This is a genomic window from Micromonospora sp. NPDC005203 (assembly GCF_042872705.1).
Taxonomy (GTDB): Bacteria; Actinomycetota; Actinomycetes; order Mycobacteriales; family Micromonosporaceae; genus Micromonospora.
The window spans coordinates 16,114-62,409 of record NZ_JBIAKV010000023.1 but is presented as its reverse complement, the minus strand read 5'-3'; the positions used below and the strand labels follow the sequence as shown (position 1 = coordinate 62,409).

Genomic DNA, 46,296 nt, shown 5'->3' with positions numbered 1-46,296 from the left:
GACCCCAACCAAGCCGCCTACCAGATCAGCATCGAACACCTCGCCGACTGGATCGCCACCCGCGGCTACGCCACCAGCTGACCCACACCACCGCAAGGCCGCCCAGCACCACGGCAAGACCACACCACCGCGGCAACACCGTAAGGCCGCAGCGCACGGCCCGCACCACGGCACCACGGCACCACCGCACCACCGCACCACCACACCACCGCAAGGGCCGGACCCCACCACGGGGTCCGGCCCTTGGGCATTGTCGGTGTCAGTCGCCGGCGAGGACGCCGAGGATCTGTTCGCCGTACTTGGCGAGCTTGTTCTCGCCGACGCCGCTGATCCGGGACAGGTCGGCCAGCGTGCCTGGCGCGTCACTGGCAATCTGTCGAAGCGTGGCGTCGTGGAAGATCACGTACGCCGGGACGCCCTGCTCCTTGGCGCTGGCCGCCCGCCAGCTCCGCAGCCGCTCGAAGAGCGACGCGGCGGCCGGGGTCAGCTCGGCCACCACGGTGGCCGCGCCGCGCGGTTTGGACGAGCGGCTGGAGGCCGGCTTCTCCGGCTCGCGGCGCATCGTGACCGTGCGGCGGCGACCCAGGACGTCGGCGCTCGCCTCGGTCAGGGCGAGCGTGCCGTAGTCGCCCTCCACAGCGAGCAGCCCTTCGGCGAGCAGTTGTCGGACCACGCCCCGCCACTCCGCCTCGCTCAGCTCGGAGCCGATGCCGAAGACGGTGAGCGAGTCGTGACCGTACTGGCTGATCTTGTCGGTCTGTTTGCCGAGCAGGATGTCGATGCAGTGCCCGGCGCCGAAGCGCTGGTTGCGCTCACGGTCGAGACGGAAGATCGCGGAGAGCAACTTCTGGGCGGCGACCGTGCCGTCCCAGGTCTCCGGTGGGGTGAGGCAGGTGTCGCAGTTGCCGCAGGCGGGCGTGGACGTCTCGCCGAAGTATTCGAGCAGTTGGACCCGCCGGCAGCGCACCGTCTCGCAGAGGGCGAGCATCGCGTCCAGGTGTGCGGCGAGGTTGCGGCGGTGGGCGAGGTCGCCGTCGGAGGTTTCGATCATCTTGCGTTGCTGGACCACGTCCTGCAGCCCGTACGCCAGCCAGGCAGTGGAGGGCAGGCCGTCCCGCCCGGCGCGGCCGGTCTCCTGGTAGTAGCCCTCGACGGACTTGGGCAGGTCGAGGTGGGCGACGAACCGGACGTCGGGCTTGTCGATGCCCATGCCGAAGGCGATGGTGGCCACCATGACGAGGCCGTCCTCGCGCAGGAAGCGTTGCTGGTTGGCGGCGCGGGTGGCCGCGTCCAACCCGGCGTGGTACGGCAGGGCGGCGATGCCGTTGGTGACGAGGAACTCGGCGGTCTTGTCGACCGAGGCGCGGGACAGGCAGTAGACGATGCCGGCGTCGCCGGGGTGCTCGTCGCGCAGCAGCGTCAGCAGTTGCTTGCGTGGCTCCCGCTTGGGCACGATCCGGTACTGGATGTTGGGCCGGTCGAAGCTCGCCACGAAGTGCCGCGCGTCGTCGAGCTTGAGCCGGGTGGCGATCTCGGTGCGGGTGGCGCTTGTCGCGGTGGCGGTCAGCGCGATCCGCGGCACCTCTGGCCAGCGCTCGTGCAGCATCGACAGCGCGAGGTAGTCGGGGCGGAAGTCGTGGCCCCACTGGGACACGCAGTGCGCCTCGTCGATCGCGAACAGGGAGATGCGACCCCGGTCCAGCAGGGCGAGGGTGGACCGGACGCCGAGTGCCTCCGGGGCGAGGTAGAGCAGGTCCAGTTCGCCGGCGACGAAGGCGGCCTCGACCCGGCGTCGGGCGTCCAGGGTCTGGGTCGAGTTGAGGAAGCCGGCGCGGACGCCGACCGCGGTGAGGGCGTCCACCTGGTCCTGCATGAGCGCGATCAGTGGGGACACGACGACCGCGACGCCGTCGCGGACCAGGGCCGGGATCTGGTAGCACAGCGACTTGCCACCACCGGTGGGCATCAACACCAGGGCGTCGCCGCCGGCGACCACATGGTCGATCACCTGCTGTTGGAAACCGCGGAAGGCGTCGTAGCCGAACACCCGGCGCAGCACCGGCAGCGCGCCTTCGGTACGCAGGTCGGTGGGGGAAGCCATCCGCGGAGTCTACGAGCCGACCCCGACAGCACCCGCCCGGCGCTCCCGAGTGGGTGGGCGCGTCGGGCGGGCGGTGCGGTCAGCTGGGTTGGCTGGACCGGTTCGCCAGACCGCGCGGCGGGGCCTTCATCCCGACCACGATGTCGACGATCTCGATGTAGCGGGCCTTGCCGCCCATCCGGAAGGCGGTGGCCGCCGCGTTGATCTCCTCGAGGGTGTCGCCCTCGACGATCGTGACCTGGTCGTACTTGCCGTTCACCCCGGTCGTCACGACATGCGTGAGCTGCTTGGCGAAACGGCCCAGGTCCCGCGCGTGCTCGGCGGAGACCTCGTGGATGCCCTCCCGGCCGAGCGCGAAGTACTCCGGGCTGATCCGCATGAACAGGAAGCCGATGTATTTGTTCTTGTCCGCAAGGTCGTGCATCGCACCCTCCCAGATGTCGGTCTGACCTGCGACGATCACGAAGAGCCTATTGATGGTTACTGATCGTCATCAAGGCTGACGACTGTCGGGAGCACGACCTCCGGCCGTCGATCACCGGACGACCCGGGACAGGTGCCGGCCCCTGCCCGGATGGCGGGATAGAGTCGCTGATTGACCAATCGCGGCCGAGGGGGCCGCGGCGCCACAGCTTGGGGGTACGGGTGAGCGAGGCGCGCGCAGCCGGTGACCGGATCGACGATCCGGTTGCCGTGGAAGGGCAGCTGGCGGCCGAGTCGGAGACCACGCTCGTGGTGGTGACCGGCGTCTCCGGGGGTGGCCGCAGCACTGTCGCCCGGGCGTTGGAGAACGTCGGCTACTACGTGGTCGACAACCTGCCGCAGGCGCTGATGCTGGACATGGCCGAGTTGGCGTTCAAGGCGGGCGGGGCGGCTCGGCGTACCGCGATGGTGTTGGACGTCCGGTCGCGGGCCTTCTCCACGGACCTGGCCGGGGCGATCCGGGAGCTGAAGGAACGTGGCTTCTCGCCCCGGGTGGTCTTCGTCGACGCCGACGACGAGGTGTTGATCCGGCGGTTCGAGAGCGTCCGGCGTTCGCACCCGTTGCAGGGCGACGGGCGGCTGGCCGACGGCATCGCCGTGGAGCGTGGCCTGCTGGAGGAGGCGCGTGACCAGGCCGACGTGATCATCGACACCAGCCACCTCAACGTCAACCAGCTCCGGCGGCGCATCGAGGAGCTGTTCGGCGGCGAGGACGCCCGCCGGCTGCGGGTCACCGTGCTGTCGTTCGGCTTCAAGTACGGCCTGCCGCCGGATGCCGATTTCGTGCTCGACGCCCGTTTCCTGCCGAACCCGTACTGGGTGCCGGAGTTGCGCGAGCACACCGGTCGGGAGGAGGCGGTCAGCGCGTACGTGCTGGGTCAGGAGGGCGCGGAAGCCTTCGTCGCCTCGTACGCCGACCTGGTCAACGCCACCACCGTCGGCTTCGAGCGGGAGGGCAAGCGGTACCTGACGGTCGCCGTGGGCTGCACCGGCGGCAAGCACCGCAGCGTGGCGATCGCCGAGGAGTTGGCCAGCCGCCTGCGCCACTCCGGGCTGGCGGCCAACGCCCAGCACCGCGACCTGGGGCGCGAATGACAGCCCGCCGGGTGGTGGCGTTCGGCGGTGGGCACGGGCTCTCCGCGTCCTTGCGGGCGCTGCGCCACTGCGCACCCGAACTCGACCTCGACATCACCGCCGTGGTCACCGTCGGGGACGACGGCGGCTCCAGTGGCCGCCTGCGCGCCGAGCGGGGTGGACTGCCCCCGGGTGACCTGCGTCAGGCGCTGGTGGCGCTGGCCGGCGACCACCCGGCGACCCGACGCAGCGCCGGGTTGTTCCAGCACCGCTTCGCCGCCGTGCCGGCCGGCGTACCCGAAACTGGGGCGACCGACCCGGACCGGGACGGCGGGGCCCGGCGGGGCACCGACGGGGCGTCGGCCGGCACCGACGGGCTGGCCGGGCACGCGGTGGGCAACCTGGTGCTCTGCGGTCTCATGGAGCTGCTCGGAGACCCGGTGGCCGCGTTGGAGCACGCCGGCGCGATGCTCGGCGCGGTCGGCCGGGTGTTGCCGATGTCCCGACAGCCGGTCGGCATCGAGGCACGGGTACGCGGTGTCGACCCGGCCGCCCCCGACGAGGTGCGGACCGTGCGCGGCCAGCACCAGGTGGCGGTCACCACCGGGCGGGTCGAGTCGCTGCGCCTCACGCCCGCCGCCCCGGCAGCCTGTGCCGAGGCCATCGAGGCGATCATGGCGGCGGACTGGTTGATCTTCGGGCCGGGCAGTTGGTACACGAGCGTGCTCCCGCACCTGTTGGTGCCGCAGTTGGCCGACGCGATCGTGTCCACCTCGGCCCGGCGGCTGGTCACGTTGAACCTCGCCGCGGAGAAGGAGACCCTCGGGCTCTCGGTCGCCGACCACCTCGCGGCCCTGCACTGGTACCTGGCCGAGCTCAAGGTGGATCTCGTGCTCGCCGATGCCCTGGCGGTGGGTGACCCCGAACCGGTCGAACGTGCGGCAGAATCGCTGGGTGCCCGCCTGGTCCTCGCCCCCGTCGCCGTCACCGACGGCACTCCCCGCCATGATCCGGCTGCCCTGGGCGCCGCGCTGGTGCCTGTCCTGGGCGCCGATCGTTAGACACGTACGTAATCTCCGGCGACACGCCGGAACCGGTCCGTGAGGGGACGCACAATGGCGATGACGGCCGCGGTCAAGGACGAGCTGAGTCGGGTCGACGTGCCCAAGCCCTGCTGTCGGCGGGCGGAGATGGCCGCACTGCTGCGCTTCGCCGGCGGGCTGCACATCGTCTCCGGCCGCGTGGTGGTGGAGGCGGAACTGGACACGGGGGCGGTGGCCCGGCGGTTACGCCGGGAGGTCGCCGAGGTCTACGGATATCCCAGCGAGATCCATGTGCTGGCGTCCGGTGGCCTGCGCAAGGGCAGCCACTTCATCGTGCGGGTGGTCAAGGACGGCGAGGCCCTCGCCCGGCAGACCGGCCTGCTCGACGTGCGGGGCCGCCCGGTGCGCGGGCTGCCCCCGCACGTAGTGGCGGCGAACGTCTGCTGCGCGGTCTCCGCGTGGCGGGGGGCGTTCATGGCCCACGGTTCGCTCACCGAGCCGGGCCGTTCCAGCGCGCTGGAGATCACCTGCCCGGGGCCGGAGTCGGCGTTGGCGCTTGTCGGCGCGGCCCGCCGCATCGGCATCACCGCCAAGAACCGCGAGGTGCGCGGCGTGGACCGGGTGGTGGTCAAGGACGGCGACGCGATCGCCGCGCTGCTCACCCGCATCGGCGCGCACTCCAGCGTGCTGGCCTGGGAGGAGCGTCGGGTGCGCCGGGAGGTGCGGGCCACCGCCAACCGGCTCGCCAACTTCGACGACGCCAACCTGCGCCGCTCGGCGCGCGCCGCGGTCGCCGCCGCCGCCCGGGTGACCCGCGCGCTGGAGATCCTCGCCGAGGAGGCGCCCAACCACCTGACCGACGCCGGGCGGCTGCGCCTGGAGCACCGGCAGGCGTCCCTGGAGGAGTTGGGCGCGCTGGCTGAGCCGCCGCTGACCAAGGACGCCATCGCCGGGCGGATCCGCCGGCTGCTCGCCCTGGCCGACAAGCGCGCCCGGGACCTCGGCATCCCGGATACCGAAGCGGCAGTCACGCCCGACATGCTCGTGGTCTGATAGGACGGTGGGGTCGCACGGTGTGCCCGGGAGCACGACCCGGCGCAGCGTGGTCTCGCACGCTCGGATAGGGTCGCTGCGTACGGCAAGGGGGCCGACACCGGCACTCCTCGCCGTGCCCACCGCCTCGGGCGGTCAGGTCCGCAGACCGCGCGGCAGGGTGGCCGAGATGAACCGTCACCGACCGGCTCCAACGGTCGGCGCACACCATTCCCGCCGGCCCGTTGTCTGAAGCCGGTGGACCAGAACGCGAGGAGATGGAACCTGTGACCATCCGGGTTGGCATCAACGGCTTTGGCCGAATCGGCCGTAACTTCTTCCGGGCAGTGTTGGCGTCCGACGCCGACATCGAGGTCGTGGCGGTGAACGACCTGACCGACAACGGCACGCTCGCCCACCTGCTCAAGTACGACAGCATCCTCGGCCGCCTGCCCTACGAGGTCAAGGCCACCGCCGACGAGATCACCGTCGGTGGCAAGACCATCAAGGCGTACGCCGAGAAGGACCCGTCGAAGCTGCCGTGGGGCGACCTGAACGTCGACGTCGTCATCGAGTCGACCGGTTTCTTCACCGACGCCACCAAGGCCAGGGCGCACGTCGACGGCGGGGCCAAGAAGGTCATCATCTCCGCCCCGGCGAAGAACGAGGACGTCACCGTCGTCATGGGTGTCAACCACGACACCTACGACCCGGCGAAGCACACCATCATCTCCAACGCTTCGTGCACCACCAACTGCCTCGCCCCGATGGCGAAGGTCCTGCACGACACGTTCGGCATCCAGCACGGTCTGATGACGACGATCCACGCGTACACCCAGGACCAGAACCTCCAGGACGCGCCGCACTCGGACCTGCGTCGGGCCCGGGCCGCCGCGCTGAACATCGTCCCGACCTCGACCGGCGCCGCCAAGGCCATCGGCCTGGTGCTGCCGGACCTCAAGGGCAAGCTCGACGGGTACGCGCTGCGGGTGCCGATCCCGACCGGCTCGGTCACCGACCTCACCGTCAACGTGGGTCGGGAGACCACCGTGGACGAGGTCAACGCCGCGCTGAAGGCCGCCGCGGACGGCCCGCTCAAGGGCATCCTGGTCTACAACGAGGACCCGATCGTCTCCTCCGACATCGTCACCGACCCGGCGTCGTGCATCTTCGACGCGCCGCTGACCAAGGTCGTTGGCAACCAGGTCAAGGTCGTCGGCTGGTACGACAACGAGTGGGGCTACTCCAACCGCCTCGTCGATCTCGTCAAGCTGGTCGGTTCGTCGCTGTGAGCGCGAGGAGTGAGCTTGCGAGCCCCGCAGTCGCGAACGGAAGGCTAGCTCTGTGAGTGCCCTCCGGACCCTCGACGACCTGCTCGCCGAGGGGGTGGCAGGTCGGCGCGTGCTGGTGCGCGCCGACCTGAACGTCCCGCTCGACAAGCAGTCCGGAGCCATCAGTGATGATGGCCGCATCCGCGCGGTGCTGCCGACCCTCGGCGCGCTGGTCGAGGCCGGCGCGAAGGTGGTCGTCTGCTCGCACCTGGGCCGCCCGAAGGGCGCCCCGGACCCGCAGTTCAGCCTCCGCCCGGTCGCCGGGCGCCTCGGTGAGCTGCTCGGCGCGCCGGTGCACTTCGCGACCGACACCGTCGGTGAGTCCGCCCGTTCCACGGTCGCGGACCTGACCGACGGCCAGGTCGCCCTTCTGGAGAACCTGCGCTTCAACGCGGGCGAGACCAGCAAGGACGAGGCCGAGCGGGGTGCCTTCGCCGACCAGCTCGCCGCGTTCGGCGACGCGTACGTGGACGACGCGTTCGGCGCCGTGCACCGCAAGCACGCGAGTGTCTTCGACGTGGCGGCCCGGTTGCCGCACGTCGCGGGCCGGCTGGTGCTGCGTGAGGTCGAGGTGCTTTCCAGGCTCACCGCCGATCCGGAGCGGCCGTACGTGGTGGTGCTCGGTGGGTCGAAGGTGTCCGACAAGCTTGCCGTGATCGAGGCGCTGCTGCCCACGGTCGACCGGTTGCTCATCGGTGGCGGGATGTGCTTCACCTTCCTCAAGGCCCAGGGCCTGGAGGTGGGCACCTCGCTGCTGGAGAAGGACATGGTCGAGACCTGCCGCAACCTGCTGGAGCGGTCCAACGGCAAGATCATGCTGCCGGTCGACGTGGTGGTGGCGGACGCGTTCGCCCCGGATGCCGCGCACGACACGGTCCGGGTCGACGGCATCCCGAGCCACCGGCTCGGTCTGGATATCGGCCCGGAGACGGTGGCCGGCTTCAGCGCCGCGCTCTCCCCGGCGAAGACGATCTTCTGGAACGGTCCGATGGGCGTGTTCGAGATGCCTGCCTTCGCGGCGGGCACCCGGGGCATCGCCGAGGCGATCACCAAGGCCGACGCGTTCAGCGTCGTCGGTGGCGGTGACTCGGCGGCGGCGGTCCGTGCCCTGGGGCTGGACGAGTCGTCCTTCGGGCACATCTCCACGGGCGGCGGCGCCTCCCTGGAATACCTCGAGGGCAAGACCCTCCCCGGCATCGCGGCCCTGGAGAACTGAATGTCGAGCACCACCCGCCGGCCGTTGATGGCCGGCAACTGGAAGATGAACCTCAACCACCTCGAGGCCAACCTGCTCGTGCAGAAGTTGGCGGCGAGCCTCACCGAGAAGCACCTCACCGAGGTCGAGACGGTCGTGCTGCCGCCCTTCACCGACCTGCGGACGGTGCAGACCGCGGTGGACGGCGACAAACTGCTGATCGGCTACGGCGGGCAGGACCTCTCCGCACACGCGTCCGGCGCGTACACCGGGGAGATCTCCGGTCCGATGCTGGCCAAGCTCGGCTGCACCTACGTGGTGGTCGGGCACTCGGAGCGGCGGGCCTACCACAACGAGGACGACGCACTCGTCAACGCCAAGGTGAAGGCGGCGCTGACGCACGGCCTGACGCCGATCCTCTGCGTGGGGGAGGGGCTGGACGTCCGCGAGCAGGGCACCCACGTGGCGCACTGCGCCGACCAGCTCGACGGGGGCCTCGCCGGGCTCACCGCCGAGCAGGTGCGGCAGGTCGTGATCGCGTACGAGCCGGTCTGGGCGATCGGCACGGGCAAGACCGCGACGCCGGAGGACGCCCAGGAGGTCTGCGGGGCGGTCCGTCAGCGACTGGCGGAGCGCTTCGACTCCGAGACCGCCGACCAGGTCCGGGTCCTCTACGGCGGCTCGGTCAAGGCGTCGAACGTCGCCTCGATCATGGCCCAGCCGGACGTGGACGGGGGCCTGGTGGGGGGCGCCAGCCTGGACGCGGAGGAATTCGCTCAGATCTGCCGCTTCCCGGAGCACATCGCTCGCTGATCGCTCGGTATCCTGGACACCGCCCGTCCGCCGGTCGGTGCCGCCGTGCCCGATCAGACCGGGCGAGGATCGCTACGAGAGGACTGACCCCAGCCATGCCGATCTGGTTCGCATACACGTTGATCGTGTTGCTGATCATCACGAGCATTCTGCTCACCATGCTTATCCTGCTGCACCGCGGCAAGGGCGGCGGTCTGTCGAGCATGTTCGGCGGTGGCGTCAGCTCTAGCCTCGCTGGCTCCTCCGTGGCAGAGAAAAACCTGGACCGCTACACCGTTCTCGTGAGCGTCGTCTGGTTCGCCGCCATCGTCGGGCTCGGGCTCTGGCTCCGCCTCCAGATGAACAGCGGCACCTGAGCACGCTCGTTCAGTCGTACAATCTGCGCGCGGTCCGTCACTCGACGGGCCGCGCGCAGGCTTTTCTCCGCTGCACCGCGTCGCCCGCCGTCCACCCCTGTTTGATGGCGGGTCCCCTCCGACGACAGGAGCGAGCAGCCGTGCCCAGTGGCAACGTCATCCGCGGCGCCCGAGTCGGTTCCGCGCCCATGCGCCCCGACGAGCGACACCAACCCGCCCCCCGACAGGACGTCACCTACTGGTGCCGCAACGACCACCGGATCGACATCCGGATCGCCGCGGACGCCGAGGCGCCTCCCCGGTGGGACTGCCCCCGGTGCGGCCTGCCCGCCGGCCGGGACGCCCAGAACCCGCCCGGCCGGACCCGCGCCGAACCGTACAAGAGCCACCTGGCCTACGTGAAGGAGCGGCGCACCGCCGAGGAGGGGGAGGCCCTGCTGAACGAGGCACTGGCGGCGTTACGCCGCCGCCGGGGCGAGTAGGCGGCTCTGACTAGCGCAGGCTGCGCAGTCGTGCCGGTACGTCGGCTGCCGCTGCCCGGTCCAACAACCAGCGGGTGCGGCCCACCCCGTGCACCCCGGCGGCCGGCAACTGCACCGGCCCGGCACCGGCCAACGCCATGCCCACCGCGCGAGCCTTGTCGGCGCCGGCGGCCACCAGCCAGACCTCCTCGGCGGTGTTGATCGCCGACAGGGTGAGCGTGGTCCGCGTCGGCGGCGGCTTGGGGCTGCCCCGCACCGCGCTGACCGGCCGGGTCTCGTATCCCACCGGGTGCTCGGGGAAGACCGAGGCGACATGCCCGTCCTCGCCGACGCCCAGCATCAGCACGTCGAAGTGCGGCAGCGTGGCGTGACCGGGCCGGGCGGCGCGCGCCAACTCCTGCGCGTACCCGGCAGCCGCCGCCTCGGGGTCGTTGCCGGCCGGGCCGTCCGAGGCCGGCATCGGGTGCACCCGGGCCGGGTTCAGCGGCACCACGTCCAGCAGGGCGGCTCGGGCCTGGGTCTCGTTGCGGTCGGGATCACCGGAGGGCAGGAACCGCTCGTCGCCCCACCACACGTCGACCCGGGACCAGTCCACCGCGTCGCGGGCGGGCAGCGTCGCCACCGCCCGGTAGACGGCCGCGGCGACCCGGCCGCCGGTGAGCACCACCGAGGCCTCGCCCCGGTCGGCCTGGGCGTCGAGCAGCTTCACCAGCAACCGGGCCGCCACGGCCTGCGCCAGCAGGTCGGCGTCGGCGTGGACGGCGACACTCGCCTCACTCATGGAATGCGCCTTCGTTTCCCGACCGCGCGGCGGTCGCTGTCGCGTCGTGCCCGGACCGGTTCGCCCGAGATGGTGTGCTCCGGGGCAGGGGCCGGTCTACACCGGCCCCTGCCCCGACGTCGTGCCCCGGCGGGGCCTCAGCTCTCGCCGCTGGTGCCGGAGTGCGCGGTGACCCCGGCCTCGGCGCGCCGCGCGGTGGCCGGATCCTTCCACACGTGTACCCGTTGCGCGGGGCGCTGCTCCAGCCCTCGCAGCCCGGCCGTCGCGCCCAGCGCCTCCGCGTACACCTGGTCGGCGTCCAGACGCCGCAGTTCCTCCGCCAACTCGTCACCGAGCGGACGGCGGACCAGCGGCAGGGCCCGGTCGTCCTGGCCGGTACGCCGGAACACCGCCATGCTGTCCTCGCGGGTCAACGACAGCTGATCGCCGTTGGCGCAGCTCAACCGCACCTCCCGCAGCCGGGGAAACTCGCCTGCGTCCACCCGGTGCGGGGTGATGCCGAGCCGGCTGGACAGCCAACCGACCATCAGCGCGGCCGTCGGGTCGGTGGGCGGCGCGACCACCGTCGCCTCGACGACCCGCTCGCTCGCGGTGTCGAACGCCCCGGCGACCAGGGTCCGCCACGGGGTGATCCGCGTCCACGCCAGGTCCGTGTCGCCCGGGGCGTAGTCCCGGGCACGCTGCCGCAGCGCCTCCACCGGGTCGGCGGCCTGCGCCGAGTCGGTGATCCTGCGGTCGGCGACCACCCCGAGGAAGTCGGTGGCGATCTCCGCCGGCGGCTCGCCGTGCCACCAGGTGACCACCGGCACGTCCGGAACCAGCAGCGGCATGACCACCGACTCGGCGTGCAGGGCCAGTCGGCCGTACATCCGGGTGACCACGGCTTCGCACGGGCCGAGCCGGCCGCCGACCACGATCTCCGCGTCCAACCGGTTGCGGTCCCGCTCGATCTCGGAGCGAACCACCACCACGAGCCGGCACGGGTGGGCGGCGGCGGCGATCGTCGCCGCCGCCTCCGCCTCGCGGACCCGCTTCTCGTCCACCACCACGATGAGAGTGAGCGCCATGCCGCTGGCCACGCCACCGGCGCTACGCCGCTCGGCGGCGAGCGCCTTGACCACCTCGTTGCCGGTGGTGTCCCACAGCCCGATCATGCTCTTCTCCAAGCGCGGCCCTCGCGGGCCAGCATCTCGTCGGAGGCGCGCGGCCCCCACTCGCCGGCCCGGTACGGCTCCGGCTTGGTGCCCACCCAGGCGTGCTCCAGTGGGTCGATCACCTGCCAGCTCTGCTCGACCTCGGACGCGTCCGGGAACAGGGTCCGGTCGCCGATCAGCACGTCCAGCACCAGCCGCTCGTACGCCTCGGGGCTGGACTCGGTGAACGCCTCGCCGTACTGGAAGTCCATCGCGATGTCGCGGACCTCCATCGTGGTGCCCGGCACCTTAGAGCCGAACTTGAGCACCACACCCTCGTCCGGTTGCACCCGGATGACCAACTGGTTGTTGCCCAGCGACTCCATGTCGGCGTCGTTGAACGGCAGGTGCGGCGCCTTCTTGAACATGATGGCGACCTCGGTGACCCGCCGGGGCAGCCGCTTGCCGGCCCGGATGTAGAACGGCACCTCCGCCCACCGGCGGTTCTGGATGCCCAGCCGCACCGCCACGTACGTCTCCGTGGTGGAGTCGGTGGGGACGTCCCGCTCCTCCAGGTAGCCGACCGCGCGCTCGCCGCCCACCCACCCGGGCAGGTACTGGCCGCGCACGGTGTCCCGAGCCACGTCCTTGGGCAGGGTGATCGCCTTGAGCACCTTCAGCTTCTCGGCCCGGATCTCGTCGGCGTCGAAGCTGGTCGGCTCCTCCATCGCCACCAGGGCGAGAAGTTGCAGGAGGTGGTTCTGGAGCACGTCCCGGGCGGTGCCCACGGTGTCGTAGAAACCGGCGCGGGTGCCGATGCCCACATCCTCGGCCATGGTGATCTGCACCGAGTCGACGTACTTGGAGTTCCACAGCGGCTCGAACAGGTTGTTGGCGAACCGCAGGGCGAGGATGTTCTGGACGGTCTCCTTGCCCAGGTAGTGGTCGATCCGGAAGACGTCCTCCCGGGTGAACACGTCGTCGACGAGGTCGTTGAGCGACTTCGCCGAGGGCAGGTCGTTGCCGAACGGCTTCTCCACGACGACCCGACGCCAACCGCCGGACTTCTCGTTGTCGGCCATCCCGGTGCGGGCCAACTGCTTGAGCACGACCGGGAACGCGGCCGGTGGGATGGAGAAGTAGAACGCCGCGTTGCCGGTGATGCCGTGGGTCTGGCGCAGGTCGTCGAGCGTCGAGGCGAGCTGGTCGAAGGCCGCGTCGTCGTCGAACGACCCACCGACGAACTTGATGTTGCCGGCCAGCCGTGCCCACACCTCGTCCCGCCAGGGGGTACGAGCGTGCTTGCGGGCGGCCTCGCAGGCAAGCGTCTCGAAGTCGCCGTCACCCCAGTCGCGGCGCGCGAAGCCGAGCACCACGAAACCGGGCGGCAACAACCCCCGGTTGGCCAGGTCGTAGACGGCAGGGAGCAGCTTCTTGCGGGCCAGGTCGCCGGTCACCCCGAAGATCACCAGAGCGCACGGCTCCGGGATCCGGGGCAACCGGCGGTCCTGCGGGTCGCGCAGCGGGTTCACCGAGCCACCTTCAGCTCGCGACTGCGGGGCTCGCAACCCCGGCTCACTCCTCGCGCTCACCGAGCCACCTCCTCGCTCCGCCTCAGTCACGTCGTCCATCCTCACGCCGGCAGGTCACCGGCGGCGTCGAGCAGTTGGGCGACACCGGCGGCACGGTCGGTCAGATGCAAACGCAGCACCGGGCGTTCCCGACCGGCGAGCGCCTGCCGGTCCCCGGCGGCCTGCGCCGCCTGCAACTCACCGAAGGTGTACGGCTTGCCCGGCACCGCCAGGTCCTCGGCGACCGCGCCGGTCACCTGGAGGTAGCTGCCCACCTGCGGGCCGCCCTTGTGGTACTGGCCGGTGGAGTGCAGGAACCGCGGACCCCAGCCAAACGTGACCGGCCGCCCGCCCGCCTGGGCCAGCAGCGCCCGCAGCCGGGCCGTGTCGGCGTCGGCGAACCGGTCGAGGTACGCCATCACCGCGAGGTAGCCGTCGTCGCCCAGCCCGTCGAGCAGCCAGCGCAGTACCCCGGCCAGGTCCCCGGGAGCACCCTGCGGGGCGTACACCTCGATCGCGCCCTCGGTGAACGACGGCGTCTCCGCCGGCAGGCCCGAGGCCAGGATCTTGTTGGTGTTCTCCTTGGACTCGGTGACGTTCGGCTGGTTGAACGGGTCGATGCCGAGCACCACACCGGCCACCGCGGTCGCGTACTCCCAGGCCAGGAACTGCGCGCCCAGCGGGCCGTTGACGGCCACGTCCGGGGTGGCGCCGCCACCCGGCACGTCACCGGGGGCGAGCGAGCCGCCGTAGCTGACCGTCAGCACGTCCGCACCGGTAGCGCCGGGGCTCTGCGGCGACTCCACGACCACCGGGAGGATGCCCACCCCGGCCTTGCCCGTCGACTCGGCGATCAGCTGCTCGGCCCAGTCACCGAGACCGTCGATGCCGGTGCCGTCGGAGACCAGGGCGACCTTGTCCCGGGCCAGCGTGGCCGCGGCGCCCAGGGCGGCGCCCAGCGCCAACGCCGGATTGTCCCGGTCCGCGCCGAGCGACGCGGCCAGCGCGTCGGCCTGGTCGAGGAGTTCCGCGACCTCGACCCCGGCCAGCGCCGAGGGCACCAGGCCGAACGCGGTGAGCGCCGAGTACCGGCCGCCCACGTTCGGGTCGGCGAGCACAGTGAACGCGCCCATCTCGGTCGCGGTGGTCTCCAGCGGCGAACCCGGGTCGGTGACGATGACGAAGTGCCGGCCGGCCTCCGCCTCGGTCATCCCCGCGTCGAGGAACGCCTGCCAGTAGACGCGACGGTGGCTGTCGGTCTCCACCGTCGACCCGGACTTGCTGGCCACCACCACGACGGTGCGTTCCAGCCGGTCACCGAGCGCCGCCCGGACCTGGCCCGGGTCGGTGGTGTCCAGCACGGTCAGCGGCCGGCCCAGCGTCCGGGTGATCACCTCGGGGGCCAACGACGAACCACCCATGCCGGCCAGCACCACGTGGTCCAGGTCGGCCAGCTCCGCGGTCAGCTCGGCGAGCTGCACCAGCAACTCCCGGCTGCGCTGGTGGGTGTCGACCCAGCCGAGCCGGACCTTCGCCTCGGCCTCGGCGTCCGGACCCCACAGGCTCGCGTCCTTGCCGGCCAGCTTGCCCGGGACGCCGGCCTTGACCAGCGCGTCCCGGGTCGAGGCGGGCGCGGACCTGTCGACCGCGTCCGCGCCGTACACGGCGAGGCCGGCAGCGGCCTCCACCGGCCCTGCGAGAAGGTCACTCATGCCGTCACTCCGCTTCGCTGCGTGCCGTCCTGAGGCACCGTGGCGCTGAGCTCGCTGATCCGCTCGCTCATGCGCCACCGGCCTTCTCGGCGCTCTTGGCGTTGCCCTTGGCGGCCTTGTTCGGCGCATCCTTGCCCTTGGCCGCAGCCTCCAGCGACTTACGAACGCCGTCGAGCAGCTCCTGCCAGCTGGCCTCGAACTTCTCCACGCCCTCGCGCTCCAGGGTGACGATCACGTCGTCCATGTCCACCCCGACCGACTCCAGGTCCGCGAAGACCTTCCGGGCCGCGTCGTAGGCGCCGGTGATGGTGTCGCCGCGGGTCTCGCCATGGTCGGCGTACGCGTGGATGACCGATTCCGGCATGGTGTTGACCGTACCGGGGGCGATCAGCTCCTCGACGTAGATGACGTCGCGGTAGTCCGGGTTCTTCGTCGAGGTGGACGCCCACAGCGGCCGCTGCGGGTGCGCGCCGGCGGCGGCGAGCGCCTTCCAGCGGTCGGAGGAGAACACCTCGGTGTAGCGCTCGTACGCCAGTTGCGCGTTGGCGACGGCGGCGCGTCCCTTCAGTCCCAGCGCGCGCTCTTTGCCTGCGCTGTCGGCGGCCTTGTCGGCCATCCGGTCCAATCTCTTGTCGACCTCGGAGTCGACGCGGGAGACGAAGAAGGACGCGACCGAGCCGATCTTCGAGAGGTCGTGGCCGTTGGCCTTGGCCTGCTCCAGGCCGGTGAGGAACGCCTCCATGACCGCCGAGTAGCGGTCCAGGCCGAAGATCAACGTCACGTTGACGCTGATGCCCCCGGCGAGGGTGTCGGTGATCGCCGACAGGCCCTCCTCGGTGGCCGGGATCTTGATGTAGAGGTTGGGGCGGTCGACCAACCACCACAGGGCCTTGGCCTCGGCGACCGTCTTGTCCGCGTCGTGGGCGCTGCGCGGGTCCACCTCGATCGAGACCCGGCCGTCGACGCCCTCGCTGCCGTCGTACGACGGGCGCATCACGTCGCAGGCCCACCGCACGTCGTACGTGGTGAGCATGCGCACGGCCTCTTCCACGTCCACGTCACGGGTGGCGAGGTCGCGAAGCTGCCAGTTGTACTCGTCGGCGTCGCTCAGGGCCTTCGCGAAGATCGTCGGGTTGGTGGTGACACCGGCCACGTGCTTCTCGCGGCGGAGCTTGTCCAGCCCGCCGGAACTCAGACGCACCCGGGAAAGATCGTCGAGCCAGACCGCCACACCCGCGGCGGTGAGCTCATTCAGCTTGTCGGCCATGCTGTTCACGCTCCCTCAGTTTCCGGTCGTGAAACCGGTGATGTCGCCCACCCGGGCCAGCGAGGCGTGTGCTGCCGCCACGATCCGGTCACCGGTGAAGCCGAACTGCTCGAAGAGCACGGTGTGCGGGGCGCTCGCTCCGTAGTGCTCCAGGCTCACGCTCTCGCCCAGGTCACCGACGATTCCGCGCCAGGACATCGCGATGCCCGCCTCCACGCTCACCCGTGCCTTTACCCCGCGGGGGAGCACCGACTCCCGGTACGCCTCATCCTGCTCGTAGAACCACTCCTGGCAGGGCATCGAGACGACCCGGGTCGGGGTGCCGTCGGCCTCCAGCCGCTCCCGGGCGGTCAGGCAGAGCTGCACCTCGGAACCGGTGCCGACGATGATCACCTGCGGCTTGCCGTTGGACGCCTCGGCCAGCACGTAACCGCCCTTGGCCACACCCGCGACGTCGCCCAGGACGTCGCGGTCCAGGGTCGGCAGCGGCTGGCGGCTCAGCGCCATGGCAGTCGGCCGGTCGGTGTGCTCCAGCGCCTGCCGCCAGGCCCACGCCGTCTCGTTGGCGTCCGCCGGACGGACCACGTCCAGGCCCGGGATGGCGCGCAGCGCGGTCAGGTGCTCCACCGGCTGGTGGGTCGGGCCGTCCTCGCCGAGGCCGATCGAGTCGTGCGTCCACACGTAGGTGACCGGCAGTCCCATCAACGCGGCCAGCCGCACCGACGGGCGCATGTAGTCGCTGAACACCAGGAACGTGCCGCCGTACGGGCGGGTGCCGCCGTGCAGGGCGATGCCGTTGAGGATCGCGCCCATGGCGTGCTCACGGATGCCGAAGTGCAGCGTGCGCCCGTACTCGTGACCGGGGAAGTCCTTGGTGGCGTGGGTGGCCGGGATGAACGACGGCTCGCCCTTCATCGTGGTGTTGTTGCTCTCGGCCAGGTCGGCCGAACCACCCCACAGCTCCGGCAGCACCGGCGCGAGCGCCTCCAGCACCTTGCCGGACGCGGCACGGGTGGCCACGCCCTTGGCGTCGGCGGGGAAGACCGGCAGCGCGTCGGTCCAGCCATCGGGGAGGACGCGACCAGCCAGCCGCTCGTAGAGCGCGGTGCGCTCCGGGTTGGCCTTCTTCCAGGCGTCGAACGAGGTGGTCCAGTCCTGCTGGGCGTCGGAGCCGCGGCCCATCACCGAGCGGGCGTGGGTGAGCACGTCCTCGTCGACCTGGAAGGTCTGCTCCGGGTCGAAGCCGAGGATCTGCTTGGTGGCCTTCACCTCGTCGGCGCCGAGCGCCGAGCCGTGGATCTTGCCGGTGTTCTGCTTGTTGGGGGCGGGCCAGCCGATGATGGTGCGCAGCGCGATGAAGGAGGGCCGGGCGGTCTCCGCCCTGGCGGCCACCAGCGCGGCGTACAGCGCCTCGGCGTCCTCGTGGTAGTCGCCCTGGTCGGCGTCACCACTGCGCCAGTCGACGGTCTGCACGTGCCAGCCGTACGCCTCGTAGCGGGCGGCGACGTCCTCGCTCTTGGCGATCCGGGTGTCGTCCTCGATGGAGATCTCGTTGTCGTCGTACAGCACCGTGAGGTTGCCGAGCTGCTGGTGCCCGGCGAGGGCGCTGGCCTCGTGGCTGATGCCCTCCTCGATGTCGCCGTCGGAGACGATGCACCAGATGTCGTGGTCGAAGACCGACGCGCCCGGCTCGGCCTCGGGGTTAAACAGGCCGCGCTCGCGGCGGGCCGCCATGGCCATGCCGACCGCGTTGCCCAGGCCCTGCCCCAGCGGGCCGGTGGTGGTCTCCACGCCCGGGGTGTGCCCGTGCTCGGGGTGACCCGGCGTCTGCGAGCCCCACTGCCGCAGCGACTTGAGGTCGTCCAGGCTCAACGGGTAACCGGACAGGAAGAGCTGGATGTAGAGCGTCAGGCTGGAGTGCCCGGCGGAGAGGACGAACCGGTCCCGGCCGGGCCAGTTGGGGTCGGCGGGGTTGTGTCGCATGACGCGGTTGAAGAGGAGGTACGCCGCGGGCGCGAGGCTCATCGCGGTGCCCGGGTGACCGTTGCCGGACTTCTCAACGGCGTCCATGGCCAGCACGCGGACGGTATCGACGGCCCGGCGATCGAGGTCGGACCAGTTCAGTGCGGAGTGCTCGGGTCGTTTGGCAGCCACGATGGTTGTGCTCCTCGGCAGATGGGCGGAACCCTCACCGATGACCTTATCGAGCGTCCCTAAACGCGCGCCCGGGGATCTCCGCATGGTGTGCGTGAGGTGACGTTCCGGATGCTCGGTTCAACCCGGTGGTGTGACGGCCCGCACCGTTGTCGGGTCGGCCGGGCAGCCAAAACGACAACGCGTAGTGTGTGGGTCGGTGTGCGGGCCCGTGCGGTCCCGACCGATCCGATCTCCCCGTGCCCGATGCCGGAAGGTGGCAATCCGTGAGCATGATCACCGAGCGCCCCGCGAGCAGTCCGGCCGGGCAGCACCCGGCACGGGCTGCCGAAGGTCCGGTGGCCCGGCGGGACGTACGCGCGATGGTGGCGGCGTACGTGGCGCTCACCAAGCCGCGGATCGTCGAACTCCTACTGGTCACCACCGTCCCGGTGATGATGCTCGCCGACGGCGGGCTCCCGTCGCTGTGGCTGATGGCCGTCGTGCTGATCGGTGGCTCGCTCGCCGCGGGCGCGGCAAGCGTGCTCAACTGCTACATCGACCGGGACATCGACCAGTTGATGCGGCGTACCAAGCGTCGGCCGCTGCCGGCGCACACCGTCTCACCGCGTAACGCGCTGGTCTTCGGTCTGGTCCTGGCGGCGGTGTCGATCGCCCTGATGGCGGCGTTCACCAATCTGCTCGCCGCTGGGCTGACGCTTGCCGCGATCGTCTACTACGACGTCGTCTACACGTTGTGGCTCAAGCGCTCCACCCCGACGAACACCTTCTGGGGCGGCGCCTGTGGGGCGGCCCCGGTGCTGATCGGGTGGGCGGCGGTGACCGGCTCGCTGGCGCCGGCCGCGTGGGGGCTCTTCGCGGTGGTCTTCTTCTGGCAGATGCCGCACTTCTACCCGCTCGCCATGAAGTACAAGGACGACTACGCCCGCGCCGGGATCCCGATGCTGCCGGTGGTGGCCTCGGTCCGCCGGGTGAACGCCGAGATCCTGATCTTCGCGTGGCTCACCGTGCTCACCTCCCTGGCCGTCTGGCCGCTGGGGCTCAGCGCGATCTACGGCGTGCCGACCCTGGTGGTGGGTGCCATCTTCGTGCTCGAGGCGCACCGACTCTGCCGGCGCGCGACTCGTGGCGAGGCGGTCAAGCCGATGCGGCTGTTCCACTGGTCCACGACGTACCTGACGATCGTGTTCGTCGCCGTCGCGCTCGACGCGCTGATCTGACCCGTCCTCGCCGGCAGTGCCTGGCGACGCGCTCCTGACTAATCATGGCCATGGATAGGTTGTCCGGGTTTAACGTCACATCAGAGTAACTTTCAGCATGAGTCGGATCGACTCAACTGTGTCGGCCGGGCGGCGATTTGCCCGCCAGCTTTCTAGGCAAAAGTCCGGATATAGCCGGTCAGGTGCTGTGTGGTTGTCGTTAAACCTGTAGGTAATTGGCATCACAAAAGGTTCATGGTTCTCGCCCGGGCGGGTGCGAGTCTGCTTAGGCTTCGCGTCATGGCAGATGGTTCCGATACGACGCTGACGGCCGAGCAGACCGCCGAGCAGGCGCCCCAAGGCCTGGTCGCGAGCCTTCAGGCATTCGCCGCCGGCCACGGCGGCGCGAAGGCGGTCATCGAGTACGTCGGCAAGCGTGGCGCGCGAATCGTCCTGGTGGGTTCCGACGGCGAGTGGGGCGACCAGTTCGCCGACGACACCGTCACCGCACGGGAGGCGTGCGCCAAGGCGGGAGTCACCGTCGAGAACGCCTGGGAGCGTGAACTGATGGACCAGATGCGCCCGAGCAACGACCTGTGGCGGTCGATGGCCCGCCGCACCATGGCCCGCTGAACAGCCAGCTCAATTGACCACCCATCACCAGTCGACCCGGGGGGAACCCCGGGTCGCTCTCGTCACCTGCGCCGACCTCGTCGACCTCGACCCGGACGACCGGCTGGTCCTCGCCCCACTCCAGGCCCGTCGCATCTCCGTCGCGACCGAGGTCTGGGACGACCCCGATGTCGACTGGTCCTCCTTCGACCTGGTCGTGCTCCGATCCCCCTGGGACTACGCGCTGCGCCGCGACGAGTTCGTCGCCTGGGCGGCAACCATCCCGGCGCTTGTCAACCCGGCCGACGTGGTTCGCTGGAACACCGACAAGCGCTACCTCGCCGAGCTGAGCGCCACCGGGGTGCCGACCGTACCGACGTCGTGGGTCGAGCCGGGGGAGCGCTGGCAGCCACCCGCCGAGGCCGGCGAGTACGTGCTCAAGCCCGCGGTCAGCGCCGGCAGTCAGGACACCGGCCGCTACGACCTGTCCGACCCGGAACACCGGGACCTGGCCACCGCGCACGTCCGCCGGCTCTCCGACGCCGGCCGGGTGACCATGGTCCAGCCGTACCTGCGGGCGATCGACACCGAGGGGGAGACGGCGCTGCTCTTCCTGGCCGGCCCGGACGGGCTCGCCTTCAGCCACGCGATCCGCAAGGGCCCGATGCTCACCGGTCCGGACCTCGGCCCGGACGGGCTCTACAAAGCCGAGGAGATCACCGCCCGTACCGCCCGACCCGCCCAACTGGCGGTGGCCGAGCGGACGCTCGCCGCGGTGCCCGGCGGCACAGGGCAACTGCTCTACGCCCGGGTCGACCTGATCCCCGGCCCGGACGGCGAGCCGGTCCTGGTCGAGCTGGAGCTGACCGAGCCGTCGCTGTTCATCGGGTACGCCGACGGGGCGCCGGACCGCCTCGCCACCGCGATCGCCACCCACCTGGCCCGTAAGGCCTGACCCCCGCCGCCGAGCGCCCAGCGGCGATGGCACAGCGCCCGCCGGCCCCTGTTTGTCGACTCGGCTTCGCCGTGATCGACTCGGCTCTTGCGTGATCGACTCGGCTCTTGCGTTACCGAGTCGGCTTTCGTGTGATCGACTCGGCTCTTGCGTTACCGAGTCGGCTTTCGTGTGATCGACTCGGCTTTCCGGAAGTCGGCCCGTCGAACCGGCCCGGACAGCGCGGATTCAAGGAAACCGAGTCGATCAGAGCAGGCAGGCAGGCAGGCAGGCAGGCAGGCAGGCAGGCAGGCAGGCGCCTGCCCCAAAGTTGTGCGGATCGTGAGACCCACGTGCCCGGATCGCGGACGGCGGGTTGCTGCGTTCAGGACGGCGCGCAGCGTCTGCGCCGTCAAAGGTCACGCAACACCTTGACGCCGCGCCATCAAGCATCGCGATCTTGCACTTTCTGCCCCGACATTAGTGTGCACTCCCGCTTAAATCGGCGACAGGAAGTGCAAGATCGGCGCGATTCTCCTGCTCGACGCGTCTTGATCTACAAGCCCCGACAGTCAGCAGCGGGTTGACCCGTCGGCCACAGCCCTAGCGCAACGGCGTTGAGAACCAGGGTCGAGCACGATCTTGGCGGCATGGGCGCCCCGAACTCTTTGCCGGCCTCTCGGGGCGCTGTGCGTCGTCAAGATTCGCGCAATATCGGGGATGTTGCTGGCTCCGGCGCGTCGGAGGCAGCAACATCGGGGAAGTTGCGCAGATCTTGGCGCGGGGCGCGGGGCGCGGGGCGCGGGGCGCGGGGCGCGGGGCGGGCACGCCGACGGCCGCCAGGCGGTCGGGCGGTGGCCGGCGGGGCCGGGGCGCGTCAGGCGGTCAGGCGGTGGCTGTGACCGGAGGTGCGGTGTCCGCCGGAGCGGTCGCGGCGGCCGGGGTGACCGGGCGGCGATCGCGGGTCGCCCACTGCACCGACAGCGCGGCCAGCAGCACCAGGCAGGAGCCCAGCATGTGTGCGCCGACCAGGATCGCCGGCACGTGGGTGAAGTACTGCACGAAGCCGATCAGGCCCTGACCCAGCTCGACGGCGACCAGGACGATCGCGGCGCGGGTGGCCCGTCGCGCGCCGACTGCGCGGAACGCGAAGATCAGCGCCACCGAGAGACCGATCAGCAGGAAGACGGCGTCCGCGTGCACCTGCGAGATCGACTCCGGGTCGAGCCCGTTGCGGGCGGCGCCGTGGTCGCCGGCGTGCGGGCCGCTGCCGGTGACCCAGGTGCCGATGACCAGCACCGCGACCGCCACGCCGGTGGTGACCCGGGCCAGCGCGCGCAGCGGCGTGGGCACCACGGCCACGGTCGGGCCGTCCGGGTCGCCGATGCGCCGCCAGAGGGCGTACGCGGCGGCGATCACCGCCATCGAGGCGAGGAAGTGCAGGCCGACCACCCACGGGTTGAGGTTGGTGAGCACGGTGATGCCACCGATCACCGCCTGGGCGGGGATGCCCAGGAAGACCGCCACGGCCAGGGCGAGGAGCCCGGGTCGGCGGGGCCGGTGCAGCAGTACGGCCAGCACGGTGGCCAGCGCGATCAGGCCCACCGCGAAGGTGAGCATCCGGTTGCTGAACTCGATCACCCCGTACACACCCATCTCGGGGGTGGTGACGTACGAATCGTCGGTGCACCGCGGCCAGGTGGGGCAGCCGAGGCCCGAGGCGGTCAACCGGACGGCCCCGCCGGTGAGGACGATGCCCACGTTCGCGATGATCGAGGCGAGCGCGAGGCGGCGCAGCAGGATGCCGGGGACCGGACGGGCGATTCGGTTCACGGCGCAAATCCTACGCACCGTAGTGATCGAGGTTGGTCCGACTCCGTCGGCTCGGTGGTTCGGATCACCGGGGCGCAGGTTTGCGACCCTCCGGGTAATTACGTAACGTTGGCGTTGTGAAAAACGCGGCGGCGCTCCCCGAGCACCAGCCGACGGCTGTCCCGGCCGTCGGCGCGTCCGCGTCCGCGCCGGTCGCGACCACGTCGGCGGTGCCCGGTGGGGTTACCGCGGCGGAGATCTCCACCCGCGACCGGGTCACCCAACTGCTGCTGGAGCAGGGTGCCACCACCGCCGCGCAGCTCGGCGTCGCCCTCGGGCTCAGCCCGGCGGCGATCCGTCGGCACCTCGACGCGATGCTCGCCGACGGCGATGTGTACGCCCGCGAGCAGGCCGTGCGGGGCAGCCGCGGTCGGGGACGTCCGGCCAAGGTGTTCATGCTGACCGAGGCCGGCCGGGTCCGGTGTGGCACCCATCACTACGACAACATGGCCACCGCGGCGCTGCGGTGGATCGTCCGCAACGGCGGGTCGGACGCGGTCGAGGCGTTCGCCACCGAGCAGGTGTCCGCCCTGGAGTCGCGCTGCCGGACGGCCATGGAGGACGCTGGCGACGATCCCCTCGCGCGAGCCGAGGCACTCGCCGCGGCGCTCACCGCCGAGGGTTACGCTGCCAACGCGACCACGATCGCCTCCGGCGGTCAGCTCTGCCAGCACCATTGCCCGGTGGCGCACGTGGCCGCCGAGTTCCCTCAGCTGTGCGAGGCCGAGACCGCGGTGATCTCCCGTCTGGTCGGCACCCACGTGCAGCGTCTTGCCACCATCGCGCACGGCGACGGGGTGTGCACCACGCACATTCCGACCCAGCCGGGGCGTGCTCAATCCGGTAATCCCGTCACCACTGTGAGGACAGATAGATGACCGAGCAGATTGTCCAGCCACTGACCCAGGAAGAGCAGCTTGCCGCCCTGGGCCGGTACGAGTACGGCTGGTCCGACCCGGACGCCGCCGGGGCGGTCGCCCAGCGTGGCATCAACGAGGCGGTGGTGCGGGACATCTCGGCCAAGAAGAGCGAGCCGGCGTGGATGCTCGACCTGCGGCTGAAGGGTCTGCGGCTGTTCGGCCGCAAGCCGATGCCGGCCTGGGGCGCGGACCTCACCGGCATCGACTTCGACAACATCAAGTACTTCGTGCGGTCCACCGAGAAGCAGGCCACCAGCTGGGAGGACCTGCCCGAGGACATCAAGAACACCTACGACCGGCTGGGCATCCCGGAGGCGGAGAAGCAGCGGCTGGTCGCCGGTGTCGCGGCGCAGTACGAGTCCGAGGTCGTCTACCACAAGATCCGTGAGGACCTTGAGGAGCAGGGCGTCCTCTTCCTGGACACCGACACCGCGCTACGCGAGCACGAGGACGTCTTCAAGGAGTACTTCGGCACGGTGATCCCGGTCGGCGACAACAAGTTCGCCGCGCTGAACACCTCCGTGTGGTCCGGTGGCTCGTTCATCTACGTGCCGAAGGGTGTGCAGGTCGAGATCCCGCTGCAGGCCTACTTCCGGATCAACACGGAGAACATGGGCCAGTTCGAGCGGACGCTGATCATCGTCGACGAGGGCGCGTACGTGCACTACGTCGAGGGCTGCACCGCGCCGCTCTACTCCTCCGACTCGCTGCACAGCGCGGTCGTGGAGATCATCGTGAAGAAGAACGCACGCTGCCGCTACACGACCATCCAGAACTGGTCGAACAACGTCTACAACCTGGTCACCAAGCGCGCCGTCTGCCACGAGGGCGCGACCATGGAGTGGGTCGACGGCAACATCGGCTCCAAGGTGACCATGAAGTACCCGGCGGTCTACATGACCGGCGAGCACGCCAAGGGTGAGGTGCTCTCGGTGGCGATGGCCGGCGAGGGTCAGCACCAGGACGCCGGCGCCAAGATGGTGCACGCCGCCCCGCACACCTCCTCGACCATCATCTCCAAGTCGATCGCCCGTGGCGGCGGCCGCACCTCGTACCGGGGTCTGGTGCAGGTCCTGGAGGGTTCGCACCACAGCCGGAGCACGGTCAAGTGCGACGCCCTGCTGGTCGACACCATCTCCCGCTCGGACACCTACCCGTACGTCGACATCCGCGAGGACGACGTGTCGATGGGGCACGAGGCGACCGTCTCCAAGATCAGTGATGACCAGCTCTTCTACCTGATGAGCCGGGGTCTGAGCGAGGACGAGGCGATGGCCATGATCGTGCGCGGCTTCATCGAGCCGATCGCCAAGGAGCTTCCGATGGAGTACGCCCTGGAGCTCAACCGCCTGATCGAGCTTCAGATGGAGGGCGCGGTCGGCTGACGCCGCCTCCGCCCGGCCACGGACGGGCCCGGGCCGCTACGCCGGGTCCGGTCCAGCCCGCTTTGACCCTCCGATTCATGACAGACCAAGGAAGACATGACTACCCAGGCTTCCGCGCCGCCCAGCACCAAGTCGCAGGCGCTGCGCTCGTACGACGTCGCTGACTTCCCGGCCCTCACCGGCCTGGAGGAGGAGTGGCGTTTCACCCCGCTCAAGCGCCTGCGCGGCCTGGCCACGGCGGACACCTCGGCCGCCACCGGCCGGGGCGTCACCGTCGAGCACCCGGACCTGCCGGCCGGGGTGTCGGTGCGGCTCGTCGAGCCGACCGATCCCAGCGTCGTGTCCGCGTCGGTGCCGACCGACCGGGTCAGCGCGCTGGCCCACGGCGGGGCGGCGCGCGTCGCGCTTGTCGAGGTGACGGCCGAGGCCGTCGTGTCCGACGCGGTGATCGTCCGGCTGCTGGGCGCGTACCCCGAGGAGTTGGCCTTCGCCCGGACCCAGGTCCAGGTGGGTCGGTTCGCGGAGGCCACCGTCGTCTTCTCCCAGGAGGGCTCGGCCACGCTCGCGGACAACGTCGAGGTGTTCGTCGCCGACGGTGCGAAGCTGACCCTGGTCACGGTCGCCGACTGGGCCGAGGACGCGGTCCAGGCGCAGCACGTCACCATCAAGTTGGGCCGCGACGCCCGGGTCGTCCACATCCAGGTCTCCCTCGGTGGTGACCTGGTCCGGCAGTTCACGAGCGTGGAATACACCGATCGGGGTGGCGAGGCCGAGCTGTACGGCGTCTACTTCGCCGACTCCGGGCAGCACCTGGAGCACCGGCAGCTGGTCGACCACTCCGTGTCGGACTGCCGCAGCTACGTCGGTTACCGGGGCGCGCTTCAGGGCGAGGACGCGCACACCGTCTGGGTGGGCGACGTGCTGATCCGGGCCGAGGCGACCGGCACCGACACGTACGAGATCAACCGGAACCTGCTGCTCACCGACGGCGCGCGGGCGGACTCCGTACCCAATCTGGAGATCGAGACCGGCGAGATCGCCGGCGCCGGCCACGCCAGCGCGACCGGCCGCTTCGATGACGAGCAGCTCTTCTACCTGATGGCCCGGGGTATCCCGGAGAGCGAGGCCCGCCGCCTGGTGGTCCGCGGCTTCTTCGCCGAGCTGATCAACAAGATCCCGGTGGAGTCGCTGCGCGAGCGCCTGGGCGACGCGATCGAGGCCCGGCTCACCAAGGCGGGCGCCTGATGATCCGCATCTGCTCCGCCGAGGACGTGCCGAAGGGCACCGCGATCAGCGCGGACGTCGACGGCACCCCGATCGCGCTGGTGCACGGCGAGGACGGCGAGTTCTACGCCGCCTACGACGAGTGCTCGCACGCCGCCGTCGCGCTCTCCGAGGGCGAGGTCGACGGCTGCACGTTGGAGTGCTGGCTGCACGGCTCGCGTTTCGACCTGCGCACCGGCGCGCCGAGCGGCCTGCCGGCCACCGAACCCGTCCCCGTCTACCCCGTCGAAGTCCGCGACGGCGACATCTACCTCAGCCTGACGCCGAGTAATGGAGTGACCCGATCATGAGCACCCTGGAGATCCGCGACCTGAAGGTGTCGGTCAAGCTGCCCGAGGGTGAGCTCAAGCCGATCCTGGCCGGCGTCGACCTGACCGTGAAGTCCGGTGAGACCCACGCGATCATGGGCCCGAACGGTTCCGGCAAGTCCACCCTGGCGTACTCGATCGCCGGTCACCCCAAGTACGAGATCACCGCCGGCACGGTGACCCTCGACGGCGAGGACGTGCTCGCCATGACCGTCGACGAGCGGGCCCGCGCCGGTCTCTTCCTGGCCATGCAGTACCCGGTCGAGGTGCCCGGCGTCTCGGTGGCCAACTTCCTGCGCACCGCGAAGACCGCCATCGACGGCGAGGCGCCGAAGCTGCGCACCTGGGGTGGCGAGCTGCGCGGCGCGATGGAGCGCCTGCAGATGGACCCGGCGTTCGCCCAACGCAACGTCAACGAGGGCTTCTCCGGCGGTGAGAAGAAGCGGCACGAGATCGTCCAGCTGGAGCTGCTCAAGCCGAAGATCGCCATCCTCGACGAGACCGACTCGGGCCTCGACGTGGACGCGCTGCGCGTGGTCAGCGAGGGCGTCAACCGGGTCCGCGACAACGGCGACACCGGCATGCTGCTGATCACCCACTACACGCGGATCCTGCGCTACATCAAGCCGGACTTCGTGCACGTCTTCGTGGCCGGCAGGATCGTCGAGCAGGGCGGCCCGGAGTTGGCCGACAAGCTTGAGGCCGAGGGCTACGAGCGGTACGCCGCCGGGGCCGGCACGGCCAAGGCTTGAGCGGGAGAGGCGTGCCGAGATGACCAGCATCGCGATCCCCGCGGGGATGCCGCAGTACGACGACGTGCCACGTTTCGACGTGGCCCGGGTGCGCGCCGACTTCCCGATCCTGTCCCGGGAGATCAACGGGCACCCGCTGGTCTACCTCGACAGCGCCAACACCTCGCACAAACCCCGGCAGGTGCTCGACGTGCTCGACGAGCACTACGCGCGGCACAACGCCAACGTGTCGCGGTCGGTGCACACCCTGGGCACCGAGGCGACCGAGGCGTACGAGGGGGCGCGGGCCAAGATCGCCGCGTTCATCTCCGCGCCGAGCGTCGACGAGGTGGTGTTCACCAAGAACTCCACCGAGGCGATCAACATCGTGGCGTACGCCTTCTCGAACGCCTCGCTGCGCCCGGACGCCGACCCGCGTTTCCGGCTGGGGCCGGGCGACGAGGTGGTGATCTCCGAGATGGAGCACCACTCGAACATCGTCCCGTGGCAGCTGCTCTGCGAACGGACCGGCGCGACCCTGCGCTGGTTCGGAGTCACCGAGCAGGGGCGGCTGGACGAGTCGGGCCTGGAGGACCTGATCACCGAACGGACGAAGATCGTCTCGTTGGTGCACATGTCCAACATCCTCGGCACGGTCAACGCCACCTCCCGCATCACCGCGCGGGTCCGTGAGGTGGGCGCGCTGCTGCTGCTGGACTGCTCGCAGTCGGTGCCGCACCTGCCGATCGACGTGGTCGACCTGGACGCCGACTACATCGTCTTCACCGGCCACAAGATGCTCGGCCCGACCGGCATCGGTGTGCTCTGGGGTCGGGGCGAGCTGCTGGCGGCCATGCCGCCGGTGTTCGGCGGTGGGTCGATGATCGAGACGGTCACCATGGCCCGTTCGACGTTCGCCGCGCCGCCGGCCCGGTTCGAGGCGGGCACGCCGCCGATCGCCGAGGCGGTCGCGCTCGGCGCGGCGGTGGACTACCTCACCGGGATCGGGATGCCGGCGATCCAGTGGCACGAGAAGGAGCTGACGGCGTACGCGCTGGACGCCCTCGGCGCGGTGCCCGACCTGCGGATCTTCGGCCCGACCGTGCCGGTCGGCCGGGGCGGCACCATCTCGTTCGCGCTCGGTGACGTGCACCCGCACGACGTGGGTCAGGTGCTCGACTCGCTCGGCGTGCAGGTGCGGGTGGGCCACCACTGTGCCAAGCCGGTGTGCAGCCGGTTCGGTGTCCCGGCGATGACCCGGGCCTCGTTCTACCTCTACACCACCACCGAGGAGATCGACGCTCTGGTGGCCGGTCTGGAGCAGGTGCGGAAGGTGTTCGACTGATGGTGCAGCTCGACCAGCTCTACCAGGAGATCATCCTGGACCACTACAAGCGCCCGCACGGTCGCGGCCTGCGCGATGCCGACGACCCGGCCGACCAGGTCGCGGAGGCGCACCACGTCAACCCGACCTGCGGCGACGAGGTCACCGTCCGGGTGGCCACCGACGGCACGGTCCTGCACGACATCTCGTACGACGGGATGGGCTGCTCGATCAGCCAGGCGTCGGCGAGCGTGCTGCACGAGTTGCTGCGCGGTCGGGGCGCCGGGGAAGCTTTCGAGGTGCACGAGGCGTTCGTGGAGTTGATGTCCGGGCGTGGTCAGGTCACGCCGGACGAGGACGTGCTCGGTGACGGGGTTGCTTTCGCGGGTGTGGCCCGCTACCCCGCCCGGGTCAAGTGCGCGCTGCTGCCGTGGATGGCGTTCAAGGACGCCGCGGCACGCGCCGGTGTGGGCGCGAGCCCGGAGGTGAAGGCGTGAGCGAGCGTCAGCGAGCGAATGACACCGTGGTGCCTGGTGGCATCACGAAGCGATGCGGAGGGACGGCATGAGCAGCGAGAACACCGCTACCGCGGCGACGCCGGAGGCCGGTGACGCCGTCGCGGCGTCGCAGACCGACGCCGCCCTGACGGCCGACGCCGTGACGACCGACGGTGCCGTGGCCCCGGCGGGCGGCGACGCGGTCGCCCCGGCGGGCGGCGACGCGGTCGCCCCGGCGGGCGGCGTCAGCAAGGCCATGATCGCCGACATCGAGGAGGCGATGAAGGACGTCGTCGACCCGGAGTTGGGCATCAACGTGGTCGACCTGGGCCTCGTGTACGGCGTGCACGTCGACGACGAGAACGTCGCCACCCTCGACATGACGCTCACCTCCGCGGCCTGCCCGCTGACCGACGTGATCGAGGACCAGACCCGGCAGGCGCTGACCACCGGCCCCGGCGGCGGCCTGGTCAACGACATCCGGATCAACTGGGTGTGGCTCCCGCCGTGGGGCCCGGACAAGATCACTGACGAGGGTCGGGACCAGCTCCGATCCCTCGGCTTCAACGTCTGAGCCGACTCCGGTCGGCTCTGCCCGTCGAGCGTGACACCCCGACCGGGGGTGTCGCGCTCGATGCGTTGCGCCCCGCGCAGGAAGTGCGCCAGGGCCGCTGCGCCCTGCGCCCTGCCGTTCCACCGGCAAGATCGCGCAACATCGTGGTTGTCAACGCCGTTGCGTTAGGCGGAAAGACTGTTCGTCAACCGAGCCTGCATCGCGATCTTGCACTTTCTGCCCCGATATTAGGTGCATTACCGCTTAAATAGGCGACAGAAAGTGCAAGATCGGCGCGATTCTCCTGCTCGACGCCTCTTGATCTACAAGCCCCGACAGTCAGCTGCGGGTTGGCCCGTCGGTCACAGCCCTAACGCACCGGCGTTGTCGTGGTTGTAGTGGTGTCGGCGCGCCGGTGAAGCCACTACAACCAGGTTCAAGCACGATCTCTCGCCCAGGCCCCAGGCCCCAGGCCCCAGGCCCCAGGCCCCAGGCCCCAGGCCCCAGGCCCCAGGCCCCAGGCCCCAGGCCCCAGGCCAAGTCGAAGATCCGCGCAACATCAGCGATAGTGCTGCCTCTGGCGTCTTTGAGACAGCAACATCCCGGAAGTCGCACGGATCTTGGCCACCGCCTCCGCGGGAGGGGTCAGGGATGGCGCCGGCACGGCCCGGGGTGCATGGCGCGGGGCACGGGGCGTGAGGGCGGGCATGGCGCGGGGCACGGGGCGTGAGGGCAGGGGCCACGGGGGAGTGAGGGCACGGGGGAGTGAGGGCACGGGGGCGTGCGGGCGCTCGGCGCGGGTGCACGGCGCGGGGCCGGAAATGCGGTGGCGCGGGCGTGGCTTCGGCGCGCAGGATGCGCGTGTGATGGAGACGTACCCGACGCAGGTCCCTGTCCGTGCGGCCACTGCCGTGCGTCGACAGCGGCCGGTCCGGGGACGAGCCTCGATCCGGCACCGACGATCGTGAGCGGGGCGTTCCTGGCCGGTCTGGTGGCCGGCTACGGCGTCGCCATCCCCGTCGGCGCGATCGCGATCCTGATCCTGGGGCTGAGTGCGCGTACCTCGTTTCGGGTCGGTGCGGCGGCGGCGCTCGCGGTGGCGACGGCCGACGGGCTCTATGCGGCGGTCGCCGCGATCGGTGGCGCCGGCCTGGCCGGGTTCATCGGGCCGGTCGCCGGGCCGCTGCGGGTGGTTGCCGCCGTCGTCCTGCTGGGTCTCGCCGGGCACGGTCTGTGGCGGACCTGGTCCGCCCACCGCTCGCGGCAGACGCCGACGGCACCGGTCGGGCGTGGTTTGAGCACGCCCGGGCGGGCCTACGCGGCGTTGCTCGGGCTGACCCTGCTGAACCCGGCGACGGTGCTGTACTTCACCGCGCTGGTGCTCGGTCGTCGGGACACCACCGACGCGGACCCGGGCGCGGTGGTGCTCTTCGTGGCGGGTGTGTTCCTGGCGTCGGCGAGTTGGCAGCTGGTCATCGCCGGCGGCGGCACCGTGGTCGGCCGGGCGCTGAGCAGCCCGCGCGGACGACTGGTCACCGGCCTGGTCTCCAGCGCGCTCATCGCCGCGCTGGCAGTGGTCGCGCTGTTGCCGCGCTGAGCGGCCCCGCCCGAGGGTCCGCTCGCGTCCGTCGTGCCGTACGGTCGGGCGGTGAGCAGTCGACCAGCAGCCGGGGGCGGTCGGTGGGTCGAGGTCGACCCGGCCCGAATCGGCCGCTGGGTCGAGGGCTTCGCCGACCGGCACGGCCCGCCCGGCACGACCGTGCGGGAGTACGGCCTGTTGCTCACCGCCCCCGACGGATCCACCGCGGAGCTGTACGCCCCACCCGGTGCGCCGGCCAGCGACGACGTCCCCGGGTTCGTGGCCCACGCCGTCGCGCCCCGCCGGATCGGTCTGTTGCTGGCCCGCAAGGGCGCGGTGGCCGTCGGTGTGGCCGCGGGTGCCGATCTTGTCGTCTCCAAGGTGGACACCCGGTACGTGCAGGGACGCACCGCGGCGGGGGGATGGTCGCAGCACCGGTTCGCCCGGCGGCGCGACAACCAGGCGAAGGCGGCGCTTGGTGACGCGGCGGACCTGGCCGTACGGCTGCTGTTGCCGGAGGTAGCGGGGCTGACCGCGGTGGTCTGCGGCGGTGACCGGAAGGCGGTGGACACGGTGCTGGCCGACCGGCGGTTGGCCCCGCTCGTTCCGCTTCGTGCCGAGCGGTTGCTCGACGTGCCGGAGCCGCGCCACGCGGTGCTGGTCGCCGCGGTGGGTGCGGCCCGGGCGGTGCGGATCCGATTGCGCGACCCGGCTCCCGAGTGACCTCGGTGCTCGACGGAGGGAAACCGGCGTTCCTGGTGTGCTGTCGTGCTGCCGGGCCGAGGATTGAGCGCATCGCCTGCGGTAACCCGTGGCGCAACACCTCAGGGAGATCATCGTGTCCGACGCGCAGATCCTGCGTACCGTTCTCGACCGCTGGAGGTCGGCGGTCGACGCCCACGAGCCGGATCGGGTCGCGTCGTACTTCACCGAAGACGCGATCTTTCAGGGGCTGCGCCCGTACGCCGTGGGCCGTGCCGGGGTTGCCGCGTACTACGCCGCCCAGCCACTCGGCCTGACCGCCAGCTACGACATCCGGGAGATCCGCCGACTCGCCGACGATGTGGTCCTCGGCTACCTGGAGGTCGAGTTCGGCTTCACCGACCGCCCGCCGCTGACGGTCCACCTCGGCGTGCTGCTCCGCCGGGTCGGCGACGACTGGCTGATCAGTCACTACCAGGTGTCCCAGCTGAACTGACCCGCCCGCGCCGCCCGCGCCGATCAGGGAGTTGTGGTGGACCCCATCCTGGGCACCACAACCGAGTGATCGACGCGGACGGCGACCGGAGCGCGGGTCAGAGTTGGTCGGTGCCGAAGGTGTCACAGGTCTTCGGGTCGCCGCTGTCGAAGCCCTGCTGGAACCAGCGTTGCCGCTGCTCCGAGGTGCCGTGGGTGAACGAGTCCGGGTTGACCTGCCCGCCGGAACGTTCCTGGATGCTGTCGTCGCCGATCGTCTCGGCGGCCTTCAGCGCCTCGGTGATGTCGCCCGGGGTGATCGAGGTGAAGAGCGGTTCCTGGCCGGTCTTGTCCTTGGTCTCGCTGGCGTGCTTGGCCCAGGAGCCGGCGTAGCAGTCGGCCTGCAACTCCAGCCGCACGGAGGCGGAGCGGGGGCCGCTCTGGTCGCCCTGGCCGGCCTTGGCGTTGGTGCCGAGCAGGTTCTGGATGTGGTGTCCGTACTCGTGGGCGAGCACGTACGGCTGGGCGAACTCGCCCTTGGCTCCGAACCGGGAGGCCAGTTCCTCGTAGAAGCTCAGGTCGATGTAGACCTGCCGGTCGGCGGGGCAGTAGAACGGGCCGACGCCCGAGTCGGCCTGGCCGCAGCCGGTGCTCACGGCGGCCTGGAAGTAGTTGGTGTCGGTGGGCTCGTACTTCCCCTTGCCCAGCTCCGGGTACGCCGTCTGCCAGTAGGCCTGGATGCTGTTGACGAAGGCCAGGTTGCGGCAGCGGAGGTCGTCGAAGCGCTGCGGGTTGTCCCGCGAGCACAGCTGCGACAGGTCACTGCCGCCGGCCTGCCCCCCGCCCTCGTCGCCGTTGGTCATCGCGTTCAGGCCGAATCCGCCGCCGAGCAGCGCGACGAGCACCGCCACCACGATGCCGATGATGCCGCCCCGGCCGCCGCCACCGGGGATCGGGATGCCGAAGCCACCGCCCCCGCCGCCCCGACCCCGGTCGTTGACCTGGGAGGTGTCGAGTTCGGCCCGCTCGTTGAGTTCCATACTGACCCCGATCGCCGTATGCGCTGAATGTCGTGTGAGAGTCGTTGTGTCGGTGACGTGCCGGACGGGGTCCGGACAGCGCTTTCGGTACCCGATGATCTTGATCGGTAATCCGGGCGGGCGCTCCAGCGGCGCCCGGTACACTTGTCGGGTGCTGCGCTGCGAAGGCTGAACCGCCCCGCGCCGTCGGGCCCCTTGAGCCCGCCGGCCGTTTCGCGTGCCCCGAGTCAGCCTTCCAGACCCCGAGAGCGAGCCCGAAAACATGATCACAGCCACCGGCCTGGAACTGCGTGCCGGTTCCCGGATCCTGCTGTCCGACACCACCCTGCGCGTGCAGCCGGGGGACCGGATCGGCCTGGTCGGTCGTAACGGCGCCGGCAAGACCACCACGCTCAAGGTGCTCGCCGGCGAGGGGCAGCCGTACTCCGGCCAGATCGACGCGCGCAGTGCCATCGGCTACCTCCCGCAGGACCCGCGCACCGGCGACCTGGAGGTGACCGGCCGCGACCGGGTGCTCTCCGCGCGCGGCCTGGACGTCCTGATGTCCCAGATGCAGGAGGTCGAGGCACGCCTCGCCGACGACGCCAGCGACAAGATGGTCCGCCGCTACGGCGCGCTGGAGGACCAGTTCGCCGCGCTCGGCGGGTACGCGGCCGAGGCCGAGGCCGCCCGGATCTGCGCCAACCTCGGGCTGCCCGACCGGGCGCTCGCGCAGACCATCGGCACCCTTTCCGGCGGTCAGCGCCGGCGCATCGAGCTGGCCCGGATCCTGTTCCGCGACGCGGGCGAGAACGGCGGCGGCATCCTGCTGCTCGACGAGCCGACGAACCACCTCGACGCCGACTCGATCACCTGGTTGCGCGGCTTCCTCGCCAACCACAAGGGCGGCCTGATCGTGATCTCCCACGACGGCGCGCTGTTGGAGTCGGTGGTCAACAAGGTCTGGTTCCTCGACGCCACCCGATCCGTGGTCGACGTCTACAACCTGGGCTGGAAGGCGTACCTGGAGGCGCGCGAGACCGACGAGCGGCGTCGCCGTCGGGAGCGGGCCAACGCGGAGAAGAAGGCTGGCGCGTTGATGGCGCAGGCCGACAAGATGAGGGCCAAGGCCACCAAGACCGTGGCCGCGCAGAACATGGCCCGCCGTGCCGAGAAGCTGATTTCCGGCCTGGAGGAGGTGCGGGTCGCCGACCGGGTGGCCAAGGTGCGGTTCCCCAGCCCCGCGCCGTGCGGCAAGACCCCGCTCACCGCGACCGGCCTGTCCAAGTCGTACGGCTCGCTGGAGATCTTCACCGACGTCAACGTCGCGGTGGACCGGGGCTCCCGGGTGGCCATCCTCGGGCTCAACGGCGCCGGCAAGACCACCCTGCTGCGGATGCTCGGCGGGCTGCTCAGCCCGGACACCGGCGAGGTGCACGCGGGTCACGGCCTGCGGCTGGGCTACTACGCCCAGGAGCACGAGACCCTCGACGTGGAGCGGACCGTGTTGGAGAACATGCGCGCCGCCGCCGTCGAGCAGTCCGACACCGACCTGCGCAAGATCCTCGGCGCGTTCCTCTTCTCCGGTGACGACGTGAACAAGCCGGCCGGGGTGCTCTCCGGTGGCGAGAAGACCCGGCTGGCCCTGTCCACCCTGGTCTGTTCCGGTGCCAACGTGCTGCTGCTCGACGAGCCGACGAACAACCTCGACCCGGTCAGCCGGGAGCAGGTGCTCGACGCCATCGCCAACTATCCGGGCGCGATCGTCCTGGTCACCCACGACCCGGGCGCGGTGCTCGCGCTCAAGCCGGACCGCGCGATCCTGCTGCCCGACGGCGACGAGGACGCCTGGAGCGACGACCTGCTCGAGCTGGTCGAGCTGGCCTGACCGGCGTCGCCTCCGGGCGCGCCGCAGCCGAGCAGGTCGAGGTCCGCAACCGAGCGCGGTGAGGTTCTCAACCGAGCAGGTCGACCAGCCGGCCCAGCACGCCGGAGCTGACCAGGATCACCACCCCGACGCCGACGAAGATCGCCGGCACCAGCCAGTGGCCCGCGCGCTCGACCAGCCGGACCACGCGGGGGTGCCCGCCCAGCCAGGCCCCGGCGGCACACCACAGGGCGATCAGCAGCACGAACACCAGCAGAAAGATCGCGCTGTCGGCCAGGCCGAGGGCACGGAAGACGGGTACGTAGACGGCCACGTTGTCGGCGCCGTTGGCGATCGTCACCCCGGCCACCCCGAGCAGGCCGGTGCCGACAGTGGGGGTCTCGTCGTCGTCGGAACCCCGTAGCGCGCGTACGCCCAGCGCTATCGGCAGCAACCCGAGCAGCCCCGTCCACGGGTCCGGCACCACCAGCAGGCCAGCCGCGACCACCGCGCTGGCCAGCGCGAGCGCGCCGATGCCCAGGTATTGGCCGGCGACGATCTGCCAGGGTCGGGGCCGCCCGGTGGTGCGGGCCCCGACGAAGAACAGAGTCAGGATGACGATGTCGTCGATGTCGGTGGCGGCGAAGACCACTGCCGCTCCGGCCGCGGTGCCCAACAGGTCGATCACGACCGAAGGCTACGGGTCGCCGCACGCCGCCGGCACACGGCCGTGGTACGCCCGGACACCGCGCCGGTGTCGATTGCCAGGATCACTCTATCGGGAAGCTGACATTGCATAGCGTGTCGGTTGGCGAAGAGTTGATATCTGGCGCATGATCGTTCGAGGCGGTCTAATAGGTGGGACCGTATCCGAACCGCACAGTCTGGGACGTGAGGACACAGCATGGCAGCCACTGGCACAGCCACCAGCACTGAGAAGGGTCGCCGGATCGTCGGAGCCGAGCGTCAGACGCTCGCCAAGGACCTGGTAAAGCGGTACACGTCGGGGGAGAGCATCCGCGCGTTGGCGGCCTCGACCGGCCGTTCCTACGGGTTCATCCACCGAGTGCTCACCGAGTCAGGGGTGCAGCTGCGTCAGCGCGGCGGTGCCCGGCGCCGCAAGAAGGCGTGACCCGCCTCCCCGCGTCGTCGACAAGCGCCACGCCCCGGACCGCCCGGTGAACACCGAGGCGACCGGGGTTCGGTTGACCTGCGACGGGCCGGTCGCCACGGTGACGTTGTGCCGGCCCGACGTGCTCAATGCTCAGACGCCTGCCATGTGGCGGGCGATGAGCGACTTTTCCCGTGAGCTGCCCGGTGACGTGCGGGTGGTGGTGGTCCGGGGCGAGGGGCGTGCGTTCTCCGCCGGCCTCGACCTCGCGGTGGCTGGCGCTTCCGGCCCCGGCTCCTTCGCGGAGCTGGCCACGCTGCCCGAGCAGGAATGCGCCGAGCGCATCGCGGAGTTCCAGGCTGGCTTCACCTGGCTGCACCGGCCGGACGTCATCTCCGTCGCCGCTGTGCAGGGCCACGCGATCGGCGCCGGCTTCCAGCTCGCGCTCGCCTGTGATCTGCGCGTGCTGAGCACGGACGCGAAGCTGTCGATGGCTGAGGTGACCCTCGGCCTGGTGCCCGACCTGGCCGGCACGAAGCGTCTCGTGGAGTTGGTCGGGTACGCGCGGGCACTGGAGATCTGCGCGACCGGCCGCCGGTTGGACGCCGCCGAGGCGGACCGGATCGGGCTGGCGACCCTGGTGGTGCCACCGGCCGAGGTGGATGGCGCGGTCCAGGACCTGGCCGCCGGGCTGCTCGCCGGAGCACGCGACGCGGTGGTGGAGATCAAGGCACTGCTGGTGGGTGCGGCCGGGCGGTCGCACGCCGACCAGCAGCGCGCCGAGCGGGAGGCGCAGACCCGCCGACTGCGGGATCTGGCGGGCCAGGGAGAATAGGTAAGGACCGGCCGGGAAGATCCAGGTTACGACCGAGGTTGTCACAGCTGTCGGGAGAATTGGCCTGACGGTGCAGTCCCCCGACGACCCCGGAGGTGAGCGATGTCCAACCCGATGTCCGGCGGTGGCATGGCCGGGTGGAGCATGCTCCGGTCGATGCGCAACAGCGACGAGGTCTCCACCCATCGGCTCAAGCGCGGGGTCGCCCGACGCATCGTGGCCTTCGCCCAGCCCTACCGGCGCGACATCATCGTCTTCCTGGTCACCGTGGTCCTGGCCGCCGTCATCGGCGTGGCCACACCGGTGCTCGCCGGCGACGTCATCAACGCGATCAACCGGGGCGACGCCGAGGCCGGCCGGCTCGTGGTGCGGCTGGCCCTGTTCATCGCCGCGCTGGCGGTCGCCGACGCGCTGCTCTCGCTGGCCCAGCGGTGGTATTCGGCCCGGATCGGCGAGGGCATCATCTTCAACCTGCGCACCCGGGTCTACGACCACGTGCAGCGGATGCCTCTGCAGTTCTTCACGCGTACCCAGACCGGCGCCCTGGTCAGCAGACTCAACAACGACGTGCTGGGCGCCCAGCGGGCGTTCACCTCGACGTTGTCCGGCGTGGTCAGCAACGTCATCCAACTCGTGCTCACCGCCGCGGTGATGTTCACCCTCTCCTGGCAGATCACCGCGCTCTCGCTGGTGCTGCTGCCGATCTTCATCATCCCGGCCCGACGGGTGGGGCGGCGGCTGGCCGACATCACCCGTGAGTCGTACAACCTCGACGCCAAGATGAACGCGACAATGACCGAGCGGTTCGGGGTGGCCGGCGCGCTGCTGGTGAAGCTCTTCGGCCAGCCCGAGATCGAGGCCCGTCGGTTCGCCGACCGGGCCGAGCGGGTGCGGGACATCGGCATCCAGTCCGCCATGTATTCCCGTACGTTCTTCGTCGCGATGCTGCTGGTCGCCTCACTGGCGCAGGCGCTCACCTACGGCCTCGGTGGCTGGCTCGCCGTGACCGGAGGCGTCAGCGCGGGCACCGTGGTGACCCTCGCGCTGCTGCTGACCCGCCTGTACGGTCCACTCACCGCGCTCTCCAACGTGCGGGTGGACGTGATGAGCGCGCTCGTCTCGTTCGACCGGGTCTTCGAGGTGCTCGACCTCAAGCCGGGCATCGTGGAGAAGCCCGACGCGGTGGCGGTGCCCCGGGGCGCCGGCCGGGTCGCCTTCCGGGACGTCCGGTTCCGCTACCCGAGCGCCGCCGAGATCTCCCTCGCCTCCCTGGAGGAGGTCGCCACGCTCGACCGCACCATCAACGAGCCGGTGCTCAAGGGCGTCTCGTTCAGCGTCGAGCCGGGGCAGATGGTCGCTCTCGTCGGCCCGTCCGGGGCCGGCAAGTCGACGCTGTCGATGCTCATCTCCCGGATCTACGACGTCACCGACGGGCAGGTGCTCGTCGGTGGCGTGGACGTGCGGGACGCGACCCTCGCCTCGCTGCGCGACGAGATCGGCGTCGTCACCCAGGATTCGCACCTGTTCCACGAGACGATCGCCGAGAACCTGCGGTACGCCAAACCGGACGCCACCGACGACGAGATCTGGGCCGCCCTGGCCGGGGCGCAGGTGGCTGATCTGGTCCGGGCGCTGCCCGACGGTCTGGACACCACGGTGGGGGAGCGCGGCTACCGGTTCTCCGGTGGCGAGAAGCAGCGCATCGCCATCGCGCGTCTGCTGCTCAAGGCCCCGTCGGTCGTGATCCTCGACGAGGCGACCGCACACCTGGATTCGGAGAGCGAGGCGGCGGTGCAGCGGGCGCTGTCGGTGGCGCTGGCCGGACGTACCGCGTTGGTGATCGCGCACCGGCTCTCCACCGTGCGCGACGCCGACCAGATCCTGGTCCTCGACGGCGGACGGATTGTCGAGCGCGGGCGGCACGACGAGTTGGTCGCGGTCGGCGGGCTCTACGCCGAGCTGTACCGGACCCAGTTCGCGGTCGCCGACTCGCCCACCCCGTTCGTCGACGCGACCGGCCCCGAGCCGGTAGTCATGCCCCTGGGCACGTACCGGGCCGACGAGGTGCTGCCACCGGCCGCCGCCAACTGACGGCAGGCAGTCACGGGTCGCGTCCGTCGCGGCTGTTGGGGCGAGCCCCGCGCGTTGATCGACTCGGGTTCCTGGACATCGGGGCATCCGCGTCGCCTCGACCGCCCGACTTCCTTGAAACCGAGTCGATCAAAGGGCCGGTAGCTCGGTCGCCGCCCGCAGCTCGGCGAAGGCCAGGCCCAGGGTGACCGGCGTGAAGTGCGCGTTCAGGCCGCTCGGGTTGGGCAGCACCCACAGTCGGGCGCCGGCCAGCAGCTCCGGCTGCGGCCCGAAGGTGGCCTTCGGCCGTTGGAAACCGATCCGGTACGCGGTCACCCCCACCACCGCCACCCAGCGCGGCCGGTACCGGGCCACCTTGCCGGTGAGGATCGCCGCGCCGGCGAGAAGTTCCTCCGTGCTCAGGTCGTCCGCGCGGGCGCTGGCCCGGGCCGCCATGTTGGTGATGCCGAGCCCCAGCGCGGGCAGCCGATCCTGTTCGCTCGGGTGCAGCTGCCGGGGGGTGAACCCGCCCCGGTGCAGGGCGGGCCAGAACCGGTTGCCGGGCCGGGCGAAGTGCCAGCCTGTCGCAGCCGACCAGAGGCCCGGGTTGATGCCGACGAAGAGCACCGCCAACCCCGGCGCGAGGACGTCCGGGATGGTCCGATCGGTGGCCGCCGCCAGGTCCGCGCGGCTCGGCCGGACCGACCGGGGTGTTGCCGTCGGGTGACGATCGGCAGGGCCCCCGGGTCCCGGCCGTCCGGTGTGCCGCGCCTTGATCGACTCGGTTTCCAGGAAGTCGGGGTGTCCTGGTCGCGTCGACCGCCCGGTTTCCTTGACCCCGAGTCGATCAACGGCCGGGTAGTCAGGCTTGGCCCTCTCGGGCGACGTCACGGCACGGGCAGGCGCCCCGTCGGGGGTCACGGCGCGGGCGGGTCGCGCCCCGTCGGGGGGCACAGCGCGGGCGGGTCGCGCCCCGTCAGGGGTCACAGCCCGCGCAGCGCGCCGCCGTCGACCGGCAGGGTGATCCCGGTGAGGTAGCTCGCGGCGGGGGAGAGCACGAACGCGGCCACCCGCCCGAACTCGGCGGCGTCGCCGAGGCGGCGCAGCGGGATGCTGGCCTCCGCGGCGGCCTGGGCCTGCTCCGGGTCGCCGGTCGCGGCGAAGAGTTCCCGGTTGCGGTCGGTCAGGATCCGGCCGGGCAACAGGCCGACCACCCGTACGCCGCGCGGGCCGTAGTCGTCGGAGATGTCCTTGGCCGCGCCGGCCAGGCCGGGCCGTAGACCGTTGGAGATGCCCAGGCCGGGCACCGGGCCGCGAGCCGAGGTGGAGAGCACCAGCCCGATCGCACCGCCCTCGGGCAGCGCGGCGGCCACCGTGCGGACCGCGCGAATGGTGCCCAGGAAGACCGTTTCGAAGGAGAGCCGCCACTGTTCGTCGGTGATCGCCGCGGCGTTGCCCGGCGGCGGGCCGCCGACCGAGATCAGCGCACCGTCGAGCCGGCCGAAGTGCTCCTGGGCGGCGGCGACGAGCTGCCCCGGGGTCTCCGGGTCGGTGAGGTCGGCGGTCACCCCGACGGCGTGCTCGGGACCACCCAAACGCTCCGCGGCGGCGGCCACTGCCTCCGGATTCCGGGCCGAGAGCACCACCCGGGCACCGTCCGCGACCAGGCTCTGCGCGGTCGCGTAACCCAGGCCCCGGGAGGCACCGGTGAGCACGTACACGCGGTCGGTCAGTCCGAGGTCCATGATGCCGATCTTGCCGCATTCGGCAGGGCGTCGCCAGCAGGGGTGGATACGCGTGGGGCGGGGCGCAGCAGGCGTACCCGGCCGGCGATCTGCACCGCGACCGCGCCGCCGGCGCGGCCCACCGCCGGCGCCCGGCGCGGACGCGGCGCCCGGAGCCCGTCGTAGCGCAGGCGCGCCTCCCGGACGGCCAACTCCTCGGCGGCCATCGGGGGGAGCGCCCGCTGGTCGCGCAACGCACGGGCCAGGTCCCAACCGTCGCGCAGTGCTCCCGCGGTGGGTCGCCGGGCGGCCCAGTCGGCGAAGGTTTTCGACCACCCGGCGCCGAGACCGGCGGCGAGCAGTGGCCAGTGCCGGGCCACCTCGCCGGCCCGCTTGCCCAGCAGCGCCACGCGGGTGGCGGCCAGCGGGCCGGGTGCGAATCCCGCCGGTGGCGCACCCCCGGCGACCAGCGCCGCGACCAGTTCGGCCTGTCGCTCGGCGAGCCCCGCGCGGGGCGTGGGCGCGGCGTCGCCGTCGGGCGCGCCCGTCATGTCACGGCCGGAAAGCCCGCTGCGGCGGCCAGTGCGTCCAGTTCGGCGCGGAGTTCGGCGGCCGGCGGGTAGTGGCCGTCGCGTTCCAGCAGCAGCGCCGGTGGTCGCCGTCGGGCGCAGAGCGCCTCGACCAGCTCCAGCACCGCCGACGGCACCGGGTCGGTGTGGGTGTCGTGGTAAAAACCGCCGCGTTCCGCGCCACCGGCCACGTGGGCGTACGCGACCCGCTCCAGCGGCAGGCGGTCCAAAAACGCCAGCGGGTCGCCGCCTCGGTTGCGCGCGTTGGCGTGCACGTTCGCCACGTCCAACAGCAGCAGTGCCCCGGTGCGGTCGAGGATCTCGGTGAGGAAGTCCGCCTCGTCCAACTCGTCGTCGGGCCAGTCGAGCAACGCGGCGATCGGTTCCAACGCGATCGGCACCGGCAGCTCGGCCTGTGCCCGTGCCACGTTGACGCAGACCGCGTCGACCGCTTCCCGGCTGCGCGGCAGCGGCAGCAGGTGCCCGGCCTCCAGGCCGCCCGCTCGGACGAACGCGATGTGCTCGCTGACCAGCGGCGCGTCCAGACGGTGCGCCACCGCGGCCAGGTGCGCGACCCGGGCCGGGTCGACCGGCTCCGCACCGCCGAGGGAGAGCCGCACCCCGTGCGGTACGACTGCCACCGCGCGCTCGCGCAGCTGCGCCAGGCCGGGTGGGAGCGGCCCGGTGGCGGACACCGCCTCGGCCACCACCTCGACGAAGCGCAGCCCCGGCAGCTCGGCCACGAACCCGGCGATCTCCGACCGCCAGCCGATGCCCACCCCGGACGGCCCGGTCATCCGCCGCACCCGCCGCCACCGCCGCAGGAGCCACCTCCACCGCCGCAGGAGCTACCTCCACCGGAGCTGTCGCCGCCGCCGGAGCTGTCGCCGCCGCCGCTCCAGCCGTCGGAGCCGCCCGTTGAACCGCCGCTGCTGGAGATGGCCTGGCGCTGGATCTCGGCCTGCTCGGCGAAACCGGGGTCGAGCGCCCAGAGCGAGGCGGTGCCGTACAGGGCCACGCCCATCGCCGCGCCGGCCGCTCCGTAGGTGGCGTAGGCCGGCGCGGAGGCGGGTGCGAGGTGGGCGTGCTGGCGGCGGACGTCGCGCAGCGCGGCGCGTCCGGCCCTTGTCCGCAGGGGTGGCCGGCGCAGCACCAGCACGATGGTGAGGAGCGGGACCAGGGTCAGCAGCAGGTAACCGATCGGGTGACCGTTGACCAGGCCGTAGATCAGCCGAAACACACCGAGGCCCAGCAGGACGGCCAGGAACGCGATCAAGAAGCCGTACAGTTCCCGCTGCCTGTGGCTCGTCAGCAACCCGCGCTGCTCCAGGCCGATGCGGAGCTGGTCCAGCGCGGAGCGTACGTGTCTGTGTTGCCGCAGGTCCCGGACCCGCGAGTGGTGGTGGGCGGCCCAGTGGATGCCCTGTTCCAGCGGGGTGAGCCCGGTCGGCGCGGCGCCGACGGTGGTCAGCCGACGGTCCGGTCGCACGGCGATCGCACCGCCGCCGCGCAACCCACCCAGCGCGGCGTTCATGGCGAGTTGGGGGCCGCCGTTGAGGTACGCGACCTGCTGCGGCCCGAGCGGATCGTGGGCGGTCTGCCCCGGGGCGGTCAGCGGACGGATCCGGTAGTAGGCCACGATCGCCACCGCCACGGCGGCCGCCACGAGGTAGAACCGGAGGAAGATCGGGCCGGGGATGCCCCAGGTGTCGCCCGACGCGGCGTTGACGATCACTGACTGCTCCTGTCGCCGGAGGGATCGGCGGCCCCATTGTGGAGCAGCGTCGCCAGGGCCGGCGGACCGGTGCCCACGCGGTCAGGGACGGCGAACGGCCTCCTCGACGAGGTCGAGCACCGGCCCCAGGTCACCGGCCGGGCGGCCCATCGCCAGGTGCAGCACCAGGCCGTCGTAGGCCAGTTCCAGGAACTGGGCCAGCACGTCGATCGGGACGTCCTCGCGCAACACCCCGGCGTCACGCTGGCGCGCCAACCGGTCGCGGGTCGCCTCGGCGATCGCGGCGGAGCGCTCGGCCCAGCGCTTGGCGAACGCCGGGTCGGTGCGCAGCCGGCGCGAGACCTCCAGTTGGCTGCCCAGCCAGCCGGTGGTGTCCGGCGACATGGCCCGGGCGAGCAGGTCGCGCATCACCTGCACCAGACCGTTGCGGGCCACCGTCTCCACCATGGCGGCGGCATCGTCCTCGGCGACGGCCAGGAAGAGCGAGTCCTTGTCGCGGAAGTGGTGGAAGATGGCACCGCGGGACAGGCCGGTGGCCTCCTCGAGGCGGCGTACGGTCGCTCCCTCGTAGCCGAGCCGGGCGAAACACGCCCGTGCGGCGGCGAGGATCTCCTGCCGGCGCGCGTCGAGCTGGTCCTGGCTTACTCTGGGCACGCGTCGATCGTCGCAGGTCACCCCGGGGGTGTGCAAACCGTACGTACGGCTTGGAACGTCGCCGTCTACCATCGCCCGGTGACCCCGCCCCGCCCCGTGCCCACCGCCCCGCTGACCGTGGCCGCCATCCAGGCCACCCCCACGCCGGGAGACGTCGCCGGAAACGCGGTCGCCGCGGCCGACCTGGTGCGCCGGGCCGCCGACCGGGGCGCCCGGGTGGCCGTCCTGCCGGAGCTGTTCCTCTGCGCGTACCACCCGCCGACCCTCGCCGCCGACCCGGCCGGCACGGACGTCACGGCCGATCCGGGTGGAGTGGTCGCGGATCCCCGGCTCGACCCGCTGCGCGTCGCGGCGCGCGAGGCCGGCGTCACCGCGCTGGTCGGTGCCGCCGCCCGCCACCCGGACGGCCGGCGGACCATCGCCGCGCTGGTGGTCGACCGGACCGGCGCGATCCGGGTCGGCTACGACAAGCAGCAACTGTGGGGCGACGAACGCGACCTGTTCAGCGCCGGCGATCGGGGCGCCACGCTGCTCGTCGACGACTGGCGGCTCGGCCTCGGCATCTGCTACGACGGCTGTTTCCCGGAGCACGCCCGGGCCGCCGCCCTCGACGGCGTACACGCCTACCTGTGCCCCAGCGGATACCTGGTCGGCTCCGAGCACCGCCGGGACCTCTACTACGCGGCGCGAGCCCTGGACAACACGATGTTCGTGGTCTTCGCCAACGCGGTCGGCGGCGTCGAGGAGTGGCGGTTCAACGGCGGCGCGGCGATCTACGACCCGCAGGGACGGGTGTTGGACCGGGGTGCCGACGACGGTGCGGCGGTGCTGGTGGCGACGCTTGACCCGACCGTGCTCGCGGCCACCCGGTCGGCCCATTCGATGCTCGCCGACCGGCTCGCGGACCAGGGTGGCCCCCGGTCGTCGATGTCCGGCTGAGCACATGGTCAGGTCGGTACCCGCTGCATCTGTTGGCGGACACGTCGGTCCCGTAGGGTGCCCGAGTGCCACTGCTCCTGCTGGACCTGGACAACACCCTGCTGGATCGGGCCGGGCCGTTCCGCCGCTGGGGTGAGCGCTTCCTGGACGGCATCGGCGCGCCCCCCAGCGACATCGAATGGCTGGTCTCGATCGACGCCGACGGGTTGACCGACCGTTGGGATCTCGCCGACGCCATCCGGGACCGCTACGAGCTGCGCATCCCCTCGATCGACCTGGTGGAGGAGCTGCACGACGGGGTGGTGGCGCAGACCCGGCTCGACCCGCTCACCGCCTGCGCGCTGCGGATCGCCGACGACGCCGGCTGGGTGCCGGTGGTGGTCTGCAACGGCACGGTACGTGTCGACGACGCCAAGATTCGCCGGACCGGCCTGGACCGCTACGTCGCGGACTGGGTGATCTCCGAGGAATGCGGCGTCAGCAAGCCCAACCCGCGGATCTTCGCGCTCGCCGCCCAGCGGGTCCGAATGCCGCTGCGCGGCGCCTGGGTGGTCGGTGACAGCCCGGAGGCGGACATCGGTGGCGCCGCCGCGGTGGGGTTGCCCAGTGTCTGGCTGCACCGCGGGCGCTCCTGGTCGGACGTCCGGTTCGCGCCCAGCCGCACCGCGGACGGGCTGATCGCGGCGGTCGCCACCATCCTCGCCCGCTGAACGCCCCACCCACCCACCCACCCGCCCGCCCGCCCCGCGCCGACCCCGCGCGGCCCGCCCCACGCGCCCGCCCGCCCCGCGCCGACCCCGCGCGGCCCGCCCCACGCGCCCGCCCGCCCCGCGCCGACCCCGCGCGGCCCGCCCCACGCGCCCGCCCGCCC

45 protein-coding genes are annotated in these 46,296 nt (G+C 71.4%); 28 read left to right on the top strand and 17 right to left on the bottom strand.

What is annotated here, in order from left to right; translation table 11 throughout:
• Window positions 1–259 precede the first annotated feature (259 nt).
• Both recQ and ACFYPM_RS31045 read right to left on the bottom strand, forming a co-directional pair.
• Window positions 260–2,101 carry a DNA helicase RecQ gene (recQ, locus tag ACFYPM_RS31050; RefSeq protein ID WP_387204581.1) on the bottom strand — a complete coding sequence of 614 codons (1,842 nt, stop codon included), beginning with the start codon at window positions 2,099–2,101 and terminating at the stop codon, window positions 260–262.
• Between the two features lie 79 nt (window positions 2,102–2,180).
• Window positions 2,181–2,564 (bottom strand): hypothetical protein, encoded by a 384-nt coding sequence (locus tag ACFYPM_RS31045; RefSeq protein WP_387204578.1) that lies wholly within the window; start codon window positions 2,562–2,564, stop codon window positions 2,181–2,183.
• Window positions 2,565–2,794: 230 nt separating this feature from the next.
• On the opposite strand from ACFYPM_RS31045, the gene rapZ reads away from it, so the two are divergent.
• From rapZ to ACFYPM_RS31005, 8 genes are all read left to right on the top strand, one after another.
• Window positions 2,795–3,679, top strand: coding sequence for an RNase adapter RapZ (gene rapZ, locus ACFYPM_RS31040; RefSeq protein WP_387204592.1), 885 nt, complete (start codon window positions 2,795–2,797; stop codon window positions 3,677–3,679).
• Entirely contained in the window at window positions 3,676–4,719 is a 1,044-nt protein-coding gene (locus ACFYPM_RS31035) for a 2-phospho-L-lactate transferase CofD family protein (RefSeq protein WP_387204575.1), read from the top strand. Before rapZ ends, ACFYPM_RS31035 begins: the two co-directional genes overlap by 4 nt.
• 54 nt (window positions 4,720–4,773) lie before the next feature.
• Window positions 4,774–5,754, top strand: a complete 981-nt coding sequence (gene whiA / locus ACFYPM_RS31030) for a DNA-binding protein WhiA (RefSeq protein ID WP_387204572.1) — start codon at window positions 4,774–4,776, stop codon at window positions 5,752–5,754.
• A 266-nt stretch (window positions 5,755–6,020) separates the two neighbouring features.
• Window positions 6,021–7,025: a type I glyceraldehyde-3-phosphate dehydrogenase gene (gap, locus tag ACFYPM_RS31025; protein WP_387204569.1), complete on the top strand. Its 1,005-nt coding sequence runs from the start codon at window positions 6,021–6,023 to the stop codon at window positions 7,023–7,025.
• A gap of 52 nt (window positions 7,026–7,077) precedes the next feature.
• Window positions 7,078–8,280, top strand: coding sequence for a phosphoglycerate kinase (locus ACFYPM_RS31020; RefSeq protein WP_387204566.1), 1,203 nt, complete (start codon window positions 7,078–7,080; stop codon window positions 8,278–8,280).
• Window positions 8,281–9,072 carry a triose-phosphate isomerase gene (gene tpiA / locus ACFYPM_RS31015; RefSeq protein WP_387204563.1) on the top strand — a complete coding sequence of 264 codons (792 nt, stop codon included), beginning with the start codon at window positions 8,281–8,283 and terminating at the stop codon, window positions 9,070–9,072.
• 95 nt (window positions 9,073–9,167) lie between these two features.
• On the top strand, window positions 9,168–9,428 hold the full coding sequence (gene secG, locus ACFYPM_RS31010; RefSeq protein WP_355033235.1) for a preprotein translocase subunit SecG: 261 nt from the start codon (window positions 9,168–9,170) through the stop codon (window positions 9,426–9,428).
• Between the two features lie 140 nt (window positions 9,429–9,568).
• Window positions 9,569–9,910, top strand: coding sequence for an RNA polymerase-binding protein RbpA (locus tag ACFYPM_RS31005; RefSeq protein ID WP_387204560.1), 342 nt, complete (start codon window positions 9,569–9,571; stop codon window positions 9,908–9,910).
• A 10-nt stretch (window positions 9,911–9,920) separates the two neighbouring features.
• Here the strand turns inward: ACFYPM_RS31005 and pgl are convergent, their stop codons facing one another.
• The 6 genes from pgl to tkt all read right to left on the bottom strand — a co-directional run bounded on the left by pgl (window position 9,921) and on the right by tkt (window position 18,528).
• Window positions 9,921–10,691, bottom strand: a complete 771-nt coding sequence (pgl, locus tag ACFYPM_RS31000; protein ID WP_387204557.1) for a 6-phosphogluconolactonase — start codon at window positions 10,689–10,691, stop codon at window positions 9,921–9,923.
• 137 nt (window positions 10,692–10,828) lie between these two features.
• Window positions 10,829–11,845: a glucose-6-phosphate dehydrogenase assembly protein OpcA gene (locus ACFYPM_RS30995; RefSeq protein ID WP_387204555.1), complete on the bottom strand. Its 1,017-nt coding sequence runs from the start codon at window positions 11,843–11,845 to the stop codon at window positions 10,829–10,831.
• The gene (gene zwf, locus ACFYPM_RS30990; RefSeq protein WP_387204552.1) at window positions 11,842–13,356 is read right to left on the bottom strand and encodes a glucose-6-phosphate dehydrogenase; all 1,515 of its coding nucleotides are present in this window, start codon (window positions 13,354–13,356) and stop codon (window positions 11,842–11,844) included. The genes ACFYPM_RS30995 and zwf overlap by 4 nt, the downstream gene beginning before the upstream one ends.
• 101 nt (window positions 13,357–13,457) lie before the next feature.
• Window positions 13,458–15,107, bottom strand: a complete 1,650-nt coding sequence (locus ACFYPM_RS30985; protein WP_387204549.1) for a glucose-6-phosphate isomerase — start codon at window positions 15,105–15,107, stop codon at window positions 13,458–13,460.
• 67 nt (window positions 15,108–15,174) lie between these two features.
• Window positions 15,175–16,374: a transaldolase gene (gene tal, locus ACFYPM_RS30980; protein ID WP_387204546.1), complete on the bottom strand. Its 1,200-nt coding sequence runs from the start codon at window positions 16,372–16,374 to the stop codon at window positions 15,175–15,177.
• A gap of 15 nt (window positions 16,375–16,389) precedes the next feature.
• A complete protein-coding gene (gene tkt / locus ACFYPM_RS30975; protein WP_387204543.1) occupies window positions 16,390–18,528 on the bottom strand; it encodes a transketolase in 2,139 nt (712 codons plus the stop codon).
• A 266-nt stretch (window positions 18,529–18,794) separates the two neighbouring features.
• Between tkt and ACFYPM_RS30970 the strand changes: the two genes are divergently transcribed.
• From ACFYPM_RS30970 to ACFYPM_RS30960, 3 genes are all read left to right on the top strand, one after another.
• The gene (locus tag ACFYPM_RS30970) at window positions 18,795–19,748 is read left to right on the top strand and encodes a heme o synthase (RefSeq protein ID WP_387204540.1); all 954 of its coding nucleotides are present in this window, start codon (window positions 18,795–18,797) and stop codon (window positions 19,746–19,748) included.
• 279 nt (window positions 19,749–20,027) lie between these two features.
• Window positions 20,028–20,360, top strand: coding sequence for a hypothetical protein (locus ACFYPM_RS30965; RefSeq protein WP_357251416.1), 333 nt, complete (start codon window positions 20,028–20,030; stop codon window positions 20,358–20,360).
• Window positions 20,361–20,373: 13 nt separating this feature from the next.
• On the top strand, window positions 20,374–21,294 hold the full coding sequence (locus ACFYPM_RS30960; protein WP_387204536.1) for a RimK family alpha-L-glutamate ligase: 921 nt from the start codon (window positions 20,374–20,376) through the stop codon (window positions 21,292–21,294).
• 864 nt (window positions 21,295–22,158) lie between these two features.
• Here ACFYPM_RS30960 and ACFYPM_RS30955 read toward each other — a convergent pair.
• On the bottom strand, window positions 22,159–23,124 hold the full coding sequence (locus tag ACFYPM_RS30955; protein ID WP_387204533.1) for a heme A synthase: 966 nt from the start codon (window positions 23,122–23,124) through the stop codon (window positions 22,159–22,161).
• Window positions 23,125–23,222: 98 nt separating this feature from the next.
• Here ACFYPM_RS30955 and ACFYPM_RS30950 point away from each other — a divergent pair, with 98 nt between their 5' ends.
• The 11 genes from ACFYPM_RS30950 to ACFYPM_RS30900 all read left to right on the top strand — a co-directional run bounded on the left by ACFYPM_RS30950 (window position 23,223) and on the right by ACFYPM_RS30900 (window position 32,924).
• The gene (locus tag ACFYPM_RS30950; RefSeq protein ID WP_387204530.1) at window positions 23,223–24,023 is read left to right on the top strand and encodes a helix-turn-helix transcriptional regulator; all 801 of its coding nucleotides are present in this window, start codon (window positions 23,223–23,225) and stop codon (window positions 24,021–24,023) included.
• Window positions 24,020–25,450, top strand: coding sequence for a Fe-S cluster assembly protein SufB (sufB, locus tag ACFYPM_RS30945; protein ID WP_357069831.1), 1,431 nt, complete (start codon window positions 24,020–24,022; stop codon window positions 25,448–25,450). The genes ACFYPM_RS30950 and sufB overlap by 4 nt, the downstream gene beginning before the upstream one ends.
• Before the next feature lie 96 nt (window positions 25,451–25,546).
• Window positions 25,547–26,695: a Fe-S cluster assembly protein SufD gene (gene sufD, locus ACFYPM_RS30940; RefSeq protein WP_387204526.1), complete on the top strand. Its 1,149-nt coding sequence runs from the start codon at window positions 25,547–25,549 to the stop codon at window positions 26,693–26,695.
• Window positions 26,695–27,024, top strand: coding sequence for a non-heme iron oxygenase ferredoxin subunit (locus ACFYPM_RS30935; RefSeq protein ID WP_387204523.1), 330 nt, complete (start codon window positions 26,695–26,697; stop codon window positions 27,022–27,024). The genes sufD and ACFYPM_RS30935 overlap by 1 nt, the downstream gene beginning before the upstream one ends.
• Complete coding sequence (sufC, locus tag ACFYPM_RS30930) at window positions 27,021–27,794, top strand: Fe-S cluster assembly ATPase SufC (RefSeq protein WP_387204520.1); 774 nt, start codon at window positions 27,021–27,023, stop codon at window positions 27,792–27,794. Before ACFYPM_RS30935 ends, sufC begins: the two co-directional genes overlap by 4 nt.
• A gap of 19 nt (window positions 27,795–27,813) precedes the next feature.
• Complete coding sequence (locus ACFYPM_RS30925; RefSeq protein ID WP_387204517.1) at window positions 27,814–29,118, top strand: cysteine desulfurase; 1,305 nt, start codon at window positions 27,814–27,816, stop codon at window positions 29,116–29,118.
• 2 nt (window positions 29,119–29,120) lie between these two features.
• On the top strand, window positions 29,121–29,594 hold the full coding sequence (gene sufU, locus ACFYPM_RS30920) for a Fe-S cluster assembly sulfur transfer protein SufU (protein WP_387204590.1): 474 nt from the start codon (window positions 29,121–29,123) through the stop codon (window positions 29,592–29,594).
• 67 nt (window positions 29,595–29,661) lie between these two features.
• A complete protein-coding gene (locus tag ACFYPM_RS30915; protein ID WP_387204514.1) occupies window positions 29,662–30,168 on the top strand; it encodes a metal-sulfur cluster assembly factor in 507 nt (168 codons plus the stop codon).
• 943 nt (window positions 30,169–31,111) lie between these two features.
• The gene (locus ACFYPM_RS30910) at window positions 31,112–31,744 is read left to right on the top strand and encodes a LysE family transporter (RefSeq protein WP_387204511.1); all 633 of its coding nucleotides are present in this window, start codon (window positions 31,112–31,114) and stop codon (window positions 31,742–31,744) included.
• A 51-nt stretch (window positions 31,745–31,795) separates the two neighbouring features.
• Window positions 31,796–32,449: an acVLRF1 family peptidyl-tRNA hydrolase gene (locus ACFYPM_RS30905; RefSeq protein ID WP_387204508.1), complete on the top strand. Its 654-nt coding sequence runs from the start codon at window positions 31,796–31,798 to the stop codon at window positions 32,447–32,449.
• A gap of 115 nt (window positions 32,450–32,564) precedes the next feature.
• Complete coding sequence (locus tag ACFYPM_RS30900; RefSeq protein ID WP_387204505.1) at window positions 32,565–32,924, top strand: YybH family protein; 360 nt, start codon at window positions 32,565–32,567, stop codon at window positions 32,922–32,924.
• Between the two features lie 97 nt (window positions 32,925–33,021).
• Here ACFYPM_RS30900 and ACFYPM_RS30895 read toward each other — a convergent pair whose 3' ends face one another.
• A complete protein-coding gene (locus ACFYPM_RS30895) occupies window positions 33,022–33,942 on the bottom strand; it encodes a neutral zinc metallopeptidase (protein WP_387204502.1) in 921 nt (306 codons plus the stop codon).
• A 262-nt stretch (window positions 33,943–34,204) separates the two neighbouring features.
• On the opposite strand from ACFYPM_RS30895, the gene ACFYPM_RS30890 reads away from it, so the two are divergent.
• Entirely contained in the window at window positions 34,205–35,809 is a 1,605-nt protein-coding gene (locus ACFYPM_RS30890) for an ABC-F family ATP-binding cassette domain-containing protein (protein ID WP_387204499.1), read from the top strand.
• 67 nt (window positions 35,810–35,876) lie between these two features.
• Here ACFYPM_RS30890 and ACFYPM_RS30885 read toward each other — a convergent pair whose 3' ends face one another.
• Window positions 35,877–36,476 (bottom strand): cadmium resistance transporter, encoded by a 600-nt coding sequence (locus ACFYPM_RS30885; RefSeq protein ID WP_387204496.1) that lies wholly within the window; start codon window positions 36,474–36,476, stop codon window positions 35,877–35,879.
• Window positions 36,477–36,692: 216 nt separating this feature from the next.
• Between ACFYPM_RS30885 and ACFYPM_RS30880 the strand changes: the two genes are divergently transcribed.
• From ACFYPM_RS30880 to ACFYPM_RS30870, 3 genes are all read left to right on the top strand, one after another.
• The gene (locus ACFYPM_RS30880) at window positions 36,693–36,920 is read left to right on the top strand and encodes a helix-turn-helix domain-containing protein (RefSeq protein WP_007462679.1); all 228 of its coding nucleotides are present in this window, start codon (window positions 36,693–36,695) and stop codon (window positions 36,918–36,920) included.
• Between the two features lie 46 nt (window positions 36,921–36,966).
• Complete coding sequence (locus ACFYPM_RS30875) at window positions 36,967–37,734, top strand: enoyl-CoA hydratase/isomerase family protein (protein WP_387204493.1); 768 nt, start codon at window positions 36,967–36,969, stop codon at window positions 37,732–37,734.
• A gap of 114 nt (window positions 37,735–37,848) precedes the next feature.
• Complete coding sequence (locus tag ACFYPM_RS30870; protein ID WP_387204587.1) at window positions 37,849–39,825, top strand: ABC transporter ATP-binding protein; 1,977 nt, start codon at window positions 37,849–37,851, stop codon at window positions 39,823–39,825.
• Window positions 39,826–39,954: 129 nt separating this feature from the next.
• Here the strand turns inward: ACFYPM_RS30870 and mug are convergent, their stop codons facing one another.
• The 6 genes from mug to ACFYPM_RS30840 form a co-directional block, all read right to left on the bottom strand.
• Window positions 39,955–40,596: a G/U mismatch-specific DNA glycosylase gene (mug, locus tag ACFYPM_RS30865; protein WP_387204584.1), complete on the bottom strand. Its 642-nt coding sequence runs from the start codon at window positions 40,594–40,596 to the stop codon at window positions 39,955–39,957.
• A gap of 191 nt (window positions 40,597–40,787) precedes the next feature.
• Window positions 40,788–41,549 (bottom strand): SDR family oxidoreductase, encoded by a 762-nt coding sequence (locus ACFYPM_RS30860; protein WP_387204490.1) that lies wholly within the window; start codon window positions 41,547–41,549, stop codon window positions 40,788–40,790.
• Window positions 41,534–42,079, bottom strand: coding sequence for a hypothetical protein (locus ACFYPM_RS30855; RefSeq protein ID WP_387204487.1), 546 nt, complete (start codon window positions 42,077–42,079; stop codon window positions 41,534–41,536). The genes ACFYPM_RS30860 and ACFYPM_RS30855 overlap by 16 nt, the downstream gene beginning before the upstream one ends.
• The gene (locus ACFYPM_RS30850; RefSeq protein WP_387204484.1) at window positions 42,076–42,894 is read right to left on the bottom strand and encodes a DUF692 domain-containing protein; all 819 of its coding nucleotides are present in this window, start codon (window positions 42,892–42,894) and stop codon (window positions 42,076–42,078) included. Before ACFYPM_RS30850 ends, ACFYPM_RS30855 begins: the two co-directional genes overlap by 4 nt.
• Window positions 42,891–43,832: a TIGR04222 domain-containing membrane protein gene (locus ACFYPM_RS30845; RefSeq protein ID WP_387204481.1), complete on the bottom strand. Its 942-nt coding sequence runs from the start codon at window positions 43,830–43,832 to the stop codon at window positions 42,891–42,893. The genes ACFYPM_RS30850 and ACFYPM_RS30845 overlap by 4 nt, the downstream gene beginning before the upstream one ends.
• 81 nt (window positions 43,833–43,913) lie before the next feature.
• Window positions 43,914–44,486 (bottom strand): helix-turn-helix domain-containing protein, encoded by a 573-nt coding sequence (locus tag ACFYPM_RS30840; protein ID WP_365069814.1) that lies wholly within the window; start codon window positions 44,484–44,486, stop codon window positions 43,914–43,916.
• Between the two features lie 78 nt (window positions 44,487–44,564).
• Here ACFYPM_RS30840 and ACFYPM_RS30835 point away from each other — a divergent pair, with 78 nt between their 5' ends.
• A complete protein-coding gene (locus ACFYPM_RS30835) occupies window positions 44,565–45,425 on the top strand; it encodes a carbon-nitrogen hydrolase family protein (protein WP_387204478.1) in 861 nt (286 codons plus the stop codon).
• A 65-nt stretch (window positions 45,426–45,490) separates the two neighbouring features.
• Entirely contained in the window at window positions 45,491–46,135 is a 645-nt protein-coding gene (locus tag ACFYPM_RS30830) for an HAD family hydrolase (protein WP_387204475.1), read from the top strand.
• Window positions 46,136–46,296: the final 161 nt, after the last annotated feature.

What these genes read in the sequence shown, in the direction of transcription:
- recQ (WP_387204581.1), bottom strand. Translation starts at nt 2,101, where the DNA reads ATGGCTTCCCCCACCGACCTGCGTACCGAAGGCGCGCTGCCGGTGCTG.
- ACFYPM_RS31035 (WP_387204575.1), top strand. Translation starts at nt 3,676, where the DNA reads ATGACAGCCCGCCGGGTGGTGGCGTTCGGCGGTGGGCACGGGCTCTCC.
- whiA (WP_387204572.1), top strand. Translation starts at nt 4,774, where the DNA reads ATGGCGATGACGGCCGCGGTCAAGGACGAGCTGAGTCGGGTCGACGTG.
- tpiA (WP_387204563.1), top strand. Translation starts at nt 8,281, where the DNA reads ATGTCGAGCACCACCCGCCGGCCGTTGATGGCCGGCAACTGGAAGATG.
- secG (WP_355033235.1), top strand. Translation starts at nt 9,168, where the DNA reads ATGCCGATCTGGTTCGCATACACGTTGATCGTGTTGCTGATCATCACG.
- pgl (WP_387204557.1), bottom strand. Translation starts at nt 10,691, where the DNA reads ATGAGTGAGGCGAGTGTCGCCGTCCACGCCGACGCCGACCTGCTGGCG.
- ACFYPM_RS30995 (WP_387204555.1), bottom strand. Translation starts at nt 11,845, where the DNA reads ATGATCGGGCTGTGGGACACCACCGGCAACGAGGTGGTCAAGGCGCTC.
- ACFYPM_RS30985 (WP_387204549.1), bottom strand. Translation starts at nt 15,107, where the DNA reads ATGAGTGACCTTCTCGCAGGGCCGGTGGAGGCCGCTGCCGGCCTCGCC.
- tal (WP_387204546.1), bottom strand. Translation starts at nt 16,374, where the DNA reads ATGGCCGACAAGCTGAATGAGCTCACCGCCGCGGGTGTGGCGGTCTGG.
- ACFYPM_RS30965 (WP_357251416.1), top strand. Translation starts at nt 20,028, where the DNA reads ATGGCAGATGGTTCCGATACGACGCTGACGGCCGAGCAGACCGCCGAG.
- sufB (WP_357069831.1), top strand. Translation starts at nt 24,020, where the DNA reads ATGACCGAGCAGATTGTCCAGCCACTGACCCAGGAAGAGCAGCTTGCC.
- sufD (WP_387204526.1), top strand. Translation starts at nt 25,547, where the DNA reads ATGACTACCCAGGCTTCCGCGCCGCCCAGCACCAAGTCGCAGGCGCTG.
- ACFYPM_RS30935 (WP_387204523.1), top strand. Translation starts at nt 26,695, where the DNA reads ATGATCCGCATCTGCTCCGCCGAGGACGTGCCGAAGGGCACCGCGATC.
- sufC (WP_387204520.1), top strand. Translation starts at nt 27,021, where the DNA reads ATGAGCACCCTGGAGATCCGCGACCTGAAGGTGTCGGTCAAGCTGCCC.
- ACFYPM_RS30925 (WP_387204517.1), top strand. Translation starts at nt 27,814, where the DNA reads ATGACCAGCATCGCGATCCCCGCGGGGATGCCGCAGTACGACGACGTG.
- ACFYPM_RS30915 (WP_387204514.1), top strand. Translation starts at nt 29,662, where the DNA reads ATGAGCAGCGAGAACACCGCTACCGCGGCGACGCCGGAGGCCGGTGAC.
- ACFYPM_RS30895 (WP_387204502.1), bottom strand. Translation starts at nt 33,942, where the DNA reads ATGGAACTCAACGAGCGGGCCGAACTCGACACCTCCCAGGTCAACGAC.
- ACFYPM_RS30890 (WP_387204499.1), top strand. Translation starts at nt 34,205, where the DNA reads ATGATCACAGCCACCGGCCTGGAACTGCGTGCCGGTTCCCGGATCCTG.
- ACFYPM_RS30880 (WP_007462679.1), top strand. Translation starts at nt 36,693, where the DNA reads ATGGCAGCCACTGGCACAGCCACCAGCACTGAGAAGGGTCGCCGGATC.
- ACFYPM_RS30870 (WP_387204587.1), top strand. Translation starts at nt 37,849, where the DNA reads ATGTCCGGCGGTGGCATGGCCGGGTGGAGCATGCTCCGGTCGATGCGC.
- ACFYPM_RS30860 (WP_387204490.1), bottom strand. Translation starts at nt 41,549, where the DNA reads ATGGACCTCGGACTGACCGACCGCGTGTACGTGCTCACCGGTGCCTCC.
- ACFYPM_RS30855 (WP_387204487.1), bottom strand. Translation starts at nt 42,079, where the DNA reads ATGACGGGCGCGCCCGACGGCGACGCCGCGCCCACGCCCCGCGCGGGG.
- ACFYPM_RS30850 (WP_387204484.1), bottom strand. Translation starts at nt 42,894, where the DNA reads ATGACCGGGCCGTCCGGGGTGGGCATCGGCTGGCGGTCGGAGATCGCC.